Annotated in this window: 44 protein-coding genes and 3 pseudogenes (1 of these 47 running past the window's edge); 18 read left to right on the top strand and 29 right to left on the bottom strand. The window is 61.0% G+C overall.

Annotation, left to right across the window (positions count from 1 at the left end):
- The 10 genes from AEQ67_RS33240 to hemE all read left to right on the top strand — a co-directional run.
- Nucleotides 1–149, top strand: the 3' portion of a protein-coding gene (locus tag AEQ67_RS33240) for a PilN domain-containing protein (protein ID WP_059408174.1). The gene continues 418 nt to the left of window position 1, outside the view; only the last 149 of its 567 coding nucleotides appear in the window; its start codon lies beyond the left edge, outside the window; its stop codon occupies nucleotides 147–149.
- Entirely contained in the window at nucleotides 146–769 is a 624-nt protein-coding gene (gene pilO, locus AEQ67_RS33235) for a type 4a pilus biogenesis protein PilO (protein WP_059408172.1), read from the top strand. The genes AEQ67_RS33240 and pilO overlap by 4 nt, the downstream gene beginning before the upstream one ends.
- Nucleotides 766–1,293, top strand: coding sequence for a pilus assembly protein PilP (locus AEQ67_RS33230; protein ID WP_059408171.1), 528 nt, complete (start codon nucleotides 766–768; stop codon nucleotides 1,291–1,293). The genes pilO and AEQ67_RS33230 overlap by 4 nt, the downstream gene beginning before the upstream one ends.
- A gap of 13 nt (nucleotides 1,294–1,306) precedes the next feature.
- Nucleotides 1,307–3,394 carry a type IV pilus secretin PilQ gene (gene pilQ / locus AEQ67_RS33225; RefSeq protein WP_059408169.1) on the top strand — a complete coding sequence of 696 codons (2,088 nt, stop codon included), beginning with the start codon at nucleotides 1,307–1,309 and terminating at the stop codon, nucleotides 3,392–3,394.
- 4 nt (nucleotides 3,395–3,398) lie between these two features.
- A complete protein-coding gene (gene aroK / locus AEQ67_RS33220) occupies nucleotides 3,399–3,917 on the top strand; it encodes a shikimate kinase AroK (RefSeq protein WP_063854487.1) in 519 nt (172 codons plus the stop codon).
- Nucleotides 3,918–4,068: 151 nt separating this feature from the next.
- Entirely contained in the window at nucleotides 4,069–5,169 is a 1,101-nt protein-coding gene (aroB, locus tag AEQ67_RS33215) for a 3-dehydroquinate synthase (protein WP_059408165.1), read from the top strand.
- Nucleotides 5,170–5,179: 10 nt separating this feature from the next.
- Nucleotides 5,180–6,778 (top strand): SPOR domain-containing protein, encoded by a 1,599-nt coding sequence (locus AEQ67_RS33210; RefSeq protein WP_059408163.1) that lies wholly within the window; start codon nucleotides 5,180–5,182, stop codon nucleotides 6,776–6,778.
- A 350-nt stretch (nucleotides 6,779–7,128) separates the two neighbouring features.
- Nucleotides 7,129–11,577, top strand: coding sequence for a glutamate synthase large subunit (gene gltB / locus AEQ67_RS33205; protein WP_059408161.1), 4,449 nt, complete (start codon nucleotides 7,129–7,131; stop codon nucleotides 11,575–11,577).
- 33 nt (nucleotides 11,578–11,610) lie between these two features.
- A complete protein-coding gene (locus AEQ67_RS33200) occupies nucleotides 11,611–13,029 on the top strand; it encodes an FAD-dependent oxidoreductase (protein ID WP_059408159.1) in 1,419 nt (472 codons plus the stop codon).
- Nucleotides 13,030–13,236: 207 nt separating this feature from the next.
- Entirely contained in the window at nucleotides 13,237–14,304 is a 1,068-nt protein-coding gene (gene hemE / locus AEQ67_RS33195) for a uroporphyrinogen decarboxylase (protein WP_059408157.1), read from the top strand.
- Nucleotides 14,305–14,484: 180 nt separating this feature from the next.
- Here hemE and AEQ67_RS33190 read toward each other — a convergent pair whose 3' ends face one another.
- The gene (locus tag AEQ67_RS33190) at nucleotides 14,485–15,699 is read right to left on the bottom strand and encodes an MFS transporter (RefSeq protein WP_442965690.1); all 1,215 of its coding nucleotides are present in this window, start codon (nucleotides 15,697–15,699) and stop codon (nucleotides 14,485–14,487) included.
- A 179-nt stretch (nucleotides 15,700–15,878) separates the two neighbouring features.
- Here AEQ67_RS33190 and AEQ67_RS33185 point away from each other — a divergent pair, with 179 nt between their 5' ends.
- Nucleotides 15,879–16,766: a LysR family transcriptional regulator gene (locus AEQ67_RS33185; protein WP_059408153.1), complete on the top strand. Its 888-nt coding sequence runs from the start codon at nucleotides 15,879–15,881 to the stop codon at nucleotides 16,764–16,766.
- A 111-nt stretch (nucleotides 16,767–16,877) separates the two neighbouring features.
- Complete coding sequence (locus AEQ67_RS33180) at nucleotides 16,878–17,261, top strand: type II toxin-antitoxin system PemK/MazF family toxin (protein WP_059408151.1); 384 nt, start codon at nucleotides 16,878–16,880, stop codon at nucleotides 17,259–17,261.
- A 208-nt stretch (nucleotides 17,262–17,469) separates the two neighbouring features.
- Here the strand turns inward: AEQ67_RS33180 and AEQ67_RS33175 are convergent, their stop codons facing one another.
- From AEQ67_RS33175 to AEQ67_RS33080, 20 genes are all read right to left on the bottom strand, one after another.
- Nucleotides 17,470–18,696 carry a beta-ketoacyl-ACP synthase gene (locus tag AEQ67_RS33175; RefSeq protein WP_059408149.1) on the bottom strand — a complete coding sequence of 409 codons (1,227 nt, stop codon included), beginning with the start codon at nucleotides 18,694–18,696 and terminating at the stop codon, nucleotides 17,470–17,472.
- Nucleotides 18,696–19,424, bottom strand: a complete 729-nt coding sequence (gene fabG, locus AEQ67_RS33170) for a 3-oxoacyl-ACP reductase FabG (protein WP_059408146.1) — start codon at nucleotides 19,422–19,424, stop codon at nucleotides 18,696–18,698. The genes AEQ67_RS33175 and fabG overlap by 1 nt, the downstream gene beginning before the upstream one ends.
- The gene (locus tag AEQ67_RS33165; RefSeq protein ID WP_059408144.1) at nucleotides 19,421–19,882 is read right to left on the bottom strand and encodes a hotdog family protein; all 462 of its coding nucleotides are present in this window, start codon (nucleotides 19,880–19,882) and stop codon (nucleotides 19,421–19,423) included. Before AEQ67_RS33165 ends, fabG begins: the two co-directional genes overlap by 4 nt.
- On the bottom strand, nucleotides 19,879–21,075 hold the full coding sequence (locus AEQ67_RS33160; protein ID WP_059408142.1) for a beta-ketoacyl-[acyl-carrier-protein] synthase family protein: 1,197 nt from the start codon (nucleotides 21,073–21,075) through the stop codon (nucleotides 19,879–19,881). The genes AEQ67_RS33165 and AEQ67_RS33160 overlap by 4 nt, the downstream gene beginning before the upstream one ends.
- A complete protein-coding gene (locus AEQ67_RS33155) occupies nucleotides 21,072–21,557 on the bottom strand; it encodes a hypothetical protein (protein ID WP_330219468.1) in 486 nt (161 codons plus the stop codon). Before AEQ67_RS33155 ends, AEQ67_RS33160 begins: the two co-directional genes overlap by 4 nt.
- 116 nt (nucleotides 21,558–21,673) lie before the next feature.
- Nucleotides 21,674–22,399: a class I SAM-dependent methyltransferase gene (locus tag AEQ67_RS33150; protein ID WP_059408140.1), complete on the bottom strand. Its 726-nt coding sequence runs from the start codon at nucleotides 22,397–22,399 to the stop codon at nucleotides 21,674–21,676.
- Nucleotides 22,396–23,643 (bottom strand): NAD(P)/FAD-dependent oxidoreductase, encoded by a 1,248-nt coding sequence (locus tag AEQ67_RS33145; RefSeq protein ID WP_059408138.1) that lies wholly within the window; start codon nucleotides 23,641–23,643, stop codon nucleotides 22,396–22,398. The genes AEQ67_RS33150 and AEQ67_RS33145 overlap by 4 nt, the downstream gene beginning before the upstream one ends.
- Nucleotides 23,630–24,787 carry a hypothetical protein gene (locus tag AEQ67_RS33140; protein WP_059408137.1) on the bottom strand — a complete coding sequence of 386 codons (1,158 nt, stop codon included), beginning with the start codon at nucleotides 24,785–24,787 and terminating at the stop codon, nucleotides 23,630–23,632. The genes AEQ67_RS33145 and AEQ67_RS33140 overlap by 14 nt, the downstream gene beginning before the upstream one ends.
- Nucleotides 24,787–27,126 (bottom strand): MMPL family transporter, encoded by a 2,340-nt coding sequence (locus tag AEQ67_RS33135; RefSeq protein WP_059408135.1) that lies wholly within the window; start codon nucleotides 27,124–27,126, stop codon nucleotides 24,787–24,789. The genes AEQ67_RS33140 and AEQ67_RS33135 overlap by 1 nt, the downstream gene beginning before the upstream one ends.
- Nucleotides 27,110–27,850: an outer membrane lipoprotein carrier protein LolA gene (locus AEQ67_RS33130; protein ID WP_236710440.1), complete on the bottom strand. Its 741-nt coding sequence runs from the start codon at nucleotides 27,848–27,850 to the stop codon at nucleotides 27,110–27,112. The genes AEQ67_RS33135 and AEQ67_RS33130 overlap by 17 nt, the downstream gene beginning before the upstream one ends.
- Nucleotides 27,847–28,272, bottom strand: coding sequence for an acyl-CoA thioesterase (locus AEQ67_RS33125; protein WP_059408133.1), 426 nt, complete (start codon nucleotides 28,270–28,272; stop codon nucleotides 27,847–27,849). The genes AEQ67_RS33130 and AEQ67_RS33125 overlap by 4 nt, the downstream gene beginning before the upstream one ends.
- The gene (locus AEQ67_RS33120; RefSeq protein WP_059408132.1) at nucleotides 28,265–29,809 is read right to left on the bottom strand and encodes an HAL/PAL/TAL family ammonia-lyase; all 1,545 of its coding nucleotides are present in this window, start codon (nucleotides 29,807–29,809) and stop codon (nucleotides 28,265–28,267) included. Before AEQ67_RS33120 ends, AEQ67_RS33125 begins: the two co-directional genes overlap by 8 nt.
- The gene (locus AEQ67_RS33115; RefSeq protein ID WP_059408130.1) at nucleotides 29,790–30,737 is read right to left on the bottom strand and encodes an LpxL/LpxP family acyltransferase; all 948 of its coding nucleotides are present in this window, start codon (nucleotides 30,735–30,737) and stop codon (nucleotides 29,790–29,792) included. Before AEQ67_RS33115 ends, AEQ67_RS33120 begins: the two co-directional genes overlap by 20 nt.
- Nucleotides 30,734–31,468 (bottom strand): glycosyltransferase family 2 protein, encoded by a 735-nt coding sequence (locus AEQ67_RS33110; RefSeq protein ID WP_059408128.1) that lies wholly within the window; start codon nucleotides 31,466–31,468, stop codon nucleotides 30,734–30,736. The genes AEQ67_RS33115 and AEQ67_RS33110 overlap by 4 nt, the downstream gene beginning before the upstream one ends.
- Before the next feature lie 292 nt (nucleotides 31,469–31,760).
- On the bottom strand, nucleotides 31,761–33,440 hold the full coding sequence (locus tag AEQ67_RS33105; RefSeq protein ID WP_059408126.1) for an acyl-CoA synthetase family protein: 1,680 nt from the start codon (nucleotides 33,438–33,440) through the stop codon (nucleotides 31,761–31,763).
- Complete coding sequence (locus AEQ67_RS33100) at nucleotides 33,437–33,982, bottom strand: hypothetical protein (RefSeq protein WP_059408124.1); 546 nt, start codon at nucleotides 33,980–33,982, stop codon at nucleotides 33,437–33,439. Before AEQ67_RS33100 ends, AEQ67_RS33105 begins: the two co-directional genes overlap by 4 nt.
- Nucleotides 33,979–34,233 carry an acyl carrier protein gene (locus AEQ67_RS33095; protein ID WP_059408122.1) on the bottom strand — a complete coding sequence of 85 codons (255 nt, stop codon included), beginning with the start codon at nucleotides 34,231–34,233 and terminating at the stop codon, nucleotides 33,979–33,981. The genes AEQ67_RS33100 and AEQ67_RS33095 overlap by 4 nt, the downstream gene beginning before the upstream one ends.
- Nucleotides 34,234–34,242: 9 nt before the next feature.
- The gene (locus tag AEQ67_RS33090; protein WP_059408120.1) at nucleotides 34,243–34,503 is read right to left on the bottom strand and encodes a phosphopantetheine-binding protein; all 261 of its coding nucleotides are present in this window, start codon (nucleotides 34,501–34,503) and stop codon (nucleotides 34,243–34,245) included.
- A complete protein-coding gene (locus tag AEQ67_RS33085; protein WP_059408118.1) occupies nucleotides 34,484–35,293 on the bottom strand; it encodes a lysophospholipid acyltransferase family protein in 810 nt (269 codons plus the stop codon). The genes AEQ67_RS33090 and AEQ67_RS33085 overlap by 20 nt, the downstream gene beginning before the upstream one ends.
- Entirely contained in the window at nucleotides 35,269–35,994 is a 726-nt protein-coding gene (locus tag AEQ67_RS33080) for a beta-ketoacyl synthase chain length factor (protein WP_059408116.1), read from the bottom strand. The genes AEQ67_RS33085 and AEQ67_RS33080 overlap by 25 nt, the downstream gene beginning before the upstream one ends.
- Before the next feature lie 357 nt (nucleotides 35,995–36,351).
- On the opposite strand from AEQ67_RS33080, the gene AEQ67_RS33075 reads away from it, so the two are divergent.
- Nucleotides 36,352–37,122 carry a ParA family protein gene (locus tag AEQ67_RS33075; RefSeq protein WP_059408114.1) on the top strand — a complete coding sequence of 257 codons (771 nt, stop codon included), beginning with the start codon at nucleotides 36,352–36,354 and terminating at the stop codon, nucleotides 37,120–37,122.
- 99 nt (nucleotides 37,123–37,221) lie between these two features.
- Here AEQ67_RS33075 and trxC read toward each other — a convergent pair whose 3' ends face one another.
- The 6 genes and pseudogenes from trxC to AEQ67_RS36925 form a co-directional block, all read right to left on the bottom strand.
- A complete protein-coding gene (gene trxC, locus AEQ67_RS33070) occupies nucleotides 37,222–37,656 on the bottom strand; it encodes a thioredoxin TrxC (protein WP_059408111.1) in 435 nt (144 codons plus the stop codon).
- Between the two features lie 129 nt (nucleotides 37,657–37,785).
- Nucleotides 37,786–39,249: a protein adenylyltransferase SelO gene (gene selO, locus AEQ67_RS33065; RefSeq protein WP_059408109.1), complete on the bottom strand. Its 1,464-nt coding sequence runs from the start codon at nucleotides 39,247–39,249 to the stop codon at nucleotides 37,786–37,788.
- A 48-nt stretch (nucleotides 39,250–39,297) separates the two neighbouring features.
- On the bottom strand, nucleotides 39,298–42,648 hold the full coding sequence (gene mscK / locus AEQ67_RS33060; RefSeq protein ID WP_059408108.1) for a mechanosensitive channel MscK: 3,351 nt from the start codon (nucleotides 42,646–42,648) through the stop codon (nucleotides 39,298–39,300).
- 34 nt (nucleotides 42,649–42,682) lie between these two features.
- A complete protein-coding gene (locus AEQ67_RS33055; RefSeq protein ID WP_059408107.1) occupies nucleotides 42,683–44,425 on the bottom strand; it encodes a potassium/proton antiporter in 1,743 nt (580 codons plus the stop codon).
- A 222-nt stretch (nucleotides 44,426–44,647) separates the two neighbouring features.
- Nucleotides 44,648–45,247, bottom strand: a pseudogene (locus tag AEQ67_RS36930) (methyl-accepting chemotaxis protein); the annotation flags it as partial.
- A gap of 303 nt (nucleotides 45,248–45,550) precedes the next feature.
- A pseudogene (locus AEQ67_RS36925) lies at nucleotides 45,551–46,207 on the bottom strand (MCP four helix bundle domain-containing protein); the annotation flags it as partial.
- A 470-nt stretch (nucleotides 46,208–46,677) separates the two neighbouring features.
- Here AEQ67_RS36925 and AEQ67_RS33045 point away from each other — a divergent pair.
- The 4 genes and pseudogenes from AEQ67_RS33045 to AEQ67_RS36915 all read left to right on the top strand — a co-directional run bounded on the left by AEQ67_RS33045 (nucleotide 46,678) and on the right by AEQ67_RS36915 (nucleotide 49,245).
- Entirely contained in the window at nucleotides 46,678–46,908 is a 231-nt protein-coding gene (locus tag AEQ67_RS33045; RefSeq protein ID WP_008149645.1) for a hypothetical protein, read from the top strand.
- Nucleotides 46,905–47,207: a cell division protein ZapA gene (locus AEQ67_RS33040; RefSeq protein WP_059408103.1), complete on the top strand. Its 303-nt coding sequence runs from the start codon at nucleotides 46,905–46,907 to the stop codon at nucleotides 47,205–47,207. Before AEQ67_RS33045 ends, AEQ67_RS33040 begins: the two co-directional genes overlap by 4 nt.
- 100 nt (nucleotides 47,208–47,307) lie before the next feature.
- Nucleotides 47,308–48,381, top strand: a pseudogene (locus tag AEQ67_RS36920) (HAMP domain-containing protein); the annotation flags it as partial.
- A gap of 18 nt (nucleotides 48,382–48,399) precedes the next feature.
- On the top strand, nucleotides 48,400–49,245 hold the full coding sequence (locus AEQ67_RS36915; protein WP_442965691.1) for a methyl-accepting chemotaxis protein: 846 nt from the start codon (nucleotides 48,400–48,402) through the stop codon (nucleotides 49,243–49,245).
- Nucleotides 49,246–49,391: 146 nt separating this feature from the next.
- On the opposite strand, the gene AEQ67_RS33030 is transcribed toward AEQ67_RS36915, so the two are convergent.
- Complete coding sequence (locus AEQ67_RS33030; protein WP_059408098.1) at nucleotides 49,392–51,194, bottom strand: acyl-CoA dehydrogenase; 1,803 nt, start codon at nucleotides 51,192–51,194, stop codon at nucleotides 49,392–49,394.
- A gap of 258 nt (nucleotides 51,195–51,452) precedes the next feature.
- Nucleotides 51,453–55,406, bottom strand: a complete 3,954-nt coding sequence (putA, locus tag AEQ67_RS33025; RefSeq protein ID WP_059408096.1) for a trifunctional transcriptional regulator/proline dehydrogenase/L-glutamate gamma-semialdehyde dehydrogenase — start codon at nucleotides 55,404–55,406, stop codon at nucleotides 51,453–51,455.
- Between the two features lie 463 nt (nucleotides 55,407–55,869).
- On the opposite strand from putA, the gene putP reads away from it, so the two are divergent.
- Nucleotides 55,870–57,354, top strand: a complete 1,485-nt coding sequence (gene putP / locus AEQ67_RS33020) for a sodium/proline symporter PutP (RefSeq protein WP_059408094.1) — start codon at nucleotides 55,870–55,872, stop codon at nucleotides 57,352–57,354.
- Nucleotides 57,355–57,671 lie beyond the last annotated feature (317 nt).

The following is a 57,671-nucleotide window of genomic DNA, read 5'->3' as shown; positions in this document are numbered from 1 at the left end:
TGATGCGCAATCTGGATGCGTCCGACTGGTTCGATGCACCCAACCTCACGGAAGTCAAAGCGACCACGGCAGGTCAGCTGGATCAGGCCAACGTATTTCAGTTGACCGTTCGTCAGACTCAGCCTGCCGCTGTGGAGGGCGGCCAATGAGTCTGTCCAATTGGCTTGAAGCGCTACGCAAGATTGACCTCAACGATCTGGACACCAACAACATCGGCTCCTGGCCGCCAGCGATCAAGGCACTGGCGGGTGTCTTGCTGATGATTCTGGTGCTGGCGCTCGGCTATAGCTTTTCTACCAGCGAGCTCAACAGCCAGCTCGAACTGAAACGGGAAGAAGAGTCGGCCCTCAAGGAGCAATTCGCCGACAAGGCCCGCATGGCGGCGAATCTGGAGCTATACACCCAGCAGATGAAGGAAATGGAGAATTCCTTTGGTGTGCTGCTGCGGCAATTGCCCAGCGACACCGAAGTGCCCGGCCTGCTGGAGGACATCACCCGCACCGGTCTGGGCAGCGGCCTGGAGTTCGAAGAAATCAAACTGCTGCCGGAGATCACCCAGCAGTTCTACATCGAATTGCCGATCCAGATCACCGTCACCGGCGCCTATCACGACCTGGCGACTTTTGTCAGTGGCGTGGCGGGGCTGCCGCGGATCGTTACCCTGCATGACTTCGACCTTGCACCGGCAGATCCCGAGGGCGGTCCGAAGTTGCGCATGAGCATCCTCGCCAAGACCTACCGCTACAACGACAAGGGGCTGCAAAAATGACCCCCATTCGATGTTTTTCGGTAGTGATGCTGGTGGTCGGTCTAGCCGGTTGTGGCAGTGACAATGACTTCGGCGACCTGGATGCGTACATGAACGAAATGCGTGTGCGTGCACCGGGCAAGATTGAACCAACGCCGACGTTTCGGTCTTACCCAACATTCACCTACAACGCCGCCAACCTGCGAAGCCCGTTTTCGCGGCAGGTCAGAGTAGATCTGGCTGGCCAGAAACATGGTTCGCGCAACGTCAAACCCGATACCAGTCGGGTCAAGCAGTACCTCGAAGGTTTCAACATCGAGCAGTTTGAAATGGTCGGCACGATCTCCAATGCAACCGGCTCCTTTGCGCTGCTGCGCGGGGCGGGTGGGGTGCACCGGTTGAAAGTCGGCGATTACCTGGGGCGCAACGATGGGCGGATCGTCGCCATCAGCGGTTCTCAGGTCGATGTGGTCGAAATCGTTCCCGATGGCGAAGGTGCCTGGCTGGAACGGCCGCGGACCATCCCTTTGAAAGAGCACTCATAGTGGAACTCGAAAAATGAACAGGATTTTCTCCACCTTCGGTATTTCGCTATGGATAGCGATGCTGTCGCCGATGGTACAAGCGGCCAACCTTAAAACGCTGGATGTCGCAGCGCTGCCGGGGGACCGCGTCGAGTTGAAGCTGGCATTCGATGGACCGCCACCGACGCCCCACGGGTACACCACAGAGCAGCCGGCGCGGATTGCGCTGGACCTGCCGGGTGTTGTCAGTCAGCTGGCGAACAAAAGTCGTGATCTGGGCGGAGGCAACGCTCGTAGCGCCACGGTTGTCGAGGCCAAGGACCGCACGCGGCTGATCATCAATCTGACCCAATTGTCGCCGTACAGCTCGCGGGTCGAAGGCAACACGCTGTTCGTGGTGGTAGGGCAAGGAGCCAACAAAACAGCCTCCAGCCCGGCCCCTAAAGCACCGCGTGCAGCGACTGCAACGCCAGCTCCGGCCAGAGCCTATGCGCCGGCGGGTAAAGCCATCCGCGGTGTGGATTTCCAGCGCGGCACCCAGGGTGAGGGCAATGTGGTCATCGATCTGTCGGATCCGTCCATCGCTCCGGACATTCAGGAGCGTGACGGTAAAATCATCCTCGGTTTCGCCAAGACCCAATTGCCCGAACCGTTGCGCGTGCGCCTCGACGTCAAGGATTTCGCCACGCCCGTGCAGTTCGTCAATGCCAGCGCCACCGGCGATCGGGCCACGATCAGCATCGAGCCCAGCGGTGCCTTTGATTATTCGACTTATCAAACCGACAACAAGCTGACCGTCAGCATTCGGCCGATGACCGTCGACGACCTGCAGAAGCGCAACACCGAACGTTTCGCCTACACCGGCGAGAAGCTCTCTCTGAATTTCCAGGACATCGATGTGCGCTCGGTGCTGCAACTGATCGCCGACTTCACCAACCTCAACCTGGTGGCCAGCGACACGGTGCAGGGCGGCATCACCCTGCGCTTGCAGAATGTGCCTTGGGATCAGGCGCTGGACCTGGTGCTGAAAACCAAAGGCCTCGATAAGCGCAAGATCGGCAACGTCCTGCTGGTGGCGCCGGCCGCAGAAATTGCCGCCCGCGAGCAACAGGAACTGGAGTCGCAGAAACAAATTGCCGATCTGGCGCCCCTGCGTCGCGAGCTTCTACAGGTCAACTACGCCAAAGCCGCCGATATCGCCAAACTGTTCCAATCGGTGACCAGTGCCGAGGCCAAAGCCGATGAGCGGGGTTCGATCACGGTGGATGAGCGGACCAATAACATCATTGCCTACCAGACCCAGGAACGCCTCGACGAACTCCGTCGGATCGTCGCGCAACTGGATATTCCGGTGCGTCAGGTGATGATCGAGGCGCGGATCGTCGAAGCCAACGTCGACTACGACAAAAGCCTCGGTGTGCGCTGGGGCGGCTCGGTGCAGAACAAAGGCAACTGGAACACTTCCGGGGTCAGTAACGGTGCGAATGCCTCGTCGACCATCGGCACGCCCGGCAGCACCAGCACCAACTCACCGTTCGTCGACATGGGGACGGCCGCCAACACCTCGGGGATCGGCATTGCCTTCATCACTGACAACGTGTTGCTCGATCTGGAACTGACGGCGATGGAGAAGACCGGCAACGGTGAAATCGTCTCCCAGCCCAAAGTGGTCACGTCCGACAAGGAAACCGCGAAAATCCTCAAGGGCACGGAAATTCCTTATCAGGAAGCCAGCTCCAGCGGCGCTACGTCGGTGTCGTTCAAGGAGGCCTCGCTGTCCCTGGAAGTGACGCCGCAGATCACCCCGGACAACCGCATCATCATGGAGGTCAAGGTCACCAAGGACGAACCGGACTACCTGAACAAAGTGCAGGATGTGCCGCCGATCAAGAAAAACGAGGTCAACGCCAAGGTCCTGGTCAACGACGGCGAGACCATCGTGATTGGCGGGGTTTTCTCAAATACTCAAAGCAAGGTTGTAGATAAGGTGCCATTTCTTGGCGATGTGCCGTATCTTGGCCGCCTTTTCCGGCGTGACGTGGTTTCGGAGAAAAAATCCGAGCTGTTGGTGTTTCTCACACCGCGTATCATGAATAACCAGGCGATTGCTGTGAGTCGTTGATTCTGTGCGAAATTTGATTCTTGTTGGACCGATGGGGGCTGGAAAAAGCACCATCGGCCGGTTGCTGGCCAAAGAGCTGCGCCTGCCGTTCAAAGATTCCGATAAGGAAATTGAATTGCGCACGGGCGCCAATATCCCGTGGATTTTCGATAAGGAAGGCGAACCGGGCTTTCGTGATCGCGAGCAGGCGATGATTGCCGAGCTGTGCGACTGCGATGGCGTGGTATTGGCCACTGGTGGCGGGGCCGTCATGCGTGAGGCCAATCGTCGGGCGCTGCGCGCCGGTGGTCGCGTGGTCTATCTGCATGCCTCTGTCGAGCAGCAGGTCGGCCGCACTTCCCGTGACCGCAATCGGCCGTTGCTGCGTACCGCCGACCCGGCCAAGACCCTTCGGGATCTGCTGGCGATCCGTGATCCGCTTTATCGTGAGATCGCCGACCTGGTGGTGGAAACTGATGAGCGGCCGCCGCGAATGGTGGTGCTCGATATTCTCGAACGCTTGCAGCAGCTACCTCCCCGTTAAAGCGCAGCGCGAAATGCGCTATCCTCGGCGTCCTGTCACGGCCGCTCAAGGTTGTGGCGGATGGCTACCGAACGGCGTCACACCAGCAGAGGCCGTGGACTTTCGATAACTCAGGGCAGGACGCCTGATTCCATCTTCACTGTGGGGACACATGCAGACACTCAAGGTCGATCTAGGCGAGCGCAGCTACCCGATTCATATTGGCGAAGGTTTGTTGGATCAGCCTGAGCTGCTGGCCCCGCATATTCGCGGACGGCAAGTGGCGATTATCTCCAACGAGACCGTTGCGCCGCTCTATCTCGAACGTCTGACCCGCAGCCTCGCACCGTTCTCGGTGGTGTCCGTGGTGCTGCCCGACGGCGAAGCCTTCAAGACCTGGGAAACCCTGCAATTGATTTTCGACGGTCTGCTGACCGCACGGCACGACCGCCGCACCACGGTGATCGCCCTCGGTGGCGGCGTGATTGGTGACATGGCCGGTTTTGCCGCCGCCTGCTACCAGCGTGGTGTCGATTTCATCCAGATCCCGACCACCTTGTTGTCGCAAGTCGATTCCTCGGTCGGCGGCAAGACCGGGATCAACCATCCGCTGGGCAAGAACATGGTCGGCGCCTTCTATCAGCCGAACGTCGTGCTGATCGATACCGCGACCCTCAACACCCTGCCGGCTCGCGAGCTGTCCGCCGGGCTTGCTGAAGTCATCAAGTACGGGCTGATCTGCGACGAGCCGTTCCTGACCTGGCTCGAAGAAAACGTCGATCGCCTGCGCGCCCTGGACCAGGTTGCCCTGACCTACGCCATCGAACGCTCCTGCGCCGCCAAGGCGGCGGTGGTCGGTGCCGACGAACGGGAAACCGGTGTGCGCGCCACGCTCAACCTGGGCCACACCTTCGGTCACGCCATCGAAACCCATATGGGCTATGGTGTCTGGTTGCATGGTGAGGCAGTCGCTGCTGGCACCGTAATGGCACTGGAAATGTCCACGCGTCTGGGCTGGATCAGTGAAGAAGAGCGCGATCGCGGCATTCGCCTGTTCCAGCGGGCCGGCCTGCCGGTCATTCCGCCTGAAGAGATGACTGAAGCCGATTTTCTCGAACACATGGCAATTGACAAGAAAGTGATCGACGGTCGTTTGCGCCTGGTGCTGCTGCGCCACATGGGCGAAGCAGTGGTGACCGACGATTATCCGAAAGAGGTTTTACAGGCCACGCTGGGAGCGGATTACCGCGCCCTGGCTCAGCTTAAAGGTTAATAAGATCCCGATGACTAGTTTGCATGCCGACGAGGCTTTCCTCGGCCATTACCAGTTGAGTCACGACCCTTTCGCTCCACGGGTGCCTGGCTTCAAATTCTTCCCGGCCCAGCGCAAACCGGTGCTGGGACAACTGCATCACCTGGCGCGTTACAGCCAGTTGCTGCTGGTGGTTACCGGCCCGCAAGGCAGTGGCAAGACCCTGTTGCGCCAGGCCCTGGTGGCCAGCACCAACAAGCAATCGGTGCAAAGCGTGGTGGTTTCCGCTCGTGGCGCTGGCGATTCAGCTGGCGTTTTACGTCAGGTGGCCCAGGCGCTGAACGTCGCTCAGGCCGAGATCGGTGCGATCCTGGCTCAGGTGGTTCAGCTTGCCCTGACGGGGCAGGAAGTCTATTTGCTGGTGGATGACGCCGAGCAACTCGACGAATCCGCGCTGGAAGCTCTGATGGCTTTGGCGGCGGGTGCACCGGAAGGGCGCCCGCACGTATTCCTGTTCGGCGAATCCTCGCTGATCGCTCAACTGGAGGCGCTGAGCCTTGAGGAAGAGCGTTTCCACGTCATCGAATTGCAGCCCTACACCGAAGAAGAAACCCGCGAATATCTGGACCAGCGACTCGAAGGCGCCGGTCGGGGTATCGAACTTTTCACCGCAGATCAGATCTCTGATATTCACGAAAGCTCCGACGGTTGGCCTGGCACCATCAACCAGGTTGCCCGCGATGCGATGATCGAAGCCATGATTGCCAGCCGCTCTGCGGTGAAGCGTCCAAGTATGGGGTTCAACATGCCGAAGAAACACGTATTGGCGATATCCGCCGTTGTCGTGGTCGCGGTAGCCGCCGCCTGGTTGATGCCGGGTCGCAGCAAAGCACCGACCACGGGTGCACCTGCCAACGAACAGGCGCAACTGCCGCTCGGCCAGGGCACGCCACAACCGAACAGCGGTGGCGCACCGTCCGTCGAGTTCGCCGGTAATTCGCAGCCGATGCCCTTGCCGCTGGTCGGCAATTCGCAGCCGGTCATGCGCGGTCCGTTGGCCGAGGCTGCCGGTGGCATCACCGAAGGCGACGACGGCGTGCCGGTCGAAGGCTCCAGCGCCACTCCGCCGACCGTAACGACTGTTGCGCCACCTGCCGGTGTCTCGGCTGGCCCTGCGCCGACGCCAGCCGCCAAACCGACGCCTGCACCGACTCAGGTCGCAACCGCCAAGCCAGCCCCGGTAGCGCCTGCCGTGAAACCGGCTCCAGCGCCCGCCAAGCCAGCCGTTGCTGCTGCCGCCGCCAAGCCTGCCGAGAAACCAGCCACCGTGGCCAAGGCCGCCGGTGGCACCTGGTACGCAGGGCAAGCTCCGGGTAACTACGTGGTGCAGATCCTCGGCACCAGCTCCGAAGCGTCCGCACAAAACTTCGTGAAAGAGCAGGGCGGCGAGTACCGTTATTTCAAGAAAGTCCTCAACGGCAAGCCGCTTTACGTCATCACCTACGGCAGCTTCGCCAACCGTGATGCAGCCCTTAGCGCCATCAAGGCCTTGCCAGCGAAGGTTCAGGCTGGTAAACCTTGGCCTCGCACTGTCGCCAGCGTCCAACAGGAACTGGCAACAACTCGCTGAAGATTCGGCGGCCTTACCCAGGCCGCCTCTCCCGGCACCTCAAAATTTCTGCAAGAGCGCGCTGGCCCCACAGGCCGCGTGCCTTGTGGTGTCTGCGTCACAGTAGTCTTTGAGTCGTTGCGGTCAAAATTAAAAAAGTTTTGACTAGCACAGCATATCGCTTTAAACCTTTCACAAATGCGACATAGATTTGCGACAGTTCGTCGTCAAATTTGTGAGCCCCTGTGTCGGTGTGTACAATGACCTCCCTTTTGCCCCCGCAAAGCTGGCGTACGTTCGGCGCGGATGGTAAGTGATTGAATTGAAAAGAAATTTGCCTCGACAAGAGGCAGCCTGGTGAGAAAGTGTCTATGAAAGCAGGTCTGTACCAACCAGATGAATTCAAGGATAACTGCGGTTTCGGCCTGATAGCCCATATGCAGGGCGAGCCCAGTCATACCCTTTTGCAAACGGCCATCGAGGCCCTGACCTGCATGACCCACCGCGGTGGGATCAACGCCGACGGCAAGACCGGTGACGGTTGCGGTCTGCTGATTCAGAAGCCGGATGTGTTCCTGCGTGCCATCGCCCAGGAAACCTTCGGCGTCGAACTGCCCAAGCAATATGCCGTGGGCATGGTCTTCTTCAACCAGGACCCGGTCAAAGCCGAAGCCGCTCGCGAGAACATGAACCGCGAGATCCTGGCCGCCGGCCTGCAGCTGGTCGGCTGGCGCAAAGTGCCGATCGACACCAGCGTCCTCGGCCGCCTGGCCCTCGAGCGCCTGCCGCAGATCGAACAAGTGTTCATCGGCGGCGCCGGCCTGAGCGATCAGGACATGGCGATCAAGCTGTTCAGCTCCCGTCGTCGCTCGTCCGTGGCCAACGCCGCCGACGTCGATCACTACATCTGCAGCTTTTCCCACAAGACCATCATTTACAAAGGCCTGATGATGCCGGCGGATTTGACCGCCTTCTATCCAGACCTCAGCGACCAGCGCCTGCAAACCGCGATCTGCGTGTTCCACCAGCGCTTCTCCACCAACACCCTGCCGAAATGGCCGCTGGCTCAACCGTTCCGCTTCCTGGCGCACAACGGCGAGATCAACACCATCACCGGCAACCGCAACTGGGCCGTGGCCCGTCGCACCAAGTTCGCCAACGACCTGATGCCCGATCTCGAAGAGCTTGGCCCGCTGGTCAACCGTGTCGGTTCCGACTCCTCCAGCATGGACAACATGCTTGAGCTGATGGTCACCGGTGGCATCGACCTGTTCCGTGGCGTGCGGATGATCATTCCGCCTGCGTGGCAGAACGTCGAAACCATGGACCCGGACCTGCGCGCGTTCTACGAATACAACTCGATGCACATGGAACCGTGGGACGGCCCGGCCGGCGTGGTAATGACCGACGGTCGCTACGCGGTGTGCCTGCTCGACCGTAACGGTCTGCGTCCGGCGCGTTGGGTTACCACCAAGAACGGTTTCATCACCCTGGCGTCCGAAATCGGTGTCTGGAACTACCAGCCTGAAGACGTGATCGCCAAGGGCCGCGTTGGCCCGGGCCAGATCTTTGCCGTGGACACCGAAACCGGTCAGATCCTCGACACCGACGCCATCGACAACCGTTTGAAGTCGCGTCATCCGTACAAGCAATGGCTGCGCAAGAATGCCCTGCGCATCCAGGCGACCATGGAAGATAACGACCACGGCTCGGCGTTCTACGACGTTGACCAACTCAAGCAGTACATGAAGATGTATCAGGTCACGTTCGAAGAGCGTGATCAGGTGCTGCGTCCGCTCGGCGAGCAAGGCTACGAAGCCGTTGGCTCGATGGGCGACGATACGCCGATGGCCGTGCTGTCCCAGCGCGTGCGCACGCCGTACGACTATTTCCGCCAGCAGTTCGCGCAGGTCACCAACCCGCCGATCGACCCGCTGCGTGAAGCCATCGTCATGTCGCTGGAGATCTGCCTCGGTGCCGAGCGCAACATCTTCCAGGAGTCGCCGGAACACGCCTCGCGTGTGATCCTCAGCTCGCCGGTCATTTCCCCGGCCAAGTGGCGCTCGCTGATGAACCTCGATCGTCCGGGCTTCGAGCGCGCGATCATCGACCTCAACTACGACGAAAGCGTCGGCCTCGAAGCGGCGATTCGCAACGTTGCCGATCAGGCTGAAGAAGCCGTGCGCGCCGGTCGTACCCAGGTTGTGCTGAGTGACCGTCACATCGGTCCGGGCAAGTTGCCGATCCATGCTTCGCTTGCCACCGGCGCGGTGCACCACCGCCTGACCGAAAAAGGCCTGCGTTGCGATTCCAACATCCTTGTGGAAACCGCGACCGCTCGCGATCCGCACCACTTTGCGGTGTTGATCGGTTTCGGCGCCTCGGCGGTCTATCCGTTCCTGGCCTACGAAGTGCTGGGCGACCTGATCCGTACCGGTGAAGTCCTGGGCGACCTCTATGAGGTGTTCAAGAACTACCGCAAAGGCATCACCAAAGGTCTGTTGAAGATCCTGTCGAAGATGGGTATCTCGACCATTACCTCGTATCGCGGGGCGCAACTGTTCGAAGCCATCGGCCTGTCCGAAGAAGTCTGTGAACTGAGCTTCCGTGGCGTGCCGAGCCGCATCAAGGGCGCGCGTTTCGTCGACATCGAAGCCGAGCAGAAAGCCCTGGCCGCCGAAGCCTGGAGCCCGCGCAAGCCGATCCAGCAGGGCGGTCTGCTGAAGTTCGTCCACGGTGGCGAATATCACGCCTACAACCCGGACGTGGTCAACACCCTGCAAGCCGCTGTGCAGCAGGGCGATTACGGCAAGTTCAAGGAATACACGGCGCTGGTGGACAACCGTCCGGTGTCGATGATTCGTGACATGTTCAAGGTCAAAACCCTGGACACGCCGCTGGACATCAGCGAGATCGAACCGCTGGAATCGGTGCTCAAGCGCTTCGACTCCGCCGGCATCTCGCTGGGCGCCTTGTCGCCTGAGGCTCACGAAGCCCTGGCCGAAGCCATGAACCGCCTCGGTGCGCGTTCCAACTCCGGCGAAGGCGGCGAAGACCCGGCGCGCTACGGCACCATCAAGAGCTCGAAAATCAAGCAGGTTGCGACTGGCCGTTTCGGCGTGACCCCGGAATACCTGGTCAACGCTGAAGTGCTGCAGATCAAAGTCGCCCAGGGCGCCAAGCCCGGCGAAGGCGGTCAGCTGCCAGGTGGCAAGGTCAACGGTCTGATTGCCAAGCTGCGTTATGCAGTGCCGGGCGTGACCCTGATTTCGCCGCCGCCGCACCACGACATCTATTCGATCGAAGACTTGTCGCAGCTGATTTTCGACCTGAAACAAGTCAACCCGAAGGCCCTGGTCTCGGTGAAGCTGGTCGCAGAAGCGGGCGTCGGCACCATCGCCGCCGGTGTAGCCAAGGCCTACGCGGACTTGATCACCATCTCCGGCTACGACGGCGGCACCGGCGCATCGCCGCTGACCTCGATCAAATACGCGGGCGCGCCGTGGGAACTCGGCCTGGCCGAAACCCACCAGACCCTGCGCGGCAACGACCTGCGCGGCAAAGTCCGGGTGCAAACCGACGGCGGCCTGAAAACCGGCCTCGACGTGATCAAGGCTGCGATTCTCGGCGCTGAAAGCTTCGGCTTCGGCACCGCGCCAATGATCGCCCTGGGCTGCAAGTACCTGCGGATCTGCCACCTGAACAACTGCGCCACCGGCGTCGCGACTCAGAACGAGAAACTGCGCAAGGATCACTACATCGGGACCGTCGACATGGTGGTGAATTTCTTCACCTACGTCGCCGAAGAAACCCGTGAGTGGCTGGCCAAGCTGGGCGTACGTTCCCTCGAAGAGCTGATCGGCCGTACCGATCTGCTGGACATCCTCGAAGGCCAGACCGCCAAGCAGCAACACCTGGACCTGACCCCGTTGCTGGGCAGCGATCACATCCCGGCGGACAAACCACAGTTCTGCCAGGTCGAGCGCAACCCGCCATTCGACAAAGGCCTGCTGGCCGAGAAAATGGTCGACATGGCCACCTCGGCCATCAACGACAAGAGCGGCGCCGATTTCGCCCTGGATATCTGCAACTGCGACCGTTCGATCGGCGCACGGATCTCCGGTGAAATCGCGCGCAAGCACGGCAACCAAGGCATGGCGAACGCGCCGATCACCTTCCGCTTCAAAGGGACGGCCGGTCAGAGCTTCGGTGTGTGGAACGCCGGTGGCTTGAACATGTACCTGGAAGGCGATGCCAACGACTACGTCGGCAAAGGTATGACCGGCGGCAAGCTGGTGATCGTTCCGCCGAAGGGCAGCATCTACAAGACTCAGGACAGTGCCATCATCGGCAACACCTGCCTGTATGGCGCCACGGGCGGCAAGCTGTTCGCCGCCGGTACGGCGGGCGAGCGTTTCGCGGTGCGTAATTCCGGTGCTCACACCGTGGTGGAAGGCACTGGCGATCACTGCTGCGAGTACATGACCGGTGGTTTCGTCTGCGTGCTGGGCAAGACCGGTTACAACTTCGGCTCAGGCATGACCGGTGGTTTCGCCTACGTGCTCGACCAGGACAACACCTTCGTTGACCGGGTCAACCACGAACTGGTGGAAATCCAGCGCATCAGCGGTGAAGCGATGGAAGCCTATCGCAGCCACTTGCAACGCGTGCTGAACGAATACGTCGAGGAAACCGACAGCGAATGGGGTCGTAACCTCGCTGAAAACCTCGATGACTATCTGCGTCGTTTCTGGCTGGTCAAGCCCAAGGCTGCCACCCTGAAATCGTTGCTTTCCAGCACCCGTGCCAACCCGCAGTGATATGCGCCTGAAGAGTTTGATGAGGTTTTAACAATGGCTGAACGTCTGAATAATGACTTCCAGTTCATCGAGGTCGGGCGCAAGGATCCGAAGAAGAAACTGTTGCGTCAACGCAAGAAAGAGTTCGTGGAAATCTACGAACCCTTCAAACCCCAGCACTCGGCCGATCAGGCCCACCGCTGCCTGGGTTGCGGTAACCCGTATTGCGAATGGAAGTGCCCGGTGCACAACTTCATTCCGAACTGGCTGAAGCTGGGGGCCGAGGGCAACATCCTCCAGGCCGCCGAGCTGTCGCACCAGACCAACACCTTGCCGGAAGTCTGCGGCCGGGTGTGCCCGCAGGATCGTCTGTGCGAGGGTGCCTGCACCCTCAACGACGGCTTCGGCGCGGTGACCATCGGTTCGGTCGAGAAGTACATCACCGACACCGCGTTCGCCATGGGCTGGCGCCCGGACATGTCCAAGGTCAAGCCGACCGGCAAGCGTGTTGCAATCATCGGCGCAGGCCCGGCTGGTCTGGGCTGTGCCGACGTGCTGGTACGCGGCGGCGTGACCCCGGTGGTGTTCGACAAGAACCCGGAAATCGGCGGTCTGCTGACCTTCGGTATTCCTGAGTTCAAGCTGGAAAAGACCGTGCTGAGCAATCGTCGCGAAGTCTTCACCGGCATGGGCATCGAGTTCCGCCTGAACACCGAAGTGGGCAAGGACGTGACCGTCGAGCAACTGCTCGAAGAGTACGATGCCGTGTTCATGGGCATGGGCACCTACACCTACATGAAGGGCGGCTTTGCCGGTGAGGACCTGCCGGGCGTGCATGACGCGCTCGACTTCCTGATCGCCAACGTCAACCGCAACCTGGGCTTTGAAAAGTCGCCGGAAGATTTCGTCGACATGAAAGGCAAGAAGGTTGTGGTATTGGGCGGCGGCGACACGGCGATGGACTGTAACCGTACGTCGATTCGCCAGGGCGCCAAGTCGGTGACCTGTGCCTATCGTCGCGACGAAGCGAACATGCCGGGCTCACGTAAAGAGGTGAAGAACGCCAAGGAAGAAGGCGTGAAATTCCTCTACAACCGCCAGCCGATCGCCATCGTCGGTGAAGACCGCGTCGAGGGCGTGAAAGTGGTCGAGACCCGTCTCGGCGAACCGGACGCCCGTGGCCGTCGCAGCCCTGAGCCGATCCCAGGCTCCGAAGAGATCATCCCGGCTGACGCCGTGGTCATCGCCTTCGGTTTCCGTCCAAGCCCGGCGTCGTGGTTCGAACAGCACAGCATCCAGACCGACAGCCAGGGCCGCGTCGTGGCGCCGGAACAAGGTCAGTACAAGCACCAGACCAGCAACCCGAAAATCTTCGCCGGTGGCGACATGGTTCGCGGTTCCGACCTGGTGGTAACGGCAATCTTCGAAGGCCGCAACGCCGCCGAAGGGATCCTGGATTACCTGGGCGTCTGATCGAAAGCTTCGCTGGCAAGCCAGCTCCTACAGGATTGCGCATGACCTGTAGGAGCCGACTTGCCGGCGAAGAGGCCGGTCGAAACAACACAGATTTAGCGCCTGCGACCGCGACAAATTGACCCGATAGACAAAAGGCTGACCTGCAACCGTGCCTTTTGCGTCGCGCTCTGAGAAAATGCCCGCACTTTTTTTCCGGATGCCGACATGACTGCCCTGAAGAACGACCGTTTCCTTCGTGCCCTGCTCAAGCAACCCGTAGACGTCACGCCCGTGTGGATGATGCGTCAGGCCGGTCGCTACCTGCCTGAGTACCGCGCCAGCCGTGCCAAGGCCGGCGACTTCATGAGCCTGTGCATGAACCCGGAGTTCGCTTGCGAAGTCACTCTGCAGCCGCTCGACCGTTATCCACAACTGGACGCGGCGATCCTCTTCTCCGATATCCTCACTATTCCCGATGCCATGGGCCAAGGCCTGTACTTCGAGACCGGTGAAGGTCCGCGCTTCAAGAAAGTCGTCAGCACCCTGGCCGACATCGAAGCCCTGCCGATTCCTGACCCGCACAAAGACCTCGGCTACGTCATGGACGCCGTCAGCACTATCCGCCGCGAACTCAACGGTCGCGTGCCGCTGATCGGCTTCTCCGGCAGCCCGTGGACCCTGGCCACCTACATGGTTGAAGGCGGCTCGTCGAAAGACTACCGCAAGACCAAAACCATGCTCTACGACAATCCGCAAGCCTTGCACTTGTTGCTGGACAAGCTGGCTCAGTCAGTAACCAGCTACCTCAACGGCCAGATCATGGCCGGCGCCCAAGCGGTGCAGATCTTCGATAGCTGGGGCGGCCACCTCTCGGCGGCGGCTTACCAAGAGTTCTCCCTGGCCTACATGCGCAAGATCGTCAGCGGCCTGATCCGCGAACACGAAGGCCGCAAGGTGCCGGTCATCCTGTTCACCAAGGGCGGCGGGCTGTGGCTGGAAAGCATTGCCGATGCTGGCGCAGATGCGCTTGGCCTGGACTGGACCTGCGACATTGGCAGCGCCCGTGATCGCGTCGGCGGCAAAGTTGCGCTGCAAGGCAACATGGACCCGACCGTGCTCTATGCCAAACCAGCAGCCATTCGCACCGAAGTCGGGCGCATCCTCGCCAGCTACGGCAAGGGCAGCGGCCACGTGTTCAACCTCGGGCATGGCATCACCCCGGAGGTCAATCCGGAACACGCGGGCGCGTTCCTGCGCGCGGTGCACGAGTTGTCGGCGCAGTATCACGAGTGACCGTGACCCAATAAAAAACGCCCGGTTAATGCCGGGCGTTTTTGTGTGGGTCAGATAAGGTGAGGTTGGATGCGGCTCATTGTGGGAGCGGGCTTGCCCGCGATGGCGTCATCCCATCCAACTCATGTGTTGGATCGACCATCGCTATCGCGGGCAAGCCCGCTCCCACAGGTTTTTTTGTCAGGCCTTCACATTGCCTAATGGCGGCAGCTTCGCCAGTTTCAACGCCACCAGCAACGCCACCACCAGCAGCCCGCCAATAAACAACCCGATCCCGTTCCATCCGCCCAGATGCCAGAACACGCCCCCGGCCGTGCCGGCAATGCTCGACCCGGCGTAATAGCTGAACAGGTAAAGCGACGACGCCTGCCCCTTTGCCTTGAGGGCGCGGCGGCCGATCCAGCTGCTCGCCACCGAATGCGCGCCGAAGAAGCCGAAGGTGAAAATCAGCATGCCGATGATCACCACCGACACCGGCGTGAACATCGTCAACGCGAGGCCGGCGATCATCAGCACGATGGTGCTCCAGAGCACTTTGCGCCGCCCAAGTTTATCCGCCAGGGCGCCGATTTTTGCCGAGCTGTAGATACCCGACAGGTACACCACCGACAGCAGCCCGACGAAGGCCTGGTCCATGTGGTACGGCTCGGCCAGCAAGCGATAGCCGATGTAGTTGAACAGGGTAACGAACGCGCCCATCAGCACAAAGGCTTCGAGGAACAACAGCGGCAGGCCGGCATCGCGAAAGTGCATGGTGAAACCGTCGAGCAGGCTGCGCGGGTGCAGCGAGCGGGCGCGGAAGTTGCGCGACTCGGGGAGGATTTTCCAGAACACCGCTGCCGCCATCAGCGCCAGCCCGCCGATCACCAGCATCGCCGTGTGCCAGCTGACGAAGTCGATCAGCACGCCGGTAATCAAGCGTCCGCACATCCCGCCAATCGCGTTGCCACCGATGTACAGGCCCATGGCCAGGCCGATGTGCTGCGGGTGGATCTCTTCGCTCAGGTAAGTCATGGCCACCGCCGCCAGGCCGCTCAACGACAACCCGATCAGCGCACGCATCAGCAACACACCGTGCCAGCTCGGCATCATTGAACTGGCGATGGTGCACAGCGCTGCGGCGAACAACGCCGTGACCATCACCGGTTTACGCCCGACGCGATCAGAGATCGGGCCGGTGATCAGCAGGCCGATAGCGAGCATGCCGGTGGCCACCGACAGGATCAGGCTGCTCTGGGCCGCGTTGATCGAGTATTCGTGGGAGAGCAGCGGCATCATCGGCTGTACGCAATACAGCAGGGCGAACGTCGCGAAGCCGCCGGAGAACAGCGCCAGCACCGTGCGCATGAATGCTGGCGTGCCTTTTTCGATGAAGATCTCTTTGAATTCGGACATGACATCGTCCACTGCGGCGGGTGGAACTTCATGGGCGAGTGGGGCGACAGCAGTTTTCACTTCAGACCTCGGAGGGGCGCAGCCAGTCAGGCAATGAAAAAAGCATATAGCTGCCTAATGATTCAATCCAATATATTGTTCGACCTGTTTGATAGGTTTTACGACCTAATGGAGTTTTCATGGAATTGCGTCACCTGCGCTACTTCATCGCCGTCGCCGAAGAACTGCATTTCGGCCGCGCCGCACAAGTGCTGGGCATCTCGCAGCCACCGCTGAGCCAGCAAATTCAGGCGCTGGAGCAGGAGGTTGGCGCGCGGTTGTTCGAGCGGACCAATCGTCGGGTCGAGCTGAGCGAGGCCGGTCGGCTGTTTCTGCAAGAGGCACGGTTGGTGCTGGCGCAGGTCGATAAAGCGGCGGACGTGGCGCGGCGGGCGCAACTGGGCGAATTGGGCGAACTGAAGATTGGCTTCACCTCGTCGGCGCCGTTCAACTCGACCATTCCTCAGGCAATTTTTTCGTTTCGCCAGCGCTTTCCGGCGGTGCACCTGAACCTGCGGGAGATGAGCAGTACCCAAGTGGCGGATGCGCTGGTGGATGAGTCGATCGAAGTCGGGATCATGCGACCGCTGGGTTTGCCGGATTCCCTTAACGTCGTGGAATTGATGCGTGAGCCGCTGGTGGCCGTGCTCAGTTCCAAGCATCCGTTAGTCACCGACAGTGAAGAGGGTTTGTTCCTGTCAGCCCTGGCCCTCGAACCTTTCGTATTTTTCCCACGCAGCTACGGCAGTGGTCTGTACGCCCAGTTGCTCAGCCTGGCCCGCGACGCCGGCTTCAGCCCGCACTTCGCCCAAGAAGCTGGCGAGGCGATGACCATCATCGGGTTGGTAGCGGCGGGGCTTGGCGTATCGGTGCTGCCGGCGTCGTATCAGCGGATGCGCATCGAGGGTGTTGTGTATCGACCTTTGCTCGATCCTGGGGCGGTTTCAGCTGTATGGCTGGTGCAGCGCAAGGATCAGAAGTCGCCGATGGCGAAGGCGTTTGTGGAGTTGTTGACTAGGAAGGTTTAGGCAGTGGAATCGTAAAAAGTCATCGCACTCGGGACATTTCAAGTAACGGATCACGCTTAGTGATTTATCCGATTTTTGCGCAGAATCGGTTTCTTTCAGCGAGTGCCACGGATGCCACTTCTCTATCAACCTAAGGAAGGCAGTGTGCTGATTTGCGACTTCAGAGGCTATGAAGTCCCAGAGATGATCAAGGTCAGGCCAGTTGTCGTAATACGAAAGCACAGGACCAACAGTTTCCTGGTCACAGTTGTTCCGTTGAGCACGACTGCTCCTGATCGCGTGCTTGAACACCATCTGCAGCTACCAAGTCATTTGCAAGGGGCGAGCCCGATCTGTTGGGCAAAATGCGATATGGTCGCGACCGTAAGCCTCTCCAGGCTTGATCGGATTAAGAGTCGGGATCGCCAAGGAAAGCGCGTTTACCTCATTTCACAACTTGAAACAGATGAGTTTCACGCAATTAAAGCCGCGGTGCGCAGGGCGCTGGGTTTGTGATCGTTGCTGAATTTGGCACGGACAGGCGCGATGCCACCTGTTGTTCACGAATCGATTTTGGGCAATACTGCTCACGTTCCCGAAAGGGGCTTGTGAGACTCTGAGGATCCTGGGCAACCAGCCATCGCAGAGCCAGACAGGTACAGGGCGATGACAAGCCGACCTGTTTGTGAAGGGGCGCCGAAAGGCGCCCTTTGTCGTTTCTGCCCTACGCCCAGCGCTTGAAAATCAGCGACGTATTAACCCCGCCAAACGCAAAGTTATTGTTCATCACGTACTGGTTGCTCATCTGCCGGAACTCGCCGCGCAGGTAGTCGAGCTTGCCGCAGTTCGGGTCGATATCGTCGAGGTTCAAGGTGTGCGCGTACAGGTCGCGGTTGAGCATTTCGATGCTGAACCAGGATTCCAGTGCACCGCAGGCGCCGAGGGTGTGGCCGAGGAAGCTTTTCTGCGAGCTGATCGGCATGTGTTCGCCGAACAGGCTGCTGGTGGCCAGTGTTTCGGCGATGTCGCCCTGTTCTGTCGCCGTGCCGTGACCGTTCACGTAGCCAATGTCCGAAGGCTGTAAGCCGGCGTCTTCCAGCGCTAGCTCCATGGCCCGGCGCATGGTGGCCTGCTCTGGGCGGGTGGCGTGCTGGCCGTCGGCGTTGCTGCCGAACCCGACCAGCTCGGCATGAATGTGCGCGCCGCGAGCCAGTGCATGTTCGAGTTCTTCGAGCACCAGGATGCCGCCGCCTTCACCGATCACCAAGCCATCACGACCGCTGTCGTAAGGGCGTGGAGACGTCTGCGGGGCATCGTTTTTCAGGCTGGTGGCGTAGAGCGCATCGAAGACCATCGCTTCGGTCGGGCACAGCTCTTCGGCGCCGCCGGCGAGCATCAGCGGCAGGCGTCCGAACTTGATCGACTCGTAGGCGTAACCGATGCCCTGGCTGCCGCTGGTGCAGGCGCTGGAGGTCGGGATCAACCGGCCGGTGAGGCCGAAGAAGATGCTGATGTTCGCAGCCGTGGTGTGCGGCATCATTCGTACGTAAGAGTTGGCGTTCAGGCCCTCGGCCACTGAATTGAGCAGCATGTTGCCGAATGCCTTGATCTCGTCGGTGCTGCCGGTGGACGAACCACAGGAGACGCCCATGCGCCCGTCCTTGATCAATTCGTTGCCCAACAACCCGGCATCGGCCAAGGCCTTTTCCGCCGCGTAGACCGCCAGTCGCGAGACCCGGCCCATGCTGCGCAATTGCTTGCGGGTCCAGTGGCTCGGCACCTTGAAGTCGTCGATCGGCCCGGCCAGGCGCGTGTTGAGCTCGGTAAAACGATCCCACTCGTCCATCCGGCGGATGCCGCTGCGGTTGGCCGCGAAGTTGCCGGCGATGGTTTCCCAATCGCTGCCCAGTGAGGTGATGCCGGCCATGCCGGTGACGACGACACGCTTCATCAGCACAGGCCTCCGTTGACGGCCAGAACCTGCCGGGTGATGTACGACGCTTCCGCCGACATCAGGAAATTCACGGCGCTGGCCACCTCTTCCGGAGTGCCCATGCGCTGTGCGGGAATCATTTTCATCAGTTCTTCCACCGGCACGTTTTCATCGAGCATCGCGGTGTCGATCAAGCCGGGTGCGACACAGTTGACGGTGATTTTGCGCTTGCCCAGTTCGATCGCCAACGCCTTCGCCGCACCGATCAAACCGGCCTTGGACGCGCTGTAATTGACCTGGCCACGGTTGCCGATCAGCCCGGAAACCGAGGTGATACAGACAATTCGCCCGGCAGCGCGACGACGGATCATCGGCATCATCACCGGGTGCAGCACGTTGTAGAAACCGTCCAGATTAGTGCGCATCACCACGTCCCAATCATCCTCGCTCAGCGCCGGAAAAGCACCGTCGCGTGTCAGGCCGGCGTTCAGCACCACGCCGTAATAAGCGCCGTGGGTTTCCACGTCGGCTTCGAGTATGGCTTTGCAGCTGGCGCGCTCCGATACGTCGAATTGCAGGATGCGCGCCGTGCGGCCCAAGGCCTCGATTTCGGCCTTCACCGTTTCGGCGTCAGCCAGGCCGCTGCGGCAATGCAGCACGATGTCATGCCCGGCCTGGGCCAGGCGCAACGCGATGGCGCGGCCGATGCCACGGCTGGAACCGGTGACCAGTACGGATTCAGTCATGACTGGACTCCTTCGGGTTCATGAAGATATTGCGCGGCCTGAGGCGGGCGAAAGACGTTCAGACGGGCGGTGGCGTGGATGCCGGGGGCGTTGATGTGGCATTCGAACACGCCCATGCCATTGTCGTCTTCCAGGGAGCGGATGCCGTGGATGGTCAGCTCGGTGCCGACAGGGAAATGTTCGACGTTGCATTCGAATTTGCGCGTGCCGAGCAGAAACCCCAGTTCTACCGCATCGCCCCGCTGGCGCGCGTGGCAACCGGCGTAGGCGGCGACGCTCTGGGCCATCAGTTCGATGCCGACCCAGGCCGGCAGGCTGCCGTCGGGACGGTTGAACAGGCCATCGGGCCTGACGGTGAGGCGGGTGTGAATCTCCTCGTCGTCGAACGACAGGATCTGCTCGATGAAGATCATGTCGCCAGCGTGGGGCAGCAGTTCGGCGAGCGGCCAGTCAATCATGGTGCGTCTCCGATAATCAGGCTGACGTTATTGCCACCGAAAGCAAAGGAATGGCTCATCAGGTAGCGAGGTGCAATGGACGCCAGTCGATCGGCCGGGGTCACCCATTTCAAGGCTGGCAATTCGGGGTCGGGCTGGCCGTCCCAGACATGGGGCGGCAGGGCATGTTCGCGGTTGCCTGCGCTCAGGCTCAGCCAGCAGAACGCCGCTTCCAGTGCGCCCGCTGCGCCGAGGGTGTGGCCGGTCATCGGTTTGGTCGACGAACACGGCACGCCGTCCGGGAACAGCGTTGCCACCGCCAGGCTTTCCATGGCGTCGTTGTGTTGGGTGGCGGTGCCGTGGAGGTTCAGGTAGCCGATCTGCCGGGGTTGCAGATTGGCACGGCTCAAGGCCTTGCGCATCGCTTGCAGGGCGCCACGGCCGGTCGGTTCCGGCGCGGAAATATGGTGCGCATCGGAGCTGGCGCCGCTGCCCAGCAGGGCGATCGGCTGGCTGTCCCCGGCATTTTTGCTCATCAGGAACAGCACGGCGGCTTCGCCGATGTTGATGCCGTTACGGTTCACCGAAAACGGATTACAGCGTTGCCCGGACACCGCTTCCAGTGCCGAAAACCCGTTGAGGGTCAGCTTGCACAAACTGTCGACGCCACCGCACAGGACCGCGTCGCACACGCCCAGATCCAGCAGGCGCTGGGCACTCATCAGCGCCCGGGCGCTGGAGGTGCAGGCCGTGGAAATCACGTAGGCCGGGCCGCTCAGTTGCAGCCAGTCGGCGAGGAAGTTCGCCGGCGCCCCGAGTTCCTGTTGCTGGTAGTTGTAATCGGCCGGGAACTCATGCTCACGAATGTAATGAGCCAGCCCGCGACTGGCTTCGTCGATGCCCGAGGTGCTGGTGCCCAGGACGATGCCGATCCGATCGCGGCCGTAGGTCTGGATCGCCTGGTCGATGTCTGGGCGAATTTGCAGGGCGGCTTCCAGCAGCAATTGATTGTTGCGGGTGCTTTGCTCCGTCAGCGCGATGGGAATCGACGCCAGTTCGCCGCGCACGGCCGCGACCGGCAACGCCCGCTCTGCCACCCAGCCATCTTCGCTGCGCATGCCGGAGCAGTCGCCGGCAAACAGGTTGCGGGCGACTTCTTGCTGGTCGCGGCCCAGGGCGCAGATCACCCCGAGGGCGTTCAGGTAGGCCGTCATGGTGCGTCCCCACTCAGCGGCGTGACTTGGTATTTCGGGCCTTTGGGCAGGTTCAATTCAAAGCTCATCGGTTGTGAGTAACGGACGTCCCAGCGTTCTGGCAGGGAGCGTTGTGCGCCGTGCTGCCAGGCCGTTGGATAGTTGCCCGACAGTTCATCTTTGGGCGTCAGCGCAAACAGCAACGCCGCGAACAACTCCCGCGCTTCCGGGTTGGGCGGCAGCAGGCCGTCAGCTCGCCACTTTCCATCGATCAGTTTCTGGCGTGCCTGTGGAATGCCCAGCAAGTCCATCATCGACCAGCGAATTGCGGGACCTTCTTGTTGGATCACCAGCACCCAATCCTGGCGTTGATCAGCCACCAGACGCTGGATGTGCAATTGCAGCGGCAGCGCCAGGTTCGGGGCTTGCTCGGGCAGCGGCGCCTGGCTGGCGCAGGCGCTCAGCAGCAGGACACAGGCCCCCAACAAAAATCGCAGCGCCACCGCACACCCTGTAGGAGCGAGCTTGCTCGCGAAGGAGGCCCATCCAACAAAATTGTTGACTGATACACCGCTTTCGCGAGCAAGCTCGCTCCTACAGGTAAAGCGTTCTGAGCGACTCACGCGACACCTTCCAAGGGTTTGCGCGCGACCACATTGACCAACGTTTCTTCCCGTTGCCCAAAGGGTTTTGGCTGGCGCAGACCAACGCGTTCCAACAGGCCGAAATCCTTGGCGCGGCTCCACCACAGGTACGGATAAGACACGTTTTGCGCGCCGAATTCGAAACCCTGGCGACGAATCATCTCCAGGTAACCGGCAGCGCTCTTCTGTATGTGCATCGGATGGCGGAACAACCAGCGAATCACCCAGGTATCAATGTAAGCCTCGGTGGATTCGGCGAACAGCAAATAGCCGCCCGGCTTGAGCACGCGATAGAACTCGGCCAGGGCCCGTTCCTGCTCCACCAGATGATGGAAGGTCTGGTGACAGAACAGCAGGTCGACGCTGGCCTCCGGCACGTTGATGCTCGCGCAGTCGCTGCCGATCAGTTCCACCTGCATGCCCTGGCGGACGGCTTCTTCGCCGCTCAGGTCGATGCTGTGCGGGTCGGCGTCCAGCCCGATCAGGCGCTGGGGCGCAAAGGTCTGGCGCAAGTACTGGAACGACTTGCCCTGGCCGCAACCGGCGTCCAGCAGCACTGGATTGTTCGGCGGCGTTTCGCTGAACAGGCTGCGCAGATCGTTGATCGCCACCCGCAATACGTGGTGCTGCCAGGTGTGGCTGCGCAGGAACCAGAAACCGAAACGGGTTTCTTCAACGTAGTGGTCGCTCAGGTAACTCATGTGGCATCCCTGGCACACAGTTCCGAGAGCATCCGCAGCCGGCGCTTGGGTTCGGCGACGAAGGGATTGCGCTGATCCCAGGCATAACCGGCGAGGATCGAGCAGATCATGCGGCGGATGTCCGGCGAGCTGTCCGGGTGGTAAATCACATCCTGGAAGGTTCCGGCGTACCAGCCTTCGACGTAGCAACGGAAGGTGTCGACGCCGCGCTTGAGCGGTTCGGCGAACTCGGTTTGCCAGTCGACGCTTTCGCCTTGCAGCTGACGATGCAGCACCACGGCGGCCATGCTGGCCGAACGCATGGCGATGGTCACGCCGGAGGAGAACACCGGGTCAAGGAATTCCGCAGCGTTGCCCAACAGCGCAAAACCCGGGCCGTGGAGGCTTTTGACGTTGGCCGAGTAACCGCCGATGGCCCGTGCCGGTGTATCCCACACGGCATTTTCCAGGACGCCGGCCAGGCTTGGGGTTTGCGCGATAAACCCACGCAGGCACTCGTCCAGGTTGTCCATGCGGCCTTCGAAGTGTTCGGCGGCCGCGACCACGCCTACCGAGCAACGACCGTTGCTGAACGGGATGGTCCAGAACCAGATATCGCGGTGGATCGGGTGGGTGGTGATGAGGATTTTTTCCCGCTCGAAGGTCGGGCTGTCGATGTGGTCTTCGACGTGGGTGAACACGGCTTGGCGCACCGGGAAATTCGACGGTGCTTCGAGGTCAAGCAAGCGCGGCAGGACGCGGCCGTAACCGCTGGCATCCAGCACGAACCCGGCTTCGACGCGGTACTGGCTGCCGTCTTCGCGAAGCACCTCAAGCTGCGGTTTCGGCAGGCTGAAATCGACGCTGACGATGGCTTCACCGTAGCGGATTTCTACACCTTGCAGCGCGGCCTGATCGGCCAGCAGCTTGTCGAAATCGGCGCGCTGGACCTGGAACGTGGTCGCCTTGCCGTGGGTGAAAGTGTCGCCGAAATCAAAGGCGCTGTACTGCTCGCCCCAGGCGAACGCGGCACCATTTTTCATCTGGAATCCGGCAGCGTTGACGGCGTCGAGCATGCCCGCTTCCTCGACGAAATCCAGGCAGTGCGACAACAGGCTTTCACCGATGGAAAACCGTGGAAAATGCTGGCGTTCGATCACCAGCACGTCGTGCCCCTTGCGCTTGAGCAGCGCGGCGGCGATGGCGCCCGAAGGCCCCGCGCCGATCACCACTACCTGGCGACGTTCCATTTCAACTGTTGGCACGTGAGCTCCTTGCCGGGACGGCGATATTCATCGGGGTTCGGTGCATGCCGACGAGTGCCGGCAGCAGTGTCGCGATCAGGCCCATTACCATCAGCGCAAAGTACAGCGCCGGGCTGATGAGCTGTTGTTGCAGCAGCAGGTTGAGAAACACGATCTCACTCAAGCCACGAATATTCAGCAGGATACTTTCCCGCCAGCGGCTGGCGCCTTCAAACGAGGCGCCGGCCCAGCCGAGGCCAATCCAGTTGCCCAGCAGTTTGCTGGCAATCGGCAACAGCAACAGTGCGCTCAATTGCACCCAGCCGAGGCTGGCCATGGCGCTGTGGACGTCGATCTGCACGATGCCGAACGTGATGATCAGCGGGATGGCGATGTAGGTTGGTAAATGACTCATCCAGACCACCGGCCACGGTAGCACCAGCGGCACCTTGAGCGCGGCCAGGCACAACAGATAACCGATGCCGAAAATCAGCGCATTGAGCTTGAAGGGTTCCGCCACTACCAGCAGCGCGAAGAAGCAACAGCTGTGCAACAACGGTTGACGTAAACCGCACAGGCGCAGCAGCAATGGCAGGCAGGCGCCAGCCAGCGGCAGCAGGAGGCTGCTGGCATGCAGGCTGCCCTGGGCGAAGCCGAACAGCGTCCAGCACGTCAGGTCGATGAGGATGGCGGTCTGCACCAGTCGCCGGGTAGCGGCGGGCGGGTAGCTGATGTGGCGCAGATACAGATACAACACCGGGATCGCGGTGATGGCGAACACCAGGCCGACGGCCAGCGAGCTGATCCACGCTTGCGCAGGCAGCAACCACACCGCCGTCGCCAACCCGCAGGCAAACGGAACGCAGAAACTCGGCAGGGCGATTTTCACGCTCTGACGGTCGAGTCGCAGATCGATCACGTCGCTCAGAATGTGCCCCAGCAGCAAGGCAAAGCTCAGGCTGTAGAGGTTTTTCAGCCACACCGGCGCGATCAGTTCGGCACCGCTGAGGTGCCAGCCTGGCTCGATCCAGAAGTACATCAGCAGCGGCAGGCCGAAGGTCGCCAGCAGTAACTGGCTGACGATCGGGATCACGCCGAAGTGACGACCGACACGGGTCGCCACCGCGAACAGCGCCAGGGCCATTGCCCAAAACAGCACGACCATCACGCTGCCGTCTCCGCGACGGGGAGCGCATGGGCTTGTTGTCCGGCCCACGGCGCCAGCAGGAAGCTGAACGCCAGGCCCAGGCTCACCGACAAACCGAAGTTGCTCACCGCCGGTGTGCTCGACACCGCCAGCAAACCGAATGACAGCCAAGTGGTCACCGCCGCCAGCAAGGTGCCCAGCAGGCTCACGGCGGCGCCGCCGACCTGCTCGCGCATGAGGATCGCGTAATCGACGCTGATGGCCGTCACCAGCAGCAGGCCGAACAGGCTGAACAGCGTCAGCGGCTGCCCGAGCCAACCGAGGCTGGCCAGGCTGCACAACGCCGCCAGCAGCGGCAGGGCGACGATTCGCAGCGCGCCGCCGAGGCCGAACGGCAGGATCAGCACCAGCACGATCAGCACACAGGACGCGAGTTTCAATTCGGCGGCACTGATCTGAGTCGCAGCGAACACCGAGTTCAACTCACCCAGGCGATCGACCAATTCCACGCCCGGCAAATCCAGCGCCTGGACCCGCAGCAGCGATGGGTTGTTCAAGCCTTGCAGGCTGACCATCGCCGCCACGCCGTCATCGGTCGGGCCCAGCCACAGCGCGCGATGGGGTTCGGCCAAAGGCCCGGCCAGCGCGGCGTCGATGTCTTCAGTGGGCAACGCCTGCAACTTGGCCAACTCGGTTTTCAACGCCTCGACCGGCACGCCGACGTCGAGCAGCGGCTGCCAGAACTGCGGCAGCTTGGTCAGTGCTTCGCGCACTTGGCGCTGTTCGCTCGGCTGGCTGACCAGTTGATTGAGCGACAGATAGCCCTGGAGTTTTTCCAGATTGACCAACTGATCCAGCCGCTCGCTCAGCGCCGTCTGGCGTTCGAGCAGTTCCTGCTGATTGGCTGCGCGCACCAGGAAGAACTGGCTGGTGGGTTGATAGCCGGTGATGCGTGCAATGGTCTGGGCTTCATCGGTCAATTGCTGCGGTGCACCGACCCATTGGCGAATATCGTTTTTGCTCTCGAGCTGCAATAGACCACCGACACAAAAGGCGATCAGCAGCGCCAGCAACACCGGCGTGCGGGCGTATTTCAGCAGCGATTCACGTAGACCCAGCAAAAACTCGGACACTCGCAGCGGCCACTGCGCGGGGCGCAAATCCACGCCCTTGAGCAGCGCCGGCAACAGGCACACGGCGGACAGGTAGGCGCCGAGCAGGCCGGCAGCGGAGAACACGGCAATCTGGGTCAGCGCCGGGAACGGCGTCCAGGCCAGGGCCAGGTAGCCGATGCAACTGGTGATCAGGCTCAGCGTCAGACCCGGCAAGGTCAGGCGCAAAGCGGGCCAACTGTGCCAGGGTTTCAGGCTCCAGCTCTTGGACAGGTAATGCAGCGGGTAGTCGACGGCCACACCGATCAGGCTGGAGCCGAGCACCAGGGTCATCACGTGCATATGGCCAAACAGCGCCACACAAGCCACCGCGCCGAAGAGCATGCCGACCAGCACCGGTACAAACGCCAGCAATACGCGCAAACGGCGGAAGGCCAGCAACAGCAACAACAAAATCCCGAACGTGGCGCCACCGCCGACCCAGGTGATTTCCCGGGTGGCTTGCTTTTGCCCGTTGGCCGCATAAAGCAAACCGCTGGCGGCCAGCAGTTGTACGTCCGCCTGGGCGGCATCTTCGCGGCTGTGCTGGAGCAGGTCGGCCACTTGCAGCGGCAGCTTCATGTCGAAGGCATTGCCGGTGGTGCGCGCCCGCAGCAGCACCCAACTCTTGCCGTCGGCATCGGCGACCAGCGCACCGCTGCCGATGTCCAGTTGCACCGAGCCGTGTTGCGGCTGGCTGTTCTGGATACGCCCGGTCAGGCCCAGCCAGTCATCCTGGCTCGGCACCAGACTGAAACCGGTGAAAGGATCGACCAGCGCTTGCACCCGTTGCTGGATAAACGCGTCGGGATGCTCGATCAGCTGCTGGCGGGCCGCTGCCGAGGGCATCGCCCGTCGGCCTTGGAGCAATTGCGTGCGCAGTGCCGGGAGGTCGGCCTGCAGGTTCCACTGGACCTTTTCGAACAGGCCGCTGGCCTGCCACTGCTCGCCCAGTTTCTGCGCCATGGCGATGGCTTGCGAGCGATCCTTGTGGCCGACCAGCACCAGCATTTCGCGGTTCAGCGGTTCTTGCATGCGTTGTTCGGCGCGCAGTTCCAGCGCGTCCGGCGCGGTGCCCGGCCCCAGTTCCATCAGGTTGGCCGACAGCGGGGCGCCGTCACGCCATTGCCAACCGGCGAGCGCGAGCACCGCCAGCAGCAGGATCAGGAACAGCGGCGGGAGCCTGCGTTCACTCGGCAAAGTCATGTTGCTCCGCGTCGCTCAAGGGTGGGGGGCTGGTAGTGTCTGGCATGCGCAAGAGCGTGCTGTCGCCCTGGGTTTCCAGCAGTTCGATACTGTGCACCAGTTCACCGCCAGTGATATTGATCTGGTTGAACACCTGCTTGAGCAACATTGAACGCGGGATCAGGGTCAGTTTCCAGTCCTGTGCATCGCCACTCAGGGACAGCTCGAAATCCCGTTGCAAGCCGCTGCTGTCACCTTGCAGTACGGCGAGGAACAAGCGGTTCTGCTCGGCGCCGGCGCTCTTGCCCGGGAGCATTTGCCAGCCGCTGGCATCACGCCGGGCAATGCCTTTGGCGCTGATGCGGTAATCCTGTTGCAGCGGGGTTTTCAACAGCCAGAGCAGGCCGTGGTTTTTCGCCAGGACGAAAGTGCCCTTGCTGGTCAGCGGCTGGGGCAGGGCGCGCAGGTGTTTTTCCTGGATGAAGTTGCCGTGGATCACATCGGGCTTGGCCAGTTGATCGCTCAGCTGTTGCAAATCAAACGCCTGCGCCAACGAAGTAAACCCCAGCGCTAATACCAACCCCACCACGACCCTGTAGCAGCTGGCGAAGCCTGCGTTCGGCTGCGCAGCAGTCGCCCTGCGTTTCTGCTGATGTACCGCGTGTGCAGGTTTTACGACGGCTTCGCCGCCGAACGCAGCCTCGCGGGCTCGACAGCTGCTACAGAGAGTTTTCAGCCAGTTCATGGGAGCATCCTTTCGACGGCGTCGGTGAAGACCTTGGGCGAGGCCAATTGCATTTCGCGGCTGCTCATGTCGACGGCGACCTGCACGGAAACGGCGCGGGTCAGGCGTTCACCGGTTTCCAGGTCGCTGATCAGGTAATTGATCTTCAGACGGTTCTCCCACTCCACCAGATTGGCGCGCACGTTGAGCTTCTGCCCGAACACCGCACCGCGCACGTAGCGCAATTGCAGGTCGATCACCGGCCACGCATAACCCGACTCGACCATGGCACTGTAGTTATGGCCGATCTTGTCCAGCAGTGCGCAACGGGCGACTTCCAGGTATTTGACGTAATGGCCGTGCCAAACCACGTTCATGGTGTCGACGTCAAAGAACGGCACGAGGATTTCCGTATCGGTGTGAAGCACTCCCTTGCTACGCATGCAGCCTCCAGTGTTGCTCGGCGATGCGTTGCAGGCACAGGCGCAATTCGCCTTCCAGCGCACGGTCTTCGATGACTGGCGGGAAGTCCTTGGCCAATTCTTCATGCATGGCGGCCAGCGATGGCGGCAATGGCCGTGCGTCCTCGGCCTGGCTGCGCAACCAGACGCCTTGATTGGCGGCGAGTAGCGTGGCGGCGGCGACCTGTTCGGTCAACTCCAGCACGCGGATCGCATCGCGGGCGGCGATGGGGCCCCTGCTCACCTTGTCCTGATTGTGGCACTCGGTGGAGCGCGAAAAGACGCTGGCCGGCATGGTGTTTTTCAGCGCTTCGGCGGTCCAGGCGCTGGTGCCGATCTGCACGGCTTTGAAGCCGTGGTTGAGCATCGCGCGATCGGCCGTGGCGCCGGACAAATTGCTCGGCAAGCCATGGTTGTAGCGCTCATCCACCAGCAACGCGAGTTGCCGGTCGAGCAAGTCGGCGACGTTGGCCACCAGGGTTTTCAGGCTGTCCATGGCGAACGCAATGTGGCCGCCGTAGAAGTGCCCGCCGTGCAGCACGCGTTCGGCTTCGGCGTCGATGATCGGGTTGTCGTTGGCGCTGTTGAGCTCGATCTCGATGAACGAGCGCAGCCAGTTCAGGCTGTCGGCCAGCACGCCGAGGACGTGGGGCGCGCAACGCAGGGAATAGCGATCCTGCAGGCGATGCAGCGGCGCGGTCGGCGCGTCGATCGCCAGGTCCTTGCGCAGCCACGCGGCGACTTGCATCTGCCCGGGATGGGGTTTGGTGGCGAACAGGCGCTCGTCGAAGTGTTCCGGGTTGCCTTGCAACGCGACCACGTTCAGCGCGGTGATGCGCGTGGCCAGTTGCAGCAGGTAATCGGCACGGGCGTAGGCCAGGCAAGCGATGCCGGTCATCACGGCGGTGCCGTTCATCAGCGCCAAGGCTTCTTTCGGACGCAGGACCAGTGGCGCCCAGCCGAGTTCGCGGTGCACGTCGGCGGCTTGTCGGCGTTCGCCACGAAACATTACTTCGCGCTCGCCGGACAAGGTCGCGGCGACATAGGACAACGGCGTCAGATCGCCGCTGGCGCCCACCGAACCTTCTTCCGGGATCAGCGGCAGGATGTCGTGCTCAAGGAATGCTTGCAGGCGTTCCAGCAGCTCCACGCGAACCCCGGACACGCCTTGGCACAGGGACTGCAAACGTGCTGCCAGCACTGCGCGGGTGGCTTGGGCGTCGAGCAGTTTGCCCAGGCCGCAGCCATGAAACGTGTACAGATGGCGGGGCAGCGCCTCGACGTGATGCAACGGCACCGCGACCACGCACGAGTCGCCGTAACCGGTGGTCACGCCATAGATCACGCCTTCCTTGTCCAGCAGGGAATCAAGGAACTGCGGGCCCTTGGCGATGCGCTGGCGGAACTCGGGGTCGCCTTGCAACTGCGTCGGCACTTGGCGGTTGGCCAGGGCCAGCACGTCTTCGATACGCAAAGGGAGTTCGCCGAAAGTTACCGGCTCAAGCGTTGGCGTCGTCATCGGTCTTCCAGAAAGGGTAAAAGTTGAACCATTGTTGAGGCGCTTCGAGGCAATAGTGACCCAAGCGTTCGGCGTAGCGGGTCGCCCACTGATGAATGACCTGCTCGCGGTCGCTGCGTTTCCATACCACGGTTTCGGTGAACGGTTCGAGGGTCAGTCGATAGTCGCCCGACGGTTTCTTCAGGCACATCATCAGATTGATCGGGCATTTCAGCAGGCCGGCCAGCAGCCACGGCCCTTGCGGGAAGGCGGCGGGGTGGCCGAGGAAGTCCACGGTCACGCTGCGGCCGCCGTGCAGCGGCACACGGTCGCCGGCAATCGCCAGCCACTCGCCGCGCTCCAGGCGTTCATGCAGTTGCAACATGATCACCGCGTCCAGCTCGCTGACCTGGATCAGGCGCAAATTGGTCGCCCCGGCTTCGCCGAGCAAGCGGTTGAACTGCTCGGCGTGCTTGGTGTGCACCAGCACGTTCATCGTGACTTTCTCACCGATTTCAGCCAGCGCGCGGCAGACCTCAAGGTTGCCCAGGTGCGCGCCCACCAGCATCTGCCCGCGAGTGCCGCGCAGTTGATTGCGCAGCAGCGCCGGGTCGATGATTTCGATGTGTTCGATGCTGAGCTTGCCGTTCCACACATCGAGCTTGTCGAGCATGGAGTCGGCGAAGGCCATGAACTGGCCGAACACTCGCCAATGGGTCGGGCGCAGTTCGCTGCGGCCGCTCCAGTCGGCGAGTCGTTGCTGGTATTGCCAGGCGCTGCGGCGAGCGCTGCGACCGAACAGGAAAAAGTACAAAACGATGCCGTACAGCAACGGGCTCAACAGCCGTCGGCCCAAGACTTTGGCGCCGAACGCGGTGAGCTTCATCAGCCAGAAACTGCCGCGCTCCTGGCGGTCGGCCCAGTGTTGCTTGTCGGCATTGCTGCTCATGCTCGCCACCGTCGCCAGAGGATCACCGGAGCCCGCAGCAACATGCCGAAGAACAGCCGGGTGTGCATGCTTGTAATCAGCACATTGTCGTGGAACAGGCGGAAATGCGAGACGCCGTCCAGCGGGTAATGGACGTTGGTGGGCAGCCACTGCATCGGCTGGTTGCGCCAGGCCAGTCGCACGAGAATGTCCGAGTCGAAGTCCATGCGCTTGCCGATCTTCGCCGAGTCGATCAGCGCCAGGGTGGCGGGCAACGGGTAGAGGCGAAAGCCGCACATGGAGTCGCGAATCTGCAGCGACAGGGTGTTGATCCAGACCATCACGTGCGTCAGGTAACGGGCGTACAAGCGACCTTTCGGCACACTGGCGTCGTATTGCGGATAGCCGCAGATCACCGCATCGGGATGGGCGCGTGATTGTTCGATGAAGGTCGGGACGTCTTGCAGGTCGTGCTGACCGTCGGCGTCCACCTGCAAAACGTGGGTGAAACCCAGCCGTGCGGCTTCGCGCATGCCGGTCATGACGGCGCCGCCCTTGCCTTGGTTGGCGGCGAGTCGGATCAGATGAACCCTGTCGCGTTGCGCCAGTTGATCGAGCACCTTGGCGCAGGATTGATCGCTGGCATCGTCCACCAGAATACAGGGCAAGTTGCTGGCGATCAGCGCGTCGACCACGGTGGTGATTGCGGTTTCGTGGTTGTAGACGGGGACCACGGCACAGGGGTTATGCATGGTGGCTCACACCTCGCCCTTGTAGCAGCTGGCGAAGCCTGCGTTCGGCTGCGAAGCAGTCGTAAACCGGTATGCGAAGTCTCTTGGAAAAATCCTGGTGGACCAGATGCGAGCGCTTTGCACTCGAACGCAGCCTTCGGCAGCTGCTACAGGGGGGGCGTCTGCTGCCGGCGTCCGGGGCCGTAATCCTTGTAGGAGCTGGCTTGCCAGCGAAAGCGGCGTGTCAGTCGACATGATTGCTGGATGTGCCGGCGTCTTCGCTGGCAAGCCAGCGCCTACAGGGGATCTCGACTTATCCACAGTCTGCCTCCAGCAAAATCCGCCCACTTGAGCAGGTAGCCGTCTCATTGCGGTAGGCGAAATACAATTTGCTGCGTACCGGATCAAAGCGCAGGTGCAACTGCACTTCATCCCCCGGGCGCACCAGTTGCTGGAATTTCAGCACTTCCATGCCGGCGAACCTGGCCGGCAGTTCCATCAATTGCTGACCCAGATTCAGCGCCCATTCCACCTGCACCACGCCCGGCAGCACCGGCGTTTGCGGGAAGTGACCGCTGAAATAAGCGAGGTCGGGCGGCACCGCCAGTTGCAGGCTCCACTCGCCATCGACTTCGACCTGTTCCAGCACTTCCGGCGCCTTTGGGCGCGGCGCCAACAATAAGGCTTCCACGTCGGCCTGAGGCAGTTTGCCCTGAGCGTTCAGCGGCAATTGCCGCAGCAAACGCCAGCGGCGCGGCAGGGCCAGGGCTTCGCAATGCTGGCTCAGGTGCTGACGCAACTCTTGAGTCAGGGTGCGTCGCCCCTGATTGCGCAAGGCGTGCAAACCCTGCTCGCTCAGCACCAGCAGCGCACCTAGAGAGGCACGGTTTTCTTGAACCACGCCAAGACGCGCTTCGGCGACCCAATCGTGGTCCATCAAGGCCTTTTCCAGCATTGGCAGCGAGATACGTTTTTCTTCCAGTTTGACGATTCGGTCCAGCCGTCCGAGCAATTCGAAGCGGCCGTCGACAGCGCTGCGTGCAGCATCGGCGGTGTGTTCGATATGGCCCGCTGGCAAGTACGGCGATGCGATAAGCAGTGCGCCGTCGCTGTCCTGGCTCAACTCGACGCCAACAAAGGGCTGCCAGAGCGCGTGGCCCTGACGCCAGGCAATGCCGCCGGTTTCCGAGCTGCCGAGGATTTCCGTCGGCCATTGTTGCAGGCGTTGCTGCAGGCTTTGCGCAGCCTCGGCCGGCAGGGCGCCGCCGGAGGAAAACACTCGCCGAACCGCGCTCAGTGCCGGCCAGTCGAGGTTATCGCCCATGCGCTTGAGCAGCGCCGGGCTGGCGACCCAGGCGAAGGCCGGGTGTTCGCGGCTGGCGCGTTGCAAGTCTTCCGGGAAAGCCAGTTGCGTGCGCACAAACGAACGCCCGGCGCACAGCGGCCACAGCACGCGAAACAGCAGGCCGTAGATGTGTTGGGTGGCGACGCTGCCAATGATGCAAGCCGGGCCCAGATCGGCACCCCACAGTTGCTCCAGCGCTTCAACTTCATTGGCCAGTTGGCGCAAGGTTTTTTCGATGCGCTTGGGCTCGCCACTGGAGCCGGACGTGCACAGGCTCAGCGAACAGTGATCGAGGTCCAGTGCGGCAGCGATCAGTGGCGGCTGCCGGTAATCGCTCAGGTGCGCGTCATCGACCTGGTCGGTCAGCCATAAATCGACTTCCGTCGACCAGCGCTGGCGGGTCTGCGGTTGCAGGTCGGCAGGCAGCAATACGCTGACCCCGGCGCGCCAGGCACCGAGCAGGGCAATCGCCAGGTCGGCGGCGTCCTCAAGGTGCACGGCAATGCGCTGCACACCCTGGGCTTGCAGGCCGGCGGCCAGGCTTAACGCCTGTTCGCAGAGCTGCGCGTGATTCAGCGCCGGTTCGGCCGTCACGGCGCGTTCCGGCTGAGCCTTGAGCAACAGATGCTCAAGTTTTTTCCAATTCATGGGTGACCTCGTACCCGTTGTCGTATCAGCCATTCAATGGCAAACAGCAGGCCCATCAATCCATAGGAAATCAGGCCGGTGTACAACATCCACCAACTCAGCGGGGCCCAGAGGGTCAGGGCGGCGGCGAGCAAACCGTTACAGAGGAAAAATACACTCCAGGCAATCGTCACCTGGCGGGTATAAACAATCGCCTTGGCCGGAAGGTGCGGTTCACGCAAGCGCGCCATGCGTTCGACCATCGGCGGTCCAACTATCAGGCTCAGGCCGAACAGCCCGAGCATGAAGGCGCTGATCAGCACCGGATACCAGCGCAGCAACAGCGGGCTGTCAAACAGCGCCAGCAACAGGCAAAAAGCAATGGCGCAGATCGCCATCCACAGACTGCCAGGCTTGCGCGCGCCGAGCAGTGCCCGCGCCAGCCACAGGCTGCCCAGCAGCAGACCGAACTGCCACGGGGCAAAGTGTTCCATGCCGAAATACACCGCAAAGGGGTACAGCAGGCCCGCCAGCAGCAGGCCGAGGCCGATCAGTCGACTCATGCGGCCGGTTCAACCAGACGGTAGACCGCCTCGACCACGTCGCTGACGGTACGCACCGATTTGAATTCTTCGGCGGCGATTTTCTTGCCGGTCTGGCGTTTGATGTGATCGATCAGGTCGACCGCGTCGATGCTGTCGATTTCCAGGTCCTGGTACAGGTTGGATTCGAGGCTCACACGCTCGGGGTCCAGTTCGAAGAGTTCGACCAGAGCATCGCGCAAGGTGTTGAAAATGTCGTCACGAGTTTGCATGGTCCGGTCTCAAGCTGCCTGTTTTGCAGTGACGAACGCCGCAAGGCTCGCCACGTTGCTGAAGTGATTACGAGTGTCCTTGGCGTCGGCATCGATTTTGATGCCGTACTTTTTCTGGATCGCCAGGCCGAGTTCCAGGGCGTCTACCGAGTCCAGGCCCAGGCCTTCGCCGAACAGGGTCTGGTCGTCGCCGATGTCTTCGATGCTGATGTCTTCCAGGCCCAGGGCGTCGATGATCAGCAGTTTTATCTCACGGTGCAGATCGCTCATCTTCGGCGAGCTCCTTAATAAAGTAGGTGTGCAAATAATCGTTGAGCTTGCGCGAGGCTTGAGGAGCAGGGCCACACGCGGCGAAAGTCTGTGGGTCTATATCGGCCCCGACACGGAAACTGAAGTGCACGCGACGTTTCGGGATGCGATACCAGGGTTCGGCCTTGGTCAACGTGGTCGGGTTGACCTTGATGATCACCGGGGTGAGGATTTTCGCACCGCGCAGTGCAATCGCCGCAGCACCCCGATGAAAGGCCGGCGCTTTGCCTGGATCGGTGCGCGTGCCTTCCGGAAAGATGATCAGGGTCTGGCCGCTTTTCAGCGCATCGGCAGCAGCGTCGAGCATGTCCATGCTGCCGTCGTTGCTGATGTAGTCGGTGCAGCGTAGCGGACCGCGAGTGAACGGGTTCTCCCAAAGGCTTTTTTTGACCACGCAGTTGGCGTGGCGCACCAGGCCGATCAGGAATACCACGTCGATCAGCGATGGGTGATTAGCAATGATCATCTGCCCCGGACGCCCGAGTTTTTCAGCGCCCTGAATGTCGTAGGTCAGTACGCCGGTGCGAGCCATGAACCGGACAAAAAACCAGAACAGCCGAGCGACCGTCTGCCGGGCTCGCTGCCGATGAGTCCGGGCGTCGCCGGGCAGGCAGTTCAGCAGCGGGAAAACCAGCAGGCGCAGGCACAGGCCGCCCAACCCGAACAGGGTGAAGCTTGCGGCGGTGGCCAGCAGGCGCCAGTAATAGGCGTCGCGGTTTTTTTCGGTTACAGGTTGCGTTGCCAGGTCCATACACGATTTTTCCAGGCATGTTGGCAGGTTGTCTGCTGGCCGAGCAGCGTACGCAATAGATTCAGCGCATGGGGCCAGTGGGCTTTGGACAACTCATCCGTGGTGCTGTTCAGGGACAGCTGCCAGTCGTTGCCCGGGGTGAGCAGCAGACCGACCGCGTAAGGGAACGGCACGTCGTCGATCCAGGTCGAGTAAGCCTCTGGCGGTTGTTCTTCGGTGACCACCAGCAGGACCGCTGGCGCGCCTTCCTTCAGCAACGCCGCCGCCTCTAGCATGCCGTGTTCAAGGCCGTCGCCAGCCGCGGCGAGGGCGGTCATTTCGCTGGTTTCGCCACGCATGATCGACCATAGGCCGATGATCGCGTTATGCACCGACAGGCTGAATTGAGTCGGCGACAATGGCTGCTCGGCTGCCAGATCACTGAGAATGTCAAAGGTCCGCGGGGTTTCGCCGTGACGGGAAATAAAGACCAACGGTAGGTCCTGGCGACCATCGGACAAGGGCCAGCCGACGCTGAACGCCATGCGTGCCAGGCGACTGAGTCGCCGGCGTTGCATGGCCGGCAGAAACGACACATCGGGGGCGGCATCGCTGCTCGCAAGCACGACCGGTTGTCGGCTCCAGGCTTGCCAATCGTCCACGCTTTCGAGCCCAGGGGCCCAGGCGCGCCATTGGGCGATGTTGAAGTTGATCACAGACATTCATCCCGCCCCTGCGGGCTTTCTTGACGCGGTGAGTCACAAAAACAGCGACAGACCTTACGTGGCGGTTAACGCCGAGTGGCGCGCATTATCCCGGTGCGGCGGACGGGTAGCAAATGCTGGATACATTTTGCACAACCTGAAATGTACAGGTTGGTACGCGAAAAAAATGTTAATGGCCATTATCCGCATTTCCGGGGACATTTCTGTAGGCACTGTCGGTGATCCATGGACGTGTTCGCGGCTTTTTCACCCGGAGATTTCAGCTGACTGTGTAGTCCCTATGCCGGCGAGGTAGCTAAGCAATGCCGTGGACTACTACACTCGGTCATTCTTTGATACACGGAGGTTTTTGACATGCGGCGCGTGGTGTTCAATCAGAAAGGTGGCGTAGGCAAATCCAGTATTGCCTGCAATCTGGCGGCGGTTAGCGCCAGTGAGGGTTATCGCACCTTGTTGGTGGATCTCGATGCCCAGGCCAACTCCACTCAGTACCTGACGGGGCTCACCGGGAATGACATTCCCATGGGCATCGCCGACTTTTTCAAGCAGACCTTGTCTTCCGGGCCTTTCGCGAAGAAAAACCAGGTTGATATCTACGAAACTCCGTTCGATAACCTCCATGTGATTACCGCCACGGCGGAGCTGGCTGACTTGCAGCCCAAGCTTGAGGCGAAACACAAGATCAACAAGCTGCGCAAATTGCTCGACGAGCTGGCCGAAGACTACGACCGGATTTACCTCGATACGCCGCCAGCGCTGAACTTTTATGCGGTTTCCGCGTTGATTGCCGCTGATCGCGTGCTGATCCCCTTCGATTGCGACAGCTTTTCGCGTCAAGCGCTCTACAGTCTGCTGGCGGAAATCGAAGAATTGAAGGACGACCATAACGAAGGGCTGGAAGTTGAAGGCATCGTGGTCAACCAGTTCCAGGCCCGTGCCAGCCTGCCCCAGCAGATCCTCGACGAACTGATCGCTGAAGGCCTGCCGGTGCTGCCGGTGTACCTCGGCAGCTCGGTGCGGATGCGTGAATCTCACCAGGCCAACATGCCGCTGATTCACCTTGATCCGCGGCACAAGCTGACCCAGCAATTCGTCGACCTGCACAAACTCCTCGAAAACGCCTGAAAATCAAAAGATCGCAGCCTTCGGCAGCTCCTACATTGACTGGGGTGTACACAATTCCCCTGTAGGAGCTGCCGAAGGCTGCGATCTTTCAGGCCGTTATCAAATCCCTTGGCTGCGCAGCCAGCTCATCAACTGCGGTAACGGGAAGGCCCCGCTCTGGCGCGCCACTTCCCGGCCGTTCTTGAACAGAATCAAACTCGGAATCGAACGAATCCCCAATTGGGCCGACAACTGCTGGTTCGCCTCGCTGTCCAGCTTGGCCAGCCGACACTTGCCCGCCAGTTGCCCCGCCGCCTGCTCGAACACCGGCGCAAACGACTTGCACGGCCCACACCACTCCGCCCACACGTCCACCAGCAATGGCAGATCACCCTTGATCTGGCTGGCGTAATCGCCTTGCTTCAGTTCGAAAGGCTTGCTCAACAGGACCTCGGCCTTGCAGCGGCCGCATTTTGGATGGTCGTTGAGGCGCTCGGCGGGGATACGGTTGAGGCCGTTGCAGTGGGGGCAGGGGATGAGGAGTGGCTCGGTCATTCGCTCGGTTCCAAAAAGACGCAGATGACTCCTATGTGGAGACATCTGCGCACTTTTTCAATCGCGGAATGTCACGACATATCCAGGTTGAGAAGGACGACGGCACTGCGGCAGGTCCGCTGATCAGGCTCACGAAGAACAACTGATCTCCAAATGCTTGCCCCACTCCGGTGGCCGCTCGGCATAACTTTCCATCCCCGGCTGCTGCTCAAACGGATTGCTCAGCACCGCATGCAGTCGGCGAACTTCTGAATAGTCGCCGCTTTCCGCCGCATCGATGGCCTTCTGCGCCAGGTAGTTGCGCAGGATGTACAGCGGATTGACCGCGTGCATCCGTTTGCGGCGTTGTTCTTGATCAATCTCGCCATCACGAGCAACCCGAGCCACGTAGAGTTCACCCCACGCATCGAAGCCCTTGATGTCGACGAAATCATCGCGCAAGCGGGCGACGGCCAGTTCTGGTGATTCGTCGCCCAGGCGGCGGAAGAACAGGCTGTAGTCGACGCCGCTGTTTTGCATCAGTTGCAACAGGTGCTCCAGGAGTTTCTGGTCGTCATCTTCGGCGGTGGTGAGGCCGAGGCGGCGGCGCATCAGGTCGAGGTAATGGGCCTGGTACAGCGGGAAGTACAAGCCGAGGGTTTCGCGCAGGGCTTCGACGCTGATGAACGGCGTCAGGGCCTGGGCCAGGGCGCTGAGGTTCCACTGGCCGATCGGCACCTGGTTGCTGAACGAGTAGCGGCCCTGGTCGTCGGAGTGGTTGCAGATGAAGTGGGCGTCGAAGTCGTCGAGGAAGGCGAACGGGCCATAGTCGAAGGTGATGCCGAGGATCGACATGTTGTCGGTGTTCATCACGCCGTGGCAGAAGCCATAGGCCTGCCACTTGGAGATCAGCTCGGCATTGCGCTCGACGATTTCGCGGAACATCGCCAAATACGGTTCCGGTTGTTCCAGGCATTCCGGGAAGTGCATGGCCAGCACGTGCTCACCGAGTTCTTTCTGCTTCTCGGGGCGTTTGGTGTAGTAGAAATATTCGAAATGGCCGAAGCGAACATGGCTCGGCGCCATGCGCAGGACCATCGCCGCGCGTTCCTGCTTCTCGCGCCACACCGGGGTGTCGGAGCCGATCACACACAGTGCCCGAGTGGTGGGGATGTTCAGGGCATACAGCGCTTCGGAGGCGAGAAATTCGCGGATCGAGGAGCGCAACACCGCCCGGCCATCGCCCATGCGCGAAAAGGGCGTCTGGCCGGCGCCCTTGAGGTGCAGGTCCCAATGCTCGCCGGCTTCGTTGTAGACCTCGCCCAGCAACAGGCCGCGGCCATCGCCCAGCTGTGGGTTGTAGGAACCGAACTGCTGACCGGAATAGACCATCGCCCTGGGGACGGCGTCGGCCCAGAGCTTATGGCCGCTGAACAACTCGGCGAACGCCGGGGTGTCGGCCACGGCCGGGTCGAGGTCGAGCAGCGCCATGGCGGCGGGGCTGGCCACCACCAGGCGCGGGTTGTCGATGGGCTCGGGCAGCACATGGGTGGAAAACGTATCGCCGAGGCGGGCGAAGCGATTATCGAAGGTCAGTTCGTCGAGGGCTTTCAACGGCCATCTCCAGCAGAATGTCCGAGCATTCTGCTAGGGATAAGCCGGTTAGTCGAGCTTGGCGGCGGGCGGCTCTTGAGGTGCTGGACCCTCCACCTTCGGCACGATGGTTTTGGCTTCAGGATCGATGGGCACCATTTTGTATTCCTGGCCCTGGATGTTCTTGAGGTAAACCTCCATCTGCCGGAACGAGATGTTGATGTGGTGCTTCTTGAATTCGCGATTGATGAAGCGGTTGACCTCATCGAGCACCGGGTTACGGTCACCGAGGTCGCGCACGTGCATGCGCAACTCGTGGTCGAGGGTGCTTTCGCCGAAGTTCAGGAAATACACGTGAGGTTCCGGATCCTTCAGGACGCGTGGGTTTTCCCGAGCGGCCTTCAGCAGCAGCTCTTTCACCAGGTCCAGGTCCGAACCGTAATCGACGCCGAGCTTGAGGGTCACTCGGGTGATGGTGTCGGTCAGGGACCAGTTGATCAGTTGCCCGGTGATGAACGTCTTGTTCGGGACAATGATGTCCTTGCGGTCGAAGTCGGTAATGGTGGTGGCGCGGATACGGATCTTGCTCACCGTGCCCGACAGGTTACCGATGGTGATGGTGTCGCCGATCCGCACCGGACGTTCGAACAGGATCATGATCCCGGAGATGAAGTTCGCAAAGATCTCCTGCATCCCGAACCCGAGGCCTACCGATAGCGCCGCGACCAGCCATTGCAACTTGTCCCAGCTCACGCCGAGGGTCGACAGGGTCGAGACAAAACCGACGCCGGCGATCACGTAGGACAGCAACGTGGTGGTGGCATAGGCGCTGCCCTGTGCCAGGTTCAGCTTTGACAGCACAAACACTTCCAGCAGGCCCGGCAAGTTGCGTGCGAGGGCGAAGGTGATGCCAATAATAATCAGCGCGCCGAGCAAGTCGCCGATGCTGATCGGCACCATGCTCATGTTGGCACCGGTCCCGCTGGTGTATTCGTAGAGGGTGACATTGTCCAGGTACGAAAACACCGAGATCAGATCGGACCATACCCAGTACAGCGCCGCCATGAACCCGCCGAGCAGGGCCAGACGGATCAGGCGCAAGGATTGTTCGTTGACCTTCTCGATGTCCAGGGTCGGTTCTTCGATCACCGCCTCGCCATCGCCGGCCTCTTTCGCCGCCTGGCGTTTGGCCAGGGCGCGCTGGTAGGCCAGGCGTCGCGCTGCAACGCTGAGACCGCGTACGAACGTGGCTTCAATCACCAGCCAGAACATCAGCAGGTACAGGGTGTTGATCAATCGGTCACTGAGTTTCAGCGCGGTGTAGTAGTAGCCGAAGCACACTGCCACGAACAACGCGACCGGCAGGGCGGTGAACAGGATGGCCACGGCCTTGCGGAACAGCGAAGCGTTCTCGTGAGTCGGGCTACTGATCAGCAGGCGGCTGAGCAGCCAGGTCATCAACGCATAGCAGGTCAGCACCACCGGCATGCCTAGCACGTCATCGGCCAGCGCCGCCGGTTGCAGTTCGGCGACGGCCACGACAGCAACCAGGGCCATCACCACCAGCCCGAGCCGACGGACCCAGCCCTGGAGGAATTCGACCTGGGGTTTTTCCCAACGGAAGTGTAATTCGGCCACGCCGCCCGGCGCGAGGATTCGGTAGGCGGTATAGAACACCAGCCAGGCCTGGGCCATTTGCAACAGCGCCGCGCCCATGTTGGCGTTCTGGCCGCGAGCGTCAATCTGCAAGGCCAGGCCACACAGGGCCAGGCCCAGCGAAACCGGCATGGCCAGCAGGATATTGATCAGGATCGCCTGAGGCGTATGCCACTGGCTGTCACGCTTGAAGTGGCCGATGTCCTGGTGAACCTTGTTCAGTCGCGCATAAAGACTCTTGCGCCGCCACAACAGGGCGCCGATCAGCAGCGCCAGCGGCAGGAACAGCAACGGTCGCTGGGTCAGGCCGTCAGACAGTTCGCTGAGGCTTGAAGCCCATGGCAGGGTGGTGACCTGACGTTGCAGGCGCTCGGGCACGGCGTGCATCCATTCCAGGTCCAGCGGCTTATTGCTGGGAATCCAGAACATTTGCTCGTCGAGGGTCGCCCGCAGGCTTTGCGCGGTGCTGAGCAGTTGTTTCTGATTGAGTTGCAGGGTGATCGATTCGTTGAGCACCGCGCTCAGTTCGCGGTTCAAGCGCTCTAGCAGGTCGGCGCGCGTGTTGGCCAGTTCCAGCAGGCTTTTGCGCAGCTGTGGGGTGACCTGTTCCGGCGCTTGGGTCGACAGCAGGTTGTCGACGTAAGTCGCCGGGTTGCTGAGCAGTTCCCGTTGCTGGCTGACTTCGAACTGATACAGGCGAATGTCGGCGATCTGGTCGGCGAGGTCGCGGTCGAGCTTGAGACGCGGCAGCGCCTGCTTCTGTTTATAGAGGATCTTGGAGAGCAGCAGGCTGCCCTTGAGCACGTTGATTTGTTCGTCCAGGGCCGAATCGCTCTGGGTCACGTTGTCCAGCTGCTGCTTGGTCTGCAGGTTTTGCTGGGTGACTTCGTTGAGGCGGTCAGTGCTTTTGAGCAAGTAGTCCGAGAGCTTCAGGTTGGCCGCGCTTTCAGTGGCCAGCAGCGCGCTGCCGCCTGACTTCTGCGCTTCGATGGACTGCTGCGTCACCGTCTCCTGGGATTGGGCCAGGCGCTTCTGGTTGATCAGGTTTTGCAGCTCCTGGATTTCCTTGTCCAGACGATCGGATTTCTCCGAGAGCAAGTCATGCTGGCTGTTGCCCAGGTCCTGCAACTGGCTGTTGCCGGCCAGTTCCTGGCGACGCAGCGGGATCAGTGCATTCAGGGCCGCGAGCTCGGCATTGAGCTGGTCGCGTTGCTCCGGGGTCAGGGTCTTGCCGGCGTCCTTGCCGGCCTTGAGGATGTTATTGATCTGCTGGATGCGCGTCTGGCTGGCAGAAATTTCCGCCTGGGCGCGCTCGGGGCGGGTCTGGGCAGTAATGACCAGGCTGTTGGCCTCGGCCAGGGCTTTTTGCAGATCGCTTTGCTGGGTCGAACGCTCGGTCAGCATCTGTTCCAGCTGCTGAATCGACTCTTTGGAATAGCGTTGCGCGACCGGCACCACATTGGTGGCCTTGAGACGGGCCAGTTCGCGCTGGTTCTCGATATTCTGCTTGGGCGCGGTGGCCAGCTGCTGCTTGAGCGCCACCAGCTTCTGCTCGTAATCACGCTGGTTATTGAGCTGTGTCAGCGTGCTTTGCAGGATGCTCTGCAGGGCTTTTTGATCGGCTTCCGGCAGTTTGCGTTCGGCGATTTTGTCCAGGCTCGCCTGCACGGCTTCGCTGGACGGCGGTTCGGCCGCTTGCAACGTGCCGATGGAGAGGCTCAAGCCCAGCAGGGCCGTGACGAAAAAGGTGCGCAGGGTTGACATAGAGACCGATCGAAAACGAGACGAAGAATGGAGTTTAGAGGAACAAGCCCGGACCGGGGCGACTTCCTTCGGGGAATCTGACGCCCACTTTGCCGATCTTGTTCCCCTCCATGACCGCGACCGTCCAGATGGTGTTGTTCCACTCCACCTGGTCACCGACCACGGGAGCACCGCCGACTTTGTGGGCGATGAAGTGCGCCAGGGTCATGTCCGGATCGATGCCTTCGACTTTCAACCCGTACAGCGCCGCAACCGCGGCCAGCTGGGCGTCTCCTTCGAGTACGAAGTCGCCGAAGAAGCGCAGGTCGAGGCCGCGTTGCGGTGCCTGGCTGAAGAGTTTTCCAAGGGCCGAAAGGTTGTGCTCATGGCCGATCACGCAGAGCAAATCGTCGACTTCGAGCACGGTACTACCCGACGGATGGAGCAGTTGCTGGCCACGAAACAGCGCCGCGATGCGTGTGCCTTCGGGCATTTTCAGTTCGCGAAGGGGCGAGCCGATGCACCATTTTTCAGCACCGAGGCGATAAACGAACAGCTCCCACTCGCTGGTGACGTGGACTTCCAGGGCGGCGCGGGAGATCGGCGCCGGCTCCGGCGGGACGGTCACCTTGAGCAATTTGGCGACCCACGGCAGGCTCGTGCCCTGGACCAGCAGCGACACCAACACGATAAAGAAGGCGAGGTTGAAGTAGAGCTGGGCGTTGGGCAGGCCGGCCATCAGCGGGAACACTGCCAGAATGATCGGGACCGCGCCGCGTAGACCGACCCAGGAAATGAACGCTTTCTCACGCCCATGGAACGCCTTGAACGGCAGCAGGCCGACCACTACCGACAGCGGCCGGGCAAACAGAATCATCCACAGCGCCAGGCCCAGTGCCGGCAGGGCAATCGGCAGCAAGTCATGGGGCGTGACCAGCAGCCCCAGCACCAGGAACATCCCGATCTGCGCCAGCCAGGCCATGCCGTCGAGCATGTGCAAAATGCCGTGGCGACTGCGCACCGGGCGGTTGCCGATGACCAGACCACACAAGTACACCGCGAGGAAGCCGCTGCCGTGCAGGGCGTTGGTCAGGGCGAACACCAGCAGGCCGCCGGCAATCACCAGAATCGGATAGAGGCCGTTGGCCAGATTGATGCGGTTGACCAGTTGCAACATGACCCAACCGCCGCCCAGACCGATGACGGCACCGATACCGAATTCACGCACGAAGTGCCCGAGTAGGCTCCAGTGTAGGCCGGTCTGGCCGCTGGCGAGCATGTCGATCAGGGTCACGGTGAGGAACACCGCCATCGGATCGTTACTGCCGGATTCGATCTCAAGGCTGGCGGTGACCCGTTCGTTCAAACCTTTGCCGCCCAGCAGCGAGAACACCGCCGCGGCGTCGGTGGAGCCGACAATGGCGCCGATCAGCAGGCCTTGGATGATGTTCAGATTGAACAGCCAGGCGGCCACCAGGCCGGTCAGTGCTGTAGTTATCAGCACTCCAACCGTGGCCAGCGACAGCGCCGGCCATAACGCCACGCGAAAACTTGCCACCCGGGTTCGCAAGCCACCGTCGAGCAGAATCACCGCCAACGCGAGGTTGCCGACCAGATAAGCCGTTGGGTAGTTATCGAAGATAATGCCGCCGCCGTCGACGCCGGCGGCCATGCCGACTGCCAGGATGATCACCAGAATCGGGATGCCGAGGCGCGACGAAAGTGAGCTCACCAGAATGCTCGCACCTACCAGCAACGCGCCGATCAAGAACAGGCTGTTGATGGTCGTCGCATTCAAAGGCAGTACTCCAGAAAGCTAAAGGCGGGCACAAACTGACCATGCAGTCTGCGTGCCAGCGATTCTAACCTGTTGAAATGTGATGCTGTCAAAAAGCTTTTTCAGATCAAAAGATCGCAGCCTCGTTTCACTCGACAGCTCCTACAAAGGATCTGCGTAAACCTGTAGGAGCTGTCGAGTGAAACGAGGCTGCGATCTTTTCGGCAATGATGTGATCTTCGTTTAGAGACTAAACCGTCCAACCATGTTGTTCAGGTCCAGCGCCAACCGCGACAGCTCGTTGCTCGCCGCACTGGTCTGGCTGGCCCCCGTCGCCGATTGCACCGACAAATCGCGAATGTTCACCAGGTTGCGGTCCACTTCACGGGCCACTTGCGCCTGCTCTTCCGCCGCGCTGGCGATCACCAGGTTGCGCTCGTTGATTTCGACGATGGCACTGTTAATGGTGTCCAGCGACATCCCCGCGCCGCGAGCAATGTTCAGGGTCGATTCGGCGCGCTCGGTGCTATTGCGCATCGAATCCACCGCGTGTTCGGTGCCGCTCTGGATGCTGCCAATCATGCGCTCGATCTCGCTGGTCGACTGCTGCGTACGGTGAGCCAGTGCACGCACTTCGTCCGCGACCACCGCAAAACCACGACCAGCTTCACCGGCACGGGCGGCTTCAATGGCGGCGTTCAACGCCAGCAGGTTGGTCTGGTCGGCCAGGCCGCGAATCACGTCCAGCACTTTGCCGATATCCCGCGACTCATTGGCCAGGTCGCCGATCAGGGTCGCGGTGCTCTGCACGTCGGCACTCATGCGTTCGATGGCGCTGACAGTTTCCTGCACCAGGTCGCGGCCGTCACCGGCGGAGGTGGTGGCATTCTTCGAGGCTTCGGAGGTGCTGACGGCATTGCGCGCAACTTCTTCCACAGCGCTGGTCATTTCGTTGACCGCCGTTGCGGCCTGTTCGATTTCGTTGTTTTGCTGGGTCAGGCCACGGGCGCTTTCGTCGGTGACGCTGTTCAGTTCTTCTGCGGCCGACGCCAGCTGCGTGGCCGAGCCGGAAATCCGTTGCAGGGTATCGCGCAACTTGTCCTGCATCTTCGACATGGCCGCCAGCAGTCGACCGGCTTCATCCTGCCCGTCCACAGTGATCGGGCGCGTCAGGTTGCCTTCGGCAATTTCTTCGGCAGCGCTCAGGGCGTTGGCGATGGGTTTGGTGATGCTGTTGGTCAGCAACCAGGCGAACAGCAAGGTCAGCCCGGTGGCAATCACCAGCAGCGTCACCACCAGATTGAACGCCGAGGCGTACTGATCGGCAGCCTGCTGGTTGGTGTCGACGGTTTGCTGAGTGTTGATCTCCAGCAAACGATTGAGCACGGTGTTGACGGCTTCGGAGTTGGTCAGCAAGTCGGTGTTGAGCAGGGTGCGCAGTTCATCGATCTGGTTGTTGCGCGACAGCGTCTTCATCCGGTCTTCGATCTGGCGATATTGCCCCAGCAACTGCACGTATTGATCGTAGGCCGCGCGTTCCTGCGGGTTGCTGATCAGTTTTTCGTAGGTTGTTTGGGCTGCGCGAATCTGCTGGTTGCGGGTTTCCAGCAGGTCCATGGTTTTTTGCTGGACGTCCGGCTCGCGGTTCACCAGCAAACGGTAGGACAGCACGCGCAGGCGCAGGGTGAGCTGGGTGAACTCGTCGAGGCTCTTGATGCTTGGCACGCTGCTGAGGGTGATGTCCTCGGCGGCGCCGCGAATCTTGCTCATCTGGTTCAAGGCAAACACACCCAGGATCAGCATCAGTCCGCCAATCATGGCGAAGCCGAGGAACGCACGCGGCGCGATGTTCATATTACGAAGGGACATGGTGTTTACCGAAAAGTGCGCACGGCGCGGCGCGGGGACTGACGTATGCGTGACTTATCGGTCCTGCGACTAAAGTCTTGAGCCCCTGCGCGTTTTTGTCGCATAACGCCACCCTCTGTAGGAGCGAGCTTGCTCGCGATGGAGTCGAACGATAACGCGTGCTTTCTGAATCAACGTGGCGCTTTCAAGTTCATCGCGAGCAAGCTCGCTCCTACAGTGGCGGACGTGCTGCTTTTGAACTGTGGCGACGAAGTGCAGGAACCAGATTCGCCAATCACAGTCTTTAAAGTTCGCGAGGGAGGTCACCCGTCAGGAAAATCAAGGCCTTGCGCCCGTATAACCCTGGCATCCGTGGTGACTTTTCTTTATCGTACGCGCCCTTTGAAAATGCCTGGAATATCAAAATGTTGGAAGCATCCCTAAGCCAATTGGAACAGCTGGTCAGCGACCTGGTGCAACAAAACCAGACCCTGCTCGGCACCAACCAAACCCTGAGCGCAGAATTGGCCCAGGCCAAGGATGAAAACGAAAGCCTGCAACTGAGCCTGATGGAACAGGAAGAGAAACAAGGCGCCACCGCCGCACGCATCCAGGCCCTGGTTGAGCGCGTCAGCGCTGGCCCAGTCAGCGCATGAGTTACGGCGCCGCAGGGGTAAAAGTCGTCTCGATCCTGGGGGAGGACTATTCGATCAAGGCGCCGGCCGGGGAAGAACAAACCCTGTTGGACGCCGCGTTAATGTTGAAAGCCGCATTGGCCGACACCAAAAAGAAGTACCCGACGCTGATCGGTGACCGACTGCTGGTTTTGGCCGCGATGAACCTGTGCTCTCAGCAGATCGAAATGAAAAAGCAGCATCAGCAGGAACTCGACCGTTACCAAGAGCAAGTCAGCGCCACGGTTGAAGTGATCTCCAAGACGATCAATCAGGCCTGATCGGCTTTGCGCACAACCAAAGAATAAATTGTCGTTTGCGTTGTATACAATCGGCACGGCTGTTGCAGTGTTTCAGCCTCTTATTCTTTGGGGGTGCTCCATGCAGTTCTGGCGACGCAGTATTCAATGGCAGTTGATCTTGAGCATGGGCACCGCCCTGCTGGTCAGCATCCTGATCGTGGTTGGCATTTATACCCTCGTGGTCAACCGTCTCGCCCAGCGCTATCTGGTCGAACAGGCATTGCCGTCGAGCATCGAAGCGATGCGCAACGACATCGAGCGAATCCTCGTTCAACCCCTCACCGCCGCCAAGGACATCGCCAGCAATAGCATGGTGCGCGGCTGGTTGGCCGGGGGCGAAAACCCTGCCCGGACCGAGACCTTCGTGCAGTACCTGGAAGGCATCCGCGCCGAGCACAAAGCCTTTACCGCGCTGATCGTCGGCACCGCGTCCAATCACTACTTCACGGAAAAGGGTCTGGACCGAACGCTTAGCCGCTCCAACCCCAAAGACGCCTGGTTCTACGCGTTTCTCGACAGCCACCAGCCGCGCACCCTCAATATCGACAATGACACCGCGACCGGAGAATTGGCGCTGTTCATCGACCTCAAGGTTGAGCAGGCCGGCAAAGTCGTGGGCGTTGCCGGGCTCGGGCTGAGCATGAAGGAGCTGTCGGCGCTGATTCACAACTTCAACTTCGGTGAGCGCGGCACGGTCTATCTCGTGCGTTCCGACGGTGTGATCCAGGTTCACCCCGAGGCGCAATTCAGCGGCAAACGCCCCTTGGCCGAGCGGATTGGCACCCCGGCGGCGCAAGCGGTCATGGGTCAAAAAGTTGCCACTGACAGCAGCTTTGTGCGCGATGGCGAAGATTATCTGGCGCTGAGCCTGCCACTGCGGGACCTGGGCTGGACGTTAGTGGCGGAAGTGCCGCAGTCGCAGATCTACGCCGAAGCCCGTCGCGCGATGTGGATGAGCAGCGGCATTGGTCTGGCGGTGGCGCTGGTGTGCCTGTTGCTGGTGGTGCTGTTGGCTCGTGGCTTGGTGCGACCCATCCGCCAGGTAACAGCGGCACTGGTAGCCATTGGTAGCGGCGGGGGAGATTTGACCCACCGGCTGGATTCCAGCCGCGCCGATGAGCTCGGTGACCTGGCGCGTGGCTTTAATCGGTTTCTCGACAGTCAGCGCGAGATGATCGGCGAAGTGCTGACCACCAGCGAACGCTTGCGCACGGCGGTCGGCCAGGTGGCGAAGGTGGTGGACAACACCGCCGAGCGCTCCGGTCGTCAGCAGGAAATGACCGACATGGTCGCCACCGCCGTCCACGAAATGGGCCTGACCGTGCAGGAAATCGCCCAGAACGCCGGCAACGCCGCGGTCGCTTCGCAAAATGCCCGCGATGAAGCGATGCAGGCACGGGAAGTGGTCGGTGGCTCGATCCGCCATATAGAAAGCATGTCCGACGAAATCGGCCTCGCCGCCAGCGCGGTAGGCGAGTTGGCCAACCAGGTCGCGTCCATCGATCAGGTGCTGGCGGTGATTCGCGGGATATCCGAGCAGACCAATTTGCTGGCACTGAACGCCGCCGTCGGAGCGGCGCGGGCCGGGGACATGGGTCGCGGGTTTGCAGTGGTGGCGGATGAAGTGCGGACATTAGCGCGGCGCACGCAGTCGTCCACCGACGAGATTCAGGAGATGATCGGCAGCCTCAAGCAAGGCGCCGAGAATGCGGTGTCGTCGATGCACACCGGGCAAGCGGCAACGGGTACGGGGGTTGAGTCGAGCCAGCGCACCGGGGCGTCGTTGACGGCGATTACCGGGCAGGTTGAACGGATCAGCGACATGAATCACCAGGTGGCAACGGCGACGGAAGAGCAGTCGGCGGTGACCGAGGAGATCAACCGCAACGTGCAGGGGATTTCCGATCTGGCCCGGGCGACGGCGGGGGAGGTCAGGGCTTGCCGTGAGGACTGTCAGACGTTGCAGCGGTTGGCGGATGATTTGGCGCGGCAGATGGGTGGGTTCAAGTTGAGCTGAAAGATGTGTTGCTAGTGCTGACGCCTTCGCGGGCAAGCCCGCTCCCACAGGATTTGTGTATTGAACACATGATGTGTGAACAACAGAGATCCCTGTGGGAGCGGGCTTGCCCGCGAATGGATTTCAGCTACGCCACAAGGCTTTGATCAAAACCACTCATCCTGCATCCCCAGGCAAACATCATCCCGAGCCTCAAGTATCGCCAATTCATGGTGGCAACCCGGCACTTCCCAAGTCAGGAAATACCGCGCCGCTTGCAGCTTGCCTTTATAGAAGCTCGCATCCGCCGCATTGCCTTTGGCCAACCCTTCCTCCGCGCGAATCGCCTGCTCCAGCCAGCGCCAGCCAATCACCGTGTGCCCGAACACTTTCAGGTACAGCGCCGAGTTCGCCAGGCTGCTGTTGACCTTGCCTTGCGCCAAATCGGTCAGCAGGCCGATGGTCACGCTTTGCAGGCGCGCGACCAGTTTTTCCAATGGCTCACGCAACGCGGTCAGCGATTCATAGGCTTGCGCCCGCTCGGCAGTATCGGCAATCAAGCGGATCAATTGCTTGAGCCCTGCACCACCGTTCTGCGCCAGTTTGCGGCCCAGCAAATCCAGCGACTGAATGCCGTGGGTGCCTTCGTGAATCGGGTTCAAACGGTTGTCGCGGTAATACTGCTCCACCGGATACTCGCGGGTGTAACCGTGGCCACCGAGAATCTGGATCGCCAGTTCGTTGGCCTTCAGGCAGAACTCCGACGGCCAGGATTTGACGATCGGCGTCAGCAAGTCCAGCAGTTCGTGGGCCTGTTTGCGCTCGGCTTCGGTTTCAAGAGTGGTGGTGTCGTCGAACAGTCGTGCCGCGTACAGCCCAAGGTCGAACGAACCTTCGACGTAGGCTTTCTGCGTCAGCAGCATGCGCTTGACGTCAGCATGCTGAATGATCGCCACCGGCGCGGTGTTCGGGTCCTTGCTGTCCGGCACGCGGCCCTGCGGACGTTCGCGAGCGTATTCCAGGGAGTACAGGTAACCGGCATAACCGAGCATCACTGCGCCCATGCCGACGCCGATCCGCGCCTCGTTCATCATTTGGAACATGTAGCTCAAGCCATGGTGCGGCTTGCCCACCAGATAGCCGACGCACTCGCCGTTATCGCCGAAGTTCAGCGCGGTGGAGGTGGTGCCGCGCCAGCCCATCTTGTGGAACAACCCAGCCAGCAGCACGTCGTTGCGCTGGCCGAGGCTGCCGTCATCGTTGACCAGAAATTTCGGCACGATGAACAGCGAAATGCCTTTAACCCCGGCCGGTGCATCCGGCAGTTTGGCCAGGACCATGTGCACGATGTTTTCCGACAACGGGTGATCGCCGCCGGAAATGAAGATCTTGTTGCCCTTGAGTCGATAGGTGCCGTCAGACGCTGGCTCGGCGCGGGTACGAATATCCGACAGCGACGAACCGGCATGCGGTTCGGTCAGGGCCATGGTGCCGAAGAAGCGGCCATCGATCATCGGTTGCAGAAAGCGCTGCTTCTGCTCATCGGTGCCGAAACTTTCGATCAGGTTCGCCGCGCCCATGGTCAGGAACGGGTACGAGGTGGAGGCCGCGTTGGCCGATTGAAAGTGTGCAAAACAGGCCTGGGACAGCAATGTAGGAAGTTGCATGCCGCCGGCGTCGAAACTGCGCGCGGCGTTGAGGAAACCGGCTTCGAGGAACGCATCCACCGCCGGTTTCACCTCCGGAATCAGAATCGCCTGACCGTCCTCATAGCGCGGCTCGTTCTCGTCGCCCTTGCGGTTGTGCGGGGCGAAAAACTTTTCGGCAATGCTGCGGGCGGTGCCGATGGCGGCATCGAAGGTTTCGCGGTTGTGCTCGGCGAAACGCTCACGCTGGGTCAGGCCTTCGGCGTCGAGGACTTCATACAGCTCGAAAGCCAGATTGCGGGAACTGAGCAACGTCTCGGACATGGCGGCCTACCTTTTTTTGGAATGGACCGAGTCTAGGCGTGCGAATAGAGGCTGAACAGGATGATTGATGAGCGTGATGGTGGAGCAGCGCAGCGACTTAGCGAACGACACAAACAATTGTGGGAGCGGGCTTGCCCGCGATGGCGTCAGACCAGTCAACATCAACGGTGACTGATAGATCGCTATCGCGGGCAAGCCCGCTCCCACAGGAATATTGCAAACCAGGCAGCCATTGCGAATGCCTAGTCTTGTTGCGGTTTAACCGATTGTCATAAGGCTCGCATTACCACCCGCCGCAGCGGTGTTAACGCTCAGCGCCCGCTCGATCACCAAACGCTCCAGCGCAATGTTGGTTTCACCCTGCGACAAACCATGAACCCCGACAATCGCCCCGGCACGCTTGGCCACTTGCTGGCAAACCGCACGCAGCTGATCGGAATGGCCGTGATGCAGAACCGCATCAAACAGCACTTCGTCCTTGTTCCAGTCGGATACCAGCTTGATCTTCGCCTGAATGTCCTTCGGCAAGCGTGCGAACAAGGCCTTGCTCACGTCAGCTTCCGGCCACACCGCCGAACCACCTACCGCCAGTACCGCAGCCAGTTGCGTCAGCAGATCGCCTTCGACGTCCGCCAGGCACAGCACGTGTTCGCGCGGCAGGATGGCGTAGCTGTTGCGCTCGCCCGTCGGGCCAGCGAGTACACGGGTGATCCCGCTTTGCGATTGCGCCGCGAACTGTACGCACAGGGTGCTCAGGTCGGCGAACTTGTTGCTGTCGGCCCAGGCTTTCAGCGCGGTCAGCGGTTTGCTCATGGCGTCACGCAGACGAACGTCCGGTGCTGCGATGGCATCACCGCGAGCGAAGGATTGTTCGATTGCATCGGTAGGGCGTGTCGACAGCAGGCGATACAGGTACAACGGACCACCGGCTTTCGGACCCGTACCCGACAAACCTTCACCACCGAACGGCTGCACACCAACCACAGCACCGACAATGTTGCGGTTGACGTAGACGTTACCGGCGTTGACGTTGTCGATCACCTTGGCGATGGTTTCGTCGATGCGCGTGTGCACGCCCAGCGTCAGGCCATAACCGGAAGCATTGATCTGGCCGATCAACTGGTCGATGTCTTTGCGCTTGTAGCGAACCACGTGCAGCACCGGACCGAAAATCTCCCGTTGCAGCTCGTCGAAGCTTTCCAGTTCGATCAGCGTCGGCATCACGAAAGTGCCGCGTTTGACTTCTTCAGTGTTGGCAATCGCCACCTGGTACACGCTGCGACCTTTGTCGCGCATGGCCTGGATGTGCTTCTCGATGCCAGCCTTGGCTTCGGCGTCGATCACCGGGCCGATGTCCACGGACAGACGCTCAGGGTTGCCGAGACGGCATTCAGCCATGGCGCCCTTGAGCATTTCGATGACACGGTCAGCGGAATCTTCCTGCAAGCACAGCACACGCAATGCCGAGCAACGTTGACCGGCGCTGTCGAAGGCCGACGAGACTACGTCGATCACCACTTGCTCGGTGAGTGCCGAGGAGTCGACGATCATCGCGTTCTGGCCGCCAGTTTCAGCGATCAGCGGAATCGGGCGACCTTGTGCATCGAGGCGACCGGCGACGTTGCGTTGCAGCAAGCGAGCGACTTCGGTCGAACCGGTGAACATCACGCCTTTGACCCGATCGTCACCGACCAGGCGAGCACCCACGGTTTCGCCACGGCCCGGCAGCAGTTGCAGCACGCCTTCGGGAATCCCGGCTTCGAGCAGCAAGCGTACGGCTTGAGCCGCCACCAACGGAGTTTGCTCCGCAGGCTTGGCCAGTACCGGGTTACCGGCGGCCAGTGCCGCAGCAACTTGACCACTGAAAATCGCCAGCGGGAAGTTCCACGGGCTGATGCAGACCACCGGGCCCAATGGGCGGTGGGCGTCGTTGGTGAAATCGTTGCGCGCCTGCACCGCGTAATAACGCAGGAAGTCCACGGCTTCACGCACTTCGGCGATGGCGTTGGCGAAGGTCTTGCCGGCTTCGCGAGCCAACAGGCCCATCAGCGGCTGGATCTCGCCTTCCATCAAATCGGCGGCACGTTCCAGAATCGCGGCGCGTTCGGCGGGCGGGGTAGCCTGCCAGATCGGTGCAGCATTCAGGGCGCACTGGATCGCGTTGTCGACATCTTCGACGGTGGCTTCCTGCACATGGCCGACCACGTCGCGCAGATCCGACGGGTTCAAGACCGGCGCAGGGGTTTCAGTGCTGGAGGCGCAACCGAGCATCGGCGCGGCTTTCCAGTGGTTGTGAGCGGTGGCCAGCAGGGCGCAGGACAAGGATGCCAAACGATGTTCGTTGGCCATGTCGATGCCGCTGGAGTTGGCGCGCTCGGCACCATAAAGATCACGCGGCAGCGGAATACGCGGGTGCGGCAGGCCGAAGCCGCCTTCCAGCGTCGCCATCTGCTCGATGCTGGCCACTGGATCGGCCACCAGCTCCTGGATCGAAATAGACTGGTCGGCGATACGGTTGACGAACGAAGTGTTCGCGCCGTTTTCCAGCAGGCGACGTACGAGGTACGCCAACAGCGTTTCGTGCGTGCCGACCGGTGCGTACACGCGGCACGGACGGTTCAGTTTGCCTTCGGAAACTTTGCCTACAACCTGTTCGTACAGCGGTTCGCCCATGCCGTGCAGGCACTGGAACTCGTACTGGCCGGGGTAATAGTTCTGACCGGCAATATGGTAAATGGCCGACAGGGTGTGGGCGTTGTGCGTGGCGAATTGCGGGTAGATGACTTCCGGCACCGACAGCAGTTTGCGTGCGCAAGCGATGTAGGAAACGTCGGTGTACACCTTGCGGGTGTAGACCGGGTAGCCTTCCAGGCCTTCGACCTGGGCGCGCTTGATTTCGCTGTCCCAGTACGCGCCTTTTACCAGGCGGATCATCAGGCGATGACGGCTGCGGCGAGCCAGGTCGATCACGTAGTCGATCACGTACGGGCAACGCTTCTGATACGCCTGGATCACGAAACCGATGCCGTTCCAGCCGGTCAGTTGCGGCTCGAAGCACAGGCGCTCGAGCAGATCCAGCGACAGTTCGAGGCGGTCGGCTTCTTCGGCGTCGATGTTCAGGCCGATGTCGTATTGCTTGGCCAGCAGGGTCAGCGACAGCAGGCGCGGGTACAGCTCGTCCATCACACGCTCGTACTGCGCACGGCTGTAACGCGGGTGCAGTGCCGACAGCTTGATGGAAATGCCCGGACCTTCATAAATCCCACGACCGTGTGACGCTTTGCCGATCGAGTGGATGGCTTGTTCGTACGAAGCCAGGTACTTCTGGGCGTCGTGCTCGGTGAGTGCGGCTTCACCCAGCATGTCGTAGGAATAGCGGAAGCCCTTGGCTTCGAACTTGCTCGCATTGGCCAAGGCTTCGGCGATGGTTTCGCCGGTGACGAACTGCTCGCCCATCAGGCGCATGGCCATGTCGACGCCCTTGCGGATCATCGGCTCGCCGCTCTTGCCGATGATACGGCTCAGGGACGAGGTCAAGCCGGCTTCGTTGTGGGTGGCGACCAATTTACCGGTCAGCAACAAGCCCCACGTCGCGGCGTTGACGAACAGCGACGGGCTGTTGCCCAAGTGCGGGTGCCAGTTGCCGGTGCTGATTTTGTCGCGGATCAGCGCATCACGCGTGCCTTTGTCCGGAATGCGCAGCAGCGCTTCGGCCAGGCACATCAGCGCTACGCCTTCCTGGGACGACAGGGAAAATTCCTGCAACAGGCCCTGAACAATTCCGGCACGGCCGCCGGCGCTTTTCTGATTGCGCAGTTTTTCGGCAATCGAGGACGCGAGCTTGTTGGTGGCTTCAGCCATCGACGCGGGCAGGCGAGCCTGCTCGATCAGCATCGGCACCACTTCGGGTTCCGGGCGACGGTAGGCGGCGGTGATCGAGGCGCGCAGCACCGATTGCGGCAGGATGCTTTCGGCGAACTCAAGGAAGCACTGGTGCGCGTGGTCGGTGTGGACTTCACCGGCGTCGTCAGCGTCTTTGCTGATTAACCCGCTCAGCTCGGTCAGGGTTGCACCACCCTCGAGTTTTTCCAGGTAATTGAAAATTGCCTGCTTGATCAGCCAGTGCGGCGTGCGATCAATCGAGGTCGCGGCGGCCTTGAGGCGCTCGCGGGTCGGGTCGTCAAGTTTGACCCCAAGGGTGGTGGTAGCCATGTTTTTATCCTCATGTTGGCCACGACGGCGTGGCATCGGCTGGCGGCAAGATTAGCCGTGCAACCGCCGAGGTGCAACCGGGTGCAACCCTTTTTTTGTCGGAATAATACGCAGCTCGTCAGGAATTAAATTCCGGTACGAACGTACCGCTCCTGCTTGGTGCTTTTAGTTTGGGAAACACATCCGGACTGCGCTAAAAGGGAGCAAAAACGGCGCTTTTTTGTGGAAAACACACTAGGTGCAACTAATTCTCAAGAAACAGGTTGCACCTGATTTGGGTTGTTGAATAGGATTCGCGCCCCAAGGTGCAACCGGCTAAAAAGTCTGGTGCACCGGCTGATGGCTTTCCTGGGGAAACATCAGTCATAAATGCGCGGGATTGCGAATCGTCTATCAAACTTCATCGTTTGCGAGCGGTTTCACATTCCGCCGCTACATAAAAACAAAGCCAGGGCGTCACTTAATGAGCGTAAGCAATCCAACCCTGATCACGTTCGTGATCTACATCGCAGCAATGGTGCTGATCGGCTTCATGGCCTATCGCTCCACCAACAACCTTTCTGACTACATTCTGGGCGGTCGTAGCCTGGGCAGCGTCGTGACCGCACTGTCTGCCGGTGCCTCCGACATGAGTGGCTGGTTGTTGATGGGCCTGCCGGGCGCTATCTACATGTCCGGCCTGTCGGAAAGCTGGATCGCCATCGGCCTGATCGTCGGTGCTTACCTGAACTGGCTGTTCGTCGCCGGCCGTCTGCGGGTGCAGACCGAGCACAACGGCGATGCGCTGACCCTGCCGGATTACTTCTCCAGCCGTTTTGAAGATAAAAGCGGCCTGCTGCGGATCATCTCTGCGGTGGTGATCCTGGTGTTCTTCACCATCTACTGCGCGTCCGGCATCGTCGCTGGCGCCCGTCTGTTTGAAAGCACTTTCGGCATGTCCTACGAGACGGCGCTGTGGGCCGGTGCGGCGGCGACGATTGCCTACACCTTCGTCGGTGGTTTCCTGGCAGTGAGCTGGACTGACACTGTACAAGCCACGCTGATGATCTTCGCCCTGCTGCTGACGCCGATCATCGTGCTGCTGGCCACTGGCGGCATCGACACCACGTTCCTGGCCATCGAAGCTCAAGATCCAAGCAACTTCGACATGCTGAAAAACACCACCTTCATCGGCGTGATTTCGTTGATGGGCTGGGGCCTGGGCTACTTCGGCCAACCGCACATCCTCGCGCGTTTCATGGCGGCGGATTCGGTCAAGTCGATCGCTAACGCGCGTCGCATCTCCATGACCTGGATGATCCTGTGCCTGGGCGGCACCGTGGCGGTAGGCTTCTTCGGTATCGCTTACTTCTCGGCGAACCCTGCCGTGGCCATGCCGGTTTCTGAAAACCACGAACGTGTGTTTATCGAACTGGCAAAAATCCTCTTCAACCCGTGGATTGCCGGTGTACTGCTGTCGGCCATTCTCGCGGCTGTCATGAGCACCCTGAGCTGCCAGTTGCTGGTGTGTTCGAGTGCCCTGACCGAAGACTTCTACAAAACCTTCCTGCGTAAAAGCGCTTCCCAGGTTGAGCTGGTCTGGGTTGGCCGCGCCATGGTGTTGCTGGTTGCCCTGATCGCCATCGCGTTGGCCGCTAACCCGGAAAACCGTGTATTGGGTCTGGTCAGCTACGCCTGGGCTGGTTTCGGTGCTGCGTTCGGCCCGGTCGTGCTGATCTCGGTGATCTGGAAAGACATGACCCGCAACGGTGCACTGGCCGGTATTCTGGTTGGCGCGATCACCGTGATTGTGTGGAAACACTTCGAGCTGCTGGGTCTGTACGAAATTATCCCGGGCTTCATCTTCGCCAGCCTGGCCATCTACATCGTCAGCAAACTGGGCGCGCCGACTCACGGCATGCTGCAGCGTTTTGCCGCTGCCGAGGCAGATTTCCGCCTGAACAAGTGATCGGGATGAGCTGAGGCTCTGACCTTTCGCCGAACATGAAAACGGCCCGCTCCATTTGGAGGCGGGCCGTTTTTTGTTTGCGGGGAGAAAGTTGTTGGGTTTGATGGCCCCTTCGCGGGCAAGCCTCGCTCCTACAAGAGTTGCGCAAAACCTTGAGGAGCGAGGCTTGCCCGCGAAGAGGCCATCCGCCACAACACATGACTTGTCTATAGCCCAGCATCCCGATTTTTTGAAGGAAGTTTCTCTAAAAAAGTAGGGCGATTCTGAATTGCCTGACCTCCCATCAACACCCCTTGTAGCACATGCACAGTCACTCG

Origin of the sequence: Pseudomonas sp. RIT-PI-q (assembly GCF_001297125.1) — a bacterium.
In the GTDB taxonomy this organism is placed as follows: Bacteria; Pseudomonadota; Gammaproteobacteria; order Pseudomonadales; family Pseudomonadaceae; genus Aquipseudomonas.
This window is presented reverse-complemented; position numbering and strand designations above follow the sequence as displayed.

Coding starts and splice junctions, on each gene's coding strand:
- pilO (WP_059408172.1), top strand. CDS start 146: ATGAGTCTGTCCAATTGGCTTGAAGCGCTACGCAAGATTGACCTCAAC.
- AEQ67_RS33230 (WP_059408171.1), top strand. CDS start 766: ATGACCCCCATTCGATGTTTTTCGGTAGTGATGCTGGTGGTCGGTCTA.
- pilQ (WP_059408169.1), top strand. CDS start 1,307: ATGAACAGGATTTTCTCCACCTTCGGTATTTCGCTATGGATAGCGATG.
- aroB (WP_059408165.1), top strand. CDS start 4,069: ATGCAGACACTCAAGGTCGATCTAGGCGAGCGCAGCTACCCGATTCAT.
- AEQ67_RS33210 (WP_059408163.1), top strand. CDS start 5,180: ATGACTAGTTTGCATGCCGACGAGGCTTTCCTCGGCCATTACCAGTTG.
- gltB (WP_059408161.1), top strand. CDS start 7,129: ATGAAAGCAGGTCTGTACCAACCAGATGAATTCAAGGATAACTGCGGT.
- AEQ67_RS33200 (WP_059408159.1), top strand. CDS start 11,611: ATGGCTGAACGTCTGAATAATGACTTCCAGTTCATCGAGGTCGGGCGC.
- hemE (WP_059408157.1), top strand. CDS start 13,237: ATGACTGCCCTGAAGAACGACCGTTTCCTTCGTGCCCTGCTCAAGCAA.
- AEQ67_RS33190 (WP_442965690.1), bottom strand. CDS start 15,699: ATGTCCGAATTCAAAGAGATCTTCATCGAAAAAGGCACGCCAGCATTC.
- AEQ67_RS33185 (WP_059408153.1), top strand. CDS start 15,879: ATGGAATTGCGTCACCTGCGCTACTTCATCGCCGTCGCCGAAGAACTG.
- AEQ67_RS33180 (WP_059408151.1), top strand. CDS start 16,878: ATGCCACTTCTCTATCAACCTAAGGAAGGCAGTGTGCTGATTTGCGAC.
- AEQ67_RS33175 (WP_059408149.1), bottom strand. CDS start 18,696: ATGAAGCGTGTCGTCGTCACCGGCATGGCCGGCATCACCTCACTGGGC.
- fabG (WP_059408146.1), bottom strand. CDS start 19,424: ATGACTGAATCCGTACTGGTCACCGGTTCCAGCCGTGGCATCGGCCGC.
- AEQ67_RS33165 (WP_059408144.1), bottom strand. CDS start 19,882: ATGATTGACTGGCCGCTCGCCGAACTGCTGCCCCACGCTGGCGACATG.
- AEQ67_RS33160 (WP_059408142.1), bottom strand. CDS start 21,075: ATGACGGCCTACCTGAACGCCCTCGGGGTGATCTGCGCCCTGGGCCGC.
- AEQ67_RS33150 (WP_059408140.1), bottom strand. CDS start 22,399: ATGAGTTACCTGAGCGACCACTACGTTGAAGAAACCCGTTTCGGTTTC.
- AEQ67_RS33140 (WP_059408137.1), bottom strand. CDS start 24,787: ATGGTCGTGCTGTTTTGGGCAATGGCCCTGGCGCTGTTCGCGGTGGCG.
- AEQ67_RS33135 (WP_059408135.1), bottom strand. CDS start 27,126: ATGACTTTGCCGAGTGAACGCAGGCTCCCGCCGCTGTTCCTGATCCTG.
- AEQ67_RS33130 (WP_236710440.1), bottom strand. CDS start 27,850: ATGAACTGGCTGAAAACTCTCTGTAGCAGCTGTCGAGCCCGCGAGGCT.
- AEQ67_RS33125 (WP_059408133.1), bottom strand. CDS start 28,272: ATGCGTAGCAAGGGAGTGCTTCACACCGATACGGAAATCCTCGTGCCG.
- AEQ67_RS33120 (WP_059408132.1), bottom strand. CDS start 29,809: ATGACGACGCCAACGCTTGAGCCGGTAACTTTCGGCGAACTCCCTTTG.
- AEQ67_RS33115 (WP_059408130.1), bottom strand. CDS start 30,737: ATGAGCAGCAATGCCGACAAGCAACACTGGGCCGACCGCCAGGAGCGC.
- AEQ67_RS33110 (WP_059408128.1), bottom strand. CDS start 31,468: ATGCATAACCCCTGTGCCGTGGTCCCCGTCTACAACCACGAAACCGCA.
- AEQ67_RS33105 (WP_059408126.1), bottom strand. CDS start 33,440: ATGAATTGGAAAAAACTTGAGCATCTGTTGCTCAAGGCTCAGCCGGAA.
- AEQ67_RS33100 (WP_059408124.1), bottom strand. CDS start 33,982: ATGAGTCGACTGATCGGCCTCGGCCTGCTGCTGGCGGGCCTGCTGTAC.
- AEQ67_RS33095 (WP_059408122.1), bottom strand. CDS start 34,233: ATGCAAACTCGTGACGACATTTTCAACACCTTGCGCGATGCTCTGGTC.
- AEQ67_RS33090 (WP_059408120.1), bottom strand. CDS start 34,503: ATGAGCGATCTGCACCGTGAGATAAAACTGCTGATCATCGACGCCCTG.
- AEQ67_RS33085 (WP_059408118.1), bottom strand. CDS start 35,293: ATGGACCTGGCAACGCAACCTGTAACCGAAAAAAACCGCGACGCCTAT.
- AEQ67_RS33080 (WP_059408116.1), bottom strand. CDS start 35,994: ATGTCTGTGATCAACTTCAACATCGCCCAATGGCGCGCCTGGGCCCCT.
- AEQ67_RS33075 (WP_059408114.1), top strand. CDS start 36,352: ATGCGGCGCGTGGTGTTCAATCAGAAAGGTGGCGTAGGCAAATCCAGT.
- trxC (WP_059408111.1), bottom strand. CDS start 37,656: ATGACCGAGCCACTCCTCATCCCCTGCCCCCACTGCAACGGCCTCAAC.
- mscK (WP_059408108.1), bottom strand. CDS start 42,648: ATGTCAACCCTGCGCACCTTTTTCGTCACGGCCCTGCTGGGCTTGAGC.
- AEQ67_RS33045 (WP_008149645.1), top strand. CDS start 46,678: ATGTTGGAAGCATCCCTAAGCCAATTGGAACAGCTGGTCAGCGACCTG.
- AEQ67_RS33040 (WP_059408103.1), top strand. CDS start 46,905: ATGAGTTACGGCGCCGCAGGGGTAAAAGTCGTCTCGATCCTGGGGGAG.
- AEQ67_RS36915 (WP_442965691.1), top strand. CDS start 48,400: ATGATCGGCGAAGTGCTGACCACCAGCGAACGCTTGCGCACGGCGGTC.
- AEQ67_RS33030 (WP_059408098.1), bottom strand. CDS start 51,194: ATGTCCGAGACGTTGCTCAGTTCCCGCAATCTGGCTTTCGAGCTGTAT.
- putA (WP_059408096.1), bottom strand. CDS start 55,406: ATGGCTACCACCACCCTTGGGGTCAAACTTGACGACCCGACCCGCGAG.
- putP (WP_059408094.1), top strand. CDS start 55,870: ATGAGCGTAAGCAATCCAACCCTGATCACGTTCGTGATCTACATCGCA.